The sequence below is a fragment of the Streptomyces sp. NPDC004752 genome (genome assembly GCF_053601275.1).
Genome location: NZ_JBSGBN010000058.1, coordinates 1 through 57,091 on the forward strand (window position 1 = coordinate 1; position 57,091 = coordinate 57,091).

Consider the following 57,091-nt stretch of genomic DNA (forward strand, 5'->3'; position numbering starts at 1 on the left):
GTCGTGCGCGCGGCGGCCAGCACCCGCTCGCGCAGCGCGGCCGGCGCCGGGGCCGCCGTGGACCAGGCGAGCCGTACCGCGCCCTCGGACAGCGCCCGGACCTCGTCGGCGCAGCGCTCGCAGCCGTCGAGGTGCTTCTCGAAGCGGCGCCGCTCGCCCAATTCGAGGGCGTCGAGCGCGTAGGGGGCGGCGAGCGAGTGCAGGTCCTCGCGGCGCAGCAGACGGCGGAGGGCACTCATGCGGCACTTCCCAGGCACTCGCGCAGCCGGGTCAGTCCGTCGCGCATCCGTGTCTTCACCGTGCCCAGCGGCAACGAGAGCCGCTCGGCCACCTCACGGTAGGTGTAGCCGTCGTAGTAGGCGAGGGTGACGGACTGCCGCTGGAGGGCGGTGAGCCGGTCCAGACAGTGGCGCACCCACTCGCGTTCCAGGCCCGCCTCCACCTCCTCGGACACCTGGTCGAAGGCCGGGTGGTGGGCGCGGCGGGCCTCGCGCTCCTCGCGTTCGCCGGCCGCGCGGGCGCTGCGCACCCGGTCCACGGCACGCCGGTGGGCGAGGGTGAGGACCCAGGAGAGGGCGCTGCCCCGGGCGGGGTCGAACCGGGCCGCGGAGCGCCACAGTTCGAGCAGCACCTCCTGGGCCACCTCCTCCGACTGGGCCGGGTCGCGCACCACGCGTCGCACCAGGCCGTACACCGGTCCGGACACCAGCCCGTACAGGTCCTCGAACGCCCTCTGGTCGCCGCCCGCCACGAGTACCAGAAGTTCGTCCGCCGCCATCGCGTCCCCCTCTCGCCGTCCACAACCGGACCGTCCCGTCACACCAGGCATTCGCACCGAACGCACCTCCGGACGGTGTTACGGATCAGCCGACCGAAAACGCGGGTCGCGCAGGGGGAGAAAAAAAATCACGGCCGACCAATCCGCCCCGTCGCCGGCTCCGAATCCCCGAGCGACAGGCAAGTCGGCACAGAGGCAGGACGGCATGAGGCAGGACGGCATGACTCCTCTCATCTTCAGGAGGGCCGCGGGACGTTCGGGTCTCGCCACCCTCATCTGTGGTGCGCTGGCCGCCGGAGGGCTCACAGCCGCCGGTGTGGCCACGCTGGAACCGGGGGCGGCCTCCGCCTCCTCCCACCGGGAGGCCCCGCTGATCTCGGGGGCCCCGCAGTACGACAACACGGACGTGTACGCGTTCGTCAGCCCGGACGAGCCGGACACGACGACGGTCATCGCCAACTGGATCCCGTTCGAGGAGCCGGCCGGCGGACCGAACTTCTACACGTTCGCGGACGACGCCCAGTACGACCTGCACATCGACAACAACGGTGACGCGCAGGGCGAGCTGCTGTTCCGCTACACCTTCACCACGCACCGCAAGAACGGGGACACGTTCCTCTACAACACGGGACCCGTCACGAGTCTCGACGACCCCGACCTGAACATCACGCAGACCTACGACATCGATCTGATCCGGATGAAGGACCAGCACGAGATGTCGCGGACGAAGCTCGCGGACGACGTGCCGGTCGCGCCGTCCAACGTGGGCAAGGCCTCGATGCCGGACTACGGCGCGCTGCGCGCGCAGGCGATCCACAAGACGGCGGGCGGCGCCCGGACCTTCGCCGGACAGGCGGACGACCCGTTCTTCCTGGACCTGCGCGTCTTCGACCTGCTGTACGGCGGGAACCTGTCCGAGGTCGGCCGGGACACCCTCAAGGGCTACAACGTCAACACGATCGCCCTGCAAGTGCCGAACGACCTGATCCGCGAGTCGGCGGAGCAGCCGGTCGTCGGCGTCTGGTCGACGACGCAGCGCCGGAACGCGCAGGGGTACTACACACAGGTGTCGCGGCTGGGCAACCCGCTGGTCAACGAGGTCGTCAACCCGCAGAAGGACAAGGACAGGTTCAATGCGTCCGAGCCGAAGGACGACGCGCAGTTCCTGAAGAACGTCACCAACCCGGAGCTGCCGAAGCTCATCGAGGGGATCTACAAGATCCCGGCGCCCGCCGAACCGCGCAACGACCTGGTCGATGTCTTCCTGAAGGGGGTCGAGGGGCTCAACCAGCCGCCGCATGTGCGCCCGGCGGAGGAGCTGCGCCTGAACACGTCGATCAAGCCGAGCGCGCATCCCAAGCGGCTCGGCGTGCTCGACGGTGACAACGCGGGCTTCCCGAACGGCCGTCGGCTGACCGACGACGTGATCGACGCCGCCCTCCAGGTGGTCGAGGGCGAACTGGTCGGTGCCAAGAACGACTTGGGTGACGCGGTGGACGCGAACGACAAGAAGTTCGAGCACTACTTCCCGTACGTGGCCCAGCCGACGGCCGGTTCGCGCGGCGCGCTCGCCCAGGGCACCACGGAAGGCGCCGACGTCCGCAGCCAGCTCGGTGACGCGCTGCGGCCGGCCGACTCGTCCGGCGGCTCCGGCGACACGATGCTGATCGCCGCCTCGGCGGCCTCGGGCGCCGCCGGGATTCTGCTGATCGGAACCGCCCTGGCGTGGTGGCGCCGTCGGCTGCGGCGCCCGTACTGACCCGTCACCGCACCCACCGACCGGCGCGGCCCGCATCTCCGTATCCCCCACGGCGCGGGCCGCGCCACCCCCGCACGACCAGCCGCCCAGGCGACGGAGGAGAGGGCATGCCCCCGCGTACGCACGACGACGAACCGGCCGGACGACCGGCGAACGCCCCTGAGCACGAGCCGGGGAACGGCGTCCCCGAGAACGCGTCGGGGGGCGATCTCCCCGAGAACCCGCGGGACCACGACACCCCCAAGGACACGCAGGACAACGAGGCCCCCGAGAACGCGCCGGAGAACAACGCCCCCGAGAACGGGCCGGACGACAACACCCCCCAGAACGCGCCGGACGACAACACCCCCGAGAACGGGCCGGAGAACCCCGGAGCGAGCCGCGGCGTCCCGCCGGACGCCGCGGCCGGCGAACGGGTCGCCGCCGGGCGGCCGGTGGCGGCTGCCGGGCGGCGGTGGCGGCGGGCGCGGACGGCCGGTTGCGCGGTGCTGCTGGCCGTCGCGCTCACCGGTGGTGCCATCGCCGTGGGCGCCGCGCGGAACGGGGCACCCGCCTCCGCCGCGGTTCCCGCCACCGCCGCCGTCTCCCCCGGCCTGCTGAGCGGCGGCGACCTCGACGCGGGCATCGCCGCCCTACAGGCACAACTGCGGGCGCAGCCGCGGGACTACTCCGGCTGGGCCACCCTCGGTCTCGGGTACGTCGAACAGGCCCGCGTCCAGGGCGACCCCTCCCGGTACGCGCAGGCCGACCAGGCCCTGCGGCGCTCCCTGCAGCTGGTCCCGGACAACGACCAGGCCCTCGCGGGACGCGCCGCGCTCGCCGCCGCCCGGCACGACTTCACGGGCGCCCTGCGCCACGCGGACCGGGCACTGGCGCGAAACCCGTACAGCGAGCGCGCCCTGTGCTCGCGTATCGACGCCCTCGTCGAACTCGGCCGGTACGACGAGGCGGCCCGGGCCGCCGACACCGCCGACGCGCGCCGCCCTGGGGTGCCGGTCTTCACCCGGTACGCCTACGTACACGAGTTGCGCGGCGACGTCGGCACCGCCCGGCGAGTGCTGGAACGGGCGCTGACCACCGCCACAGCGCCCGGGGACGTGGCGTACGTCGCCAGCCAGCTCGGCCAACTCGCCTGGAACCAGGGCGACTACAGGACCGCCCTGACCCACTACGCCCGCGCGCTCGCCGCCGACGAGACCTATCTGCCCGCCCTGGAGGGCCGGGCCCGCGCGCAGGCCGCGAGCGGTGACCGGGCCGCCGCCGTCCGGGGCCTGGAGGCCGTCGTCGCGCGCTCCCCGCTGCCCGGTCCGCTGGTCGCGCTCGGGGAGCTGTACGAGGCGCGCGGCGCCGCGGGCGACGCGGCCAAAGCCCATGAGCAGTACGCCCTCGTCGACGCGTGGACGGAGCTGGCCCGCGCGGGCGGGGTCGACGCCGACCTGGACACCGCGCTCGCCGCCGCCGACCACGGCGACCGGGCCGCCGCCCTGCGCGCGGCGCGCGCCGAGTGGGCCCGCCGGCACAGCGTGCACACCGCGGACGCCCTTGCCTGGGCCCTGCATGTCAACGGCCGGGACCGGGAGGCCCTGCCGTACGCCCGCCGGGCCACGGCCACCGGGTACCGCAACGCCGCCTTCCGCTACCACCGCGGGATGATCGAGCTGGCCGTGGGCGAGCGGCGGGACGGCCGCGCCTCGCTCACCGCGGCCCTGCGGCTGAACCCCGGCTTCTCGCCGCTCGGCGCGGCGCGGGCCCGTACGGCGCTGCACGGGCCGGAGGCGGCCGAGTGAGGCTTCGTCATACCTTCGCCGCCGCGGCGGCCGTGCTCATGGCGGCCTGCGCGCTCGCGCTGGTCCCGGCCGCGAGCGCCCAGGCACACCCGCTCGGCAACTTCACCGTCAACCGCTACGACGGTCTCGTGGCGGCCCCCGGGCAGCTCCGGGTGGACCACGTCGAGGACCTCGCCGAGATCCCCGCCGCCCAGGCCCGGCCGGACATCGAGCGGCTGGGCACGGCCGGGTGGGCCCGGCAGCGGTGCGCCGACGCCGCCGAGGGCAGCGCGCTCACCGTGGCCGGGCGGCGGACCGCACTGTCCGTCGAACGCGGTCACGCCCTGCGGCGGCCCGGGCAGGCCGGGCTCGACACGGTGCGCGTGGAGTGCCGGTTCACCGCCCCGCTGCCCGAGGGCGGCGCCGTCGCGATCGGCTTCCACGCCGCGGGCGCGGGCAGTGGGCCGGGCTGGCGGGAGATCACGGCGCGCGGCGACCGCATGACGCTCACGGCGACGGATGTGCCCGAACAATCCGTGTCGCACGAACTCACCAGCTATCCGGGGAAGTTGCTGTCCTCACCCGCCGACACCAGCAGCGCCGCCGTACGGGTGCGGCCCGGCGGTCCGGCCCTCGCCGAGCCGCGCCGGGACGCGCCCGCCGCCACGATCCTGCCCCGCGGCGCCGATCGCTGGACCCGCGCCCTGGACGGCCTCGTCGCCCGGCACCGTCCGACCGTCGGCTTCGCCCTGCTGACGCTGGTCGTCGCGGTCGGACTCGGCGCGCTGCACGCCCTCGCCCCGGGCCACGGCAAGACGCTGATGGCCGCGACGGCGGCCGCCCGGGGCGGCCGGGCCCGGCTGCGGGACGTGCTGCCCCTGGCGGCCTCGGTGACGGTCACCCACACCCTCGGCGTCGTCGCTCTCGGCCTGCTCGTCACGGCGGGCTCGGCGGCGGCGCCCTCGGTGATCGCCTGGCTGGGGATCGCGAGCGGAGTCCTGGTGATGCTGGCGGGCACCAGCCTCGTACGCCGGACATGGCGCGACCGCCCGCACCGACACCCACACCCACACCCACACGACCACTCGCACGACCACCTCCCCCACCACGACCACCATGACCACCCACACACCGTCGCGCACACCCATGGCGGCTCCACCCACACACACCCCACCGCCCCCACGCTGCGCGGCACGATCCTGCTCGGCTTCGCGGGCGGGCTCGTGCCGAGCCCGTCCGCGGTGGTGGTGCTCGTCGGCGCCGCCGCGCTCGGTCACGCCTGGTTCGGGCTGCTGCTCGTCGTCGCCTACGGGATGGGACTGGCCCTGACGCTGACCGCGGCCGGATTCGCCGTCGTCAGGCTGGGCACGGGAATGAACCGGGTGCTGGACCGGCGACCCCGCTGGACCACCCATCCGGTGGCCGCCCTGGTACGCCGGACCGTGCCCCTGGCGTCGGCGGTCGCCGTCGTGGCCCTGGGGATCGGACTGGTGCTCAGGGGGACGGCATCCGCACTCGGATGAGCTGTACAGGCGCCGCTGCGGACGACATCCGGCGCGGTGCCGTTCTCGGTGCTGTGCCGTTCTCGGTGCTGTGCCGTTCTCGGTGCTGTGCCGTTCTCGGTGCTGTGCCGTTCTCGGTGCTGTGCCGTTCTCGGTGCTGTGCACAGCGGCGGAGACCCCGGCGGTCGGGGCCTCCGCTGCGCCTTCGGGCTGCTGCGCCTTCGGGCTCGCTGTCGAACGCGCCCTGCCGGATCAGGCGTTGTTGGTGAACACGGGCAGGTAGCCGCCGGACTGGCCGGCCGCGGTGGGGTGGTACGAGGTGCCGATGTCCAGCAGGTTCACGCTGTGCAGCCAGGAGCTGCCGGAGCAGAGCTCGTGGCCGGAGAAGGTGGTGCGGACATCGCCGAAGACGAAGCCGTGCGCGGCGGCACGCTGGGCGATGGCGTTGTCCATGGCGTCGGCCGCGTCGTTGATCGCGGACCGCTTGGTCTCGGAGAGGCCGACGCACGTCGTGCCCAGCTTGTAGAAGCGGGGGTAGCCGATCACGACGACTCGGGCGGACGGGGCCTTGGACCTGATCGCCGAGTAGACGGCGTCCAGCTTGCCGGGCAGCGTCGAACCGATGTAGGCCCGGGCGGTGTTGATCCGGGACAGGCAGGTGCTGTCCGAGCTGAGCACACAGGTCGTCATGACGTCGGCGAAACCGGCGTCGTTGCCGCCGACGGAGAGGGACACGAGGCCGGTGGAGGAGTTGAGCGAGCCGAGCTGGCTGGCGAGGACATCGTCCGTCCTGGCGCCGGAGCAGGCGTTGAAGGCGAACGACGACGGGGCGTGGGCCGCGTTCCACAGGTAGGGGTAGGCGTTGGTGCTGCGGTCGCAGCTGCCGCTCGAACTGATGTAGCCGCCCGCGCCGACTCCGGCGGAGTAGGAGTCACCGAGCGCCACGTAGCCGCCGGTCGCCGCGGACGTGGCCGCCTGCGCCGTGGCGGCCCCGGTGAGGGCGAAGCCGACCGCGAGAAGGGTTGCGAGCAGATATGAGGTGAGCCGGGAACGTCTCATGGAACCTCCGTTGAGCAGGACCTCTGCCTCAACGTTGGTACCAGCTACGCGTGTTGACTGAAAGTGTCCATGCCAACATTGCTCACATCCGAAAGAGATTGACCGCGCGCGTTACCGCCTGATTGATCGCCTGTTCACAACAGATCCGTTGACAGCCACACCCAGGGGGCGGCCGGTCACCGATGCGGCCACTTCCGCATCTTGACGGCCCGTCGGTGCCGCGCGACATTGAAGCCCGGCATCCGACGCTTCGGGGGGCAAAGCCGACCATGCGGATCAGACGCGCCAAGACGCCTGCGCCGGACGGCTCCGAGCGGGCGCGGCCGGGTCCGGGGAGGGACCTGGCGCCGCTGCTCACCGGGGTCGCGACCGCCGTCGGCGGAGCCGGGGCGCTGCTCGCGCTCACCGGCTCGCAGTCGCCGCTGCGAGCCCCCTTCGCGCTCTTCTTCCTGCTCGCGGCGCCCGCGGCGGCCATCGCGACGGCCCTGCGCGGGCTGGATCCGTTCGGTCGGCTGCTCGCCTCGCTGGCCGGCGCGGTCGTCGTCGACATGCTGGTGGCGCAGGGCATGCTCACCGTGCATCGCTGGTCGCCGAGCGGCGGGATCGTGGCCGTGGCGGCGCTCAGCCTGCTGCTGCTCCTGGCCGACGGAGTGATCGGACAGATACGGAAGGGACGGATGCGGAAAGGAGAGATACGGAAGGTAGAGAAGTGGAAAGGGCGGATGCGGAAAGACCGTTCGAGGGAAGGGGCAACGGCCGACAAACTTGTGTAACGGCCAAACCAACAAAAACGTGAGGCTCGTTTCAGGTCTTGCCATATGGGTTCAATCGTCAATACCGTCATACATCTCACTCGCATCGGTCCGTCACCAAGCGGCTCCAGGGGAGGGCTCGGGACCGCGACGTTCCGGCGCGGGGCGCGGTAGGGGGGTGCCGTGCTCGGTGACCGCACTGGTGACCGAGCCGTGCCGCGCGACCGGCTGCCGTCTGCCATTCCCGGCGGACCGGCCAGCTTTGCCAGCTCACCCGCGTGCACGGAGATCCGCTCGCCGTGCCGTGCGTGAGTACCCCCCTTTCGAACCGGACACAGTGCCGGGCCGCCCAGGGGCGGGCGGCCCACCGGACGAGAGGGACAACACTCGTGAGTTCCGTTCTGCGCCCGCCGACCTCGGGCCAAGTTCCGTTGAATCCCGGCCCTTACCGGCCGATCTCCTCGCATCTGGCCATCGCGCCGCCGGTGAGCGTCGTGATTCCGGCCATGAACGAGGCGGAGAACCTGCCCTATGTCTTCAAGACCCTGCCCGAGTGGATACACGAAGTGGTGCTCGTGGACGGGAATTCCACCGACGACACCGTGGAGGTGGCCCGCCGACTGTGGCCCGGGGTCAAGGTCGTCGAACAGCGGGGGCGGGGCAAGGGGGATGCCCTGATCACCGGGTTCGGGGCGTGCACCGGCGACATCATCGTGATGGTGGACGCGGACGGCTCGGCCGACGGCCAGGAGATCGTCTCGTATGTCTCGGCCCTGGTCTCGGGCGCCGACTTCGCCAAGGGCTCGCGCTTCGCCAACGGCGGCGGCACCGACGACATGACCTTCATCCGCAAGCTGGGCAACTGGGCACTGTGCACGGTCGTCAACCGCAAGTTCGGCGCCCGCTACACCGATCTGTGCTACGGCTACAACGCGTTCTGGCGGCACTGCCTCGACCAGATCGACCTCGACTGCACCGGCTTCGAGGTGGAGACCCTGATGAACATCAGAGTGGTCAAGGCGGGGCTGAGAGTGCAGGAGATACCCAGCCACGAGTACCTGCGCATCCACGGCACCAGCAATCTGCGGGCGGTGCGGGACGGGCTGCGGGTGCTCAAGGTGATTCTGAGGGAACGCTCCAACCGCCGTGACCTGCGTCGGCGCGAACGCCGTTCGCCGACGCTGGACGCGGTCCGGCTCGATGCGGTGCAGCTCAACTCGGTCCGGGGAGAGGTGTCTTGAGCGATCCCGACATCTCCGTCGTGATCTGCGTGTATACCGAGGACCGCTGGGAGGACATCCTCGCGGCGGTCTCCTCGGTGCGCGCGCAGACGTACCCGGCGCTGGAGACACTGCTCGTGGTCGACCACAACCCGGCGCTCCTGGACCGGCTGACCGAGGAATACCCGGAGCACCACGGGGCCGCGCGGGCAGCGCACGGGGGGCACCGGACGGCCGGGAGCGTGCGGGTGCTCGCCAACGCGGGTCCCCGCGGTCTGTCCGCCGGCCGCAACACCGGCATCGCGGCGGCACGCGGGGAGGTCATCGCCTTCCTGGACGACGACGCCGTCGCCGAGCGGGACTGGCTGCACCGCTTCGCCGAGGGGTACGCCGATCCGAGGGTGCTGGCCGTCGGCGGTCGGACGGTGCCGATCTGGGCGTCGGGCCGCCGGCCGGCCTGGTTCCCGGAGGAGTTCGACTGGGTGGTGGGCTGCACCTACCGGGGCCTGCCGCCGGGCCGGGTCCGGGTCCGCAACGTACTGGGCGGCAACGCGTCGTTCCGGCGCACGGCCTTCGCCGCGGCGGGCGGCTTCGCCACCGGCATCGGCCGGGACGGCGACAAACGGCCCCTGGGCGGTGAGGAGACGGAGCTGTGCATCCGGCTCGGCCGCGCCCGGCCGGAGGCGATCCTGCTGATCGACGACCGGGCCGTGATCCACCACCGGGTGCCCGGGGCACGCGAGCGCTTCGGCTACTTCCGTACGCGCGCCTACGCCGAGGGGCTGTCCAAGGCCCTGGTGGCGCGCAGCGTCGGCGCGGCCAAGGGGCTGGAGTCGGAACGCCGGTACACGACGCGGGTGTTGCCCGCCGGGGTCGCCCGCGGTCTGCGGGACGCCCTGCTGGCCCGGCCGGGCGGCGCGGGACGGGCGGGCGCGATCGTCGCGGGCGTGCTCGCCGCGGCGGGCGGATACCTGGTGGGCAGCGCCCGGGCCCGCCGCGGTGAGGCCACGTTCTCGGTGGTGCCGATCGCGCCGCCCGGGGCGGCCGAAGGGAAGACGACCGCAAGGGCCACGGCCCAAAGGGAGACAGCCGAAGGGAAGACGACCGAGGGAAAGACAGTCGAGGGAAAGACGGCCGAGCGGAAGGCAGCCGAGGGGGACGGACATGGCTGAGGCATTCGTGCCGATACTGATGTACCACTCGGTGGCGACCGCGCCGAACGATGCCACCCGCGTCCTGTCGGTCGCCCCCGAGGCGTTCGCGGAACAGATGGCGCTGATCGGCGATCTGGGTCTCACCCCGCTCGGCACGGCCGAACTCGCGGCGCGCTGGCGTTCGGGCCGACCGCTGCCCGACCGCCCGGTCCTGATCACCTTCGACGACGGCTACGAGGGCGTGCACCGGCACGCCCTGCCGGTGCTCGCCCGGCATGCCTTCCCGGCCACGCTGTTCGTCTCGACCGGCTGGATCAGAGGCGCCCACGACACCGGAGGCGGCCTGGACACCATGCTCGACTGGCACCAGGTGCGCGAACTCGCGGGCGCCGGTGTCGAGATCGGCGGGCACAGCCACACCCATCCACAACTCGACCAACTGGACGACGCGACACTGCGGTCCGAGCTGACCCGCTGCACCCGGATCGTCACCGACGAACTGGGCGCCGTGCCCACCTCGTTCGCCTATCCGTACGGCTACTCCAGCCGCCGGGTGCGCCGGGCGGTGCGCGCGGCGGGGTTCGCCCAGGCGCTCGCCGTCGGCAACGGGCCGGCCCGCCGCCGCCAGGGACCGTACGCCCTGCGTCGGCTCACCGTGCGCCGCGGCACGGACGTCCAGGAGTTCGAGCGACTGCTCCAGGGCCGCTCCCTCGCCCGCGCCTTCGCCCGGGACCGCGCACTCACCAAGGGGTACGCCCTGGTCCGCAGAGCCCGCCAGGTCCGCCGGAAGACGAGCCGTACCCGTGTCTGACACGACGACCACGACCGAGGCCGCGGCGCCCGGCGCCGAGGCGCCCGAGCCGTCGGGGCGCCGACTGCGCCTGCCCGGACGAGCCGCGTCGGGCGGCGGCAACCAACTGTTCCGCAACGCCTACGCCCTGATGCTGAACACCGGCATCTCCGCCGTCCTCGGGGTCGGTTTCTGGCTCGCCGCGGCCCGCTACTACTCCGAGTCCGCGGTCGGTCAGGGCTCCGCCGCGATCGCCGCGATGAAGCTCCTCGCGGGGCTCACCGCGGTCACCCTGACCGGCGCCCTGGCCCGCTTCATCCCGGTGTCCGGGCGCCGCACCGGTCAGCTCGTCTTCCGTACGTACGCGGGCAGTTCACTGGTGGTGGCGCTGGCCGCGGGCGTCTTCCTGATGACGCTGGACAGCTGGGGGCCGTCATACCGGTTCCTGCACGGGCCGCTGAACGGCCTCGGCTTCGTGCTGGCCGTCGTCGCCTGGAACCTGCTCACCCTCCAGGACGGTGTGCTGACCGGGCTGCGCAGCGCGCCCTGGGTGCCGGTCGGCAACACCGTGTTCTCGGCGGTGAAGCTGGGGCTGCTGGTCGCGTTCGCCGTGGCGATCCCCACCACCGGGGTCTTCGTGTCCTGGGTCGCGGCGATCGCCACGTCCGTACTGCCGCTGGGCTGGCTGGTGTTCCGCCGGCTGGTGCCCCGGCATGTGCGGGCGACCGAGGAGCGGGCCCGGCCGCCGACGCTGAAGGAGATCGGCAGATTCCTCGCCGGGGACTACACCGGGTCGCTGTTCTCGCTGGCCGTGGTCTACCTCGTCCCGGTGCTCATCGCCGCGCAGGTCAGCTCCGAGGACAACGCCTATTTCTACATCACCACCACCATCGGCGGCACCGTCAACCTGCTCGCCATCAACATGGGGGCGTCCCTCACCGTCGAGGGCTCGCACGACCCGGCGCGGCTGGCCGCCGACACCCGGGCCGCACTGCGCCGGATGGCACGGATCATGCTGCCGATCTGTGGACTGCTGTTCGTCGGGGCGCCCTGGATCCTGGGTGTGTTCGGCGCGGGTTACGCGGACGCGGCGACCCCGCTGCTGCGCTGGTTCGCCGTGGGCGCGCTGCTGCGGGTCGTGATGGAGACCTACTTCGCGACCCTGCGCGCGCAGAGCCGGACCGCCGGACTGGCCTGGTTGCAGGGCCTGTTGTGTGTGCTGGTGCTCTGTCTGACGCTGCTGCTGCTCCCCCGCATGGGCCTGACCGGCGCGGGCGTGGCGGAGATCTCCAGTCTGACGGTGATCGTGGCGATCGCCGCGCCCCGGCTGTGGCGGACGGTCCGGGCCGCTCCGGCGGCGGAGGTCCCCGCGACGGCGGCACCGGACGGGGACCTCGCCGACCTGGGGACGCGCGAGGTGCCCGCCGCCCGGTCCCGGGGGCGCGGCCCGGCCTGGGCGCTGGACAGCGACACTTTGGCGCTCGGCATCCACGTCGACTTCGACCACCAGGAGCGCCGCCCCGACGTGCGCCCCGGGCCCGGCACCCCGCCCTCGGGCACACCGGTGGCGGACCCGGACCGGCGGCCCGCCTGGGCGCGGCGACCGGCCGGAACACCGGCCGGGACGGGGGTGTTGCCGCTGGACCGGAGCCGGGTGTGGGACCGGGCGCCGGACACCGAGACCTCGCTGGGCCCCGCCGAGGCGTCGCCGCTGAAGGAGGCGGAGGTCGACGCGCCGTTCGGGTCGGCCTTCCCGGCGCGACCGAAGGAGGAGACGGAGGCGGATACGGAGACGGAGGCGAAGGCGAAGGCGAAGGGACTGAAGGAGACGGAGACGACCCGACCGGCGGAGACGGGGCCGGACGGACCGGCGGACGCAGGGCCGGACGGACCGGCGGAACCCGACCGGGACCCGGTCTGCGAGCCGTCCCCGGCCACCCCGCGCCGGAGCCTGTCGCCCACCCGTTCCGGACTCGTCCTCGGCTGTCTGCTGGTGGCCGCGCTCCTGTTGTACTGGGTGCCGGCGGCGCGGCTCGGCGAGGCCGACCTGGACCGGATGGGCGGGCTCGGCCTGATCTCCGTGCTGCCGCTGCCGACGCTGATCGGGGCGGCGCTGCTGATCACGGTGTTCGCCTCGCTGCTCTGGCTGCGCCGCGAGCACCGGACGCTGCTGCTGGTCACGCTGCTGGCGACGGTGGTGTCGCTGCATGCCCTGCCCGCGGTCGTCGAGACCGAGCCGCGGTTCGCGACGGCCTGGCAGCACCTCGGGTTCATCGACTACATCGACCGCACCGGGTCCGCCGTCCCGGACCTGGACGCGCGCTGGAGCTGGCCGGGCTTCTTCGCCGTCGCCGCGTTCGTCGCCAAGGCCGGCGGGATCACGGACTTCACCGAGATCATCCGCTGGTGGCCGACGGCGATCCAACTCGCCTATCTGGTACCGCTGTTCCTGCTCGTACGGTCACTGCGGGCGAGCTGGCGGGCCAAGTGGACCGGCATCTGGATCTTTGTGCTCGGCGGCTGGGTCGGCCAGGACTACTTCTCCCCGCAGGGCTTCACCTATCTCCTCTACCTCGTCTTCGTGGCGATCCTGCTCGTCTGGTTCCGCGCCCCCCGGGTGATCCGGGCGCGGTTCCGCCCCGGCGAGGCGGAGGTCGAACCGGCCGGCCGGCGGCAACGGGCCGTACTGCTCATGGTGGTGATCGGCCTGTACGTGGCGAGCGTGCCCGCCCACCAGCTCACCCCGTTCGTGATGCTGGGTGTCCTCACCGCGCTGGTCCTGATCGGCAAGTCCGAACTGCGCGGCCTGCCCCTGCTGTTCGCGGTGCTGGTCGCCGCCTGGATCGGCTTCATGGCCGAACCGTACTGGTCGGGGCACTTCGACGACCTGTTCGGCGGGATCGGCGGGGTCGGCAGCAATGTCTCGACGTCGGTGTCCGGCCGTATCCAGGGCGGCAGTTCGAGCCACAAGCTGGTGCTGTACACGCGCGTGCTGCTGGCCGGCGGGGTGTTCGCCCTCGCCTGCTGGGGCTGGTGGCGGCGGCGCGAGCACCGGTACCGCGAGCGGTCGCTGCTGGTGCTGGCCTTCGTCCCGTTCCTGGGTTTCGGCATGCAGTCGTACGGCGGCGAAATGGCCCTGCGTGTCTTTATGTTCGCGCTGCCCGGCGCGGCGATGCTGGCCGCCCTCGCCCTGTTCCCGCGTACCGGCGTAACCGCGAAGGAGCGTGAGCGGGACCGGGTCAGCCTGGCACCGCTGGCCGCGCTGCTCGCGGGTCTGCTGCTGATGGGCGGCTTCCTGGTGGCCCGCTGGGGCAATGAGCCGTTCGAGCGGATCAGACCCGGCGAGGTCGCGGCCATGGACTATGTGTACGCCCACGACAAGCCGACCGTGCGCCTGCTGTGGCTGAGCAATGACACCGTGAACAACGTGACACCGGCCATGCCGTGGGGTGCCAGGGACATGGAACGGGTCGACTATGTGCCGACGCTCGCGCCGACCGACCCCGTGCTGGTGTCCGGCCTGGTGAAGGCGCTGGGGGACGCGGGCCCGAACGCGTATCTGATGATCAACCGGAGTCAGGTCACCTATCTGGAGATGGACGTCGGCTTCTCGGCGACCTGGCAGCCCCGCCTGATCCGGAATCTGGACGAGCGACCGGAGTTGACGAAGGTCCTGGTCAACGAGGACGTCACCATGTACGCGCTGCGCGAGCGGCCCGCGGGTGCGGTACCCGAACCGGCGCCCGGCCCGATCGGACCGCAGGTGACGTGGACGCCGTGGTCGGTGGTCGGCGGTCTCGCGGCCGTCGCGCTGGTCCTGCTGCTGACCGCACGCGAGGCGGTCCGCGTCGCGATGCGGCCGAGCGTGCGCCGACTGCGCCTGTTGCAGGGCGGCTTCTGGTTCTCGCTGCCCTTGCTCGCGGTGCTGCTCGCCGCGCTGGCACAGCGGTTCCTGACGATGAAGTGAGGCGGGAAGTGGCTCACCTGGTGAGCCACTTCACCTCGTACGCCCCCAGGTCGAACCGCTTTCCGTCGACCCGCGCGCTGATCGACCGGTTCAGGGTGTTCACCACCAGGACGGCCTTGTCGGTGGCGAGGACGCGGACCGCCGGCGCATCGTCCCGGGCGACGGACACGGTCTCGTACCGGGTGCCCGGCGGGAACGCCCGGTCGAACCGGGAGACCAGGTCGTACATGGGGAGTTTCACACCCCCGGAAGGGCCGCCCGTGGGCGTCCACAGACAGCCGGCGCAGTCGGTGCCCTCCTTCTTCTCCGGGTTCCAGTAGAAGCCGGAGTCGGCGCCGCCCTTGACCATGGCGATCAGGCCGGCCGCCTGGACCGCGACCCGGCGCGCCTCGGACCAGCCGGTGCGTTCGTCGGCGGCGTCGGCGGGCTCGGCAGGCTCTACGTAGTATTCCGCCCACCACAGCGGCAGATTGTCGGTCTGTCGGCGCAGCCAGGCGCCGACGGCCGTGAACTTGTCGGTGGCCGCGAACTCGTCGGGCAGCAGTTCGTCGTCGTCGGTGTAGCTGGAGCCGTCGACCACCACGAAGTCGGCGCCGCTGCGGTGGGTGTTCCAGTAGCCGAAGGCGTCGAGGACCCGCTGGTCCATGGCGCCCCAGGGGCCTTTGAGGGTCGTCGAGGCGTGCTCCGTGCGGCGCGGGTCGACGCTGTCCATCACCAGGTAGGGGCCGCCGACCATGATGTCCTTGCCGACCTTCTTGAGCGCCTCGTACACGAGGTTGTACATCCTCGTGTATCCCTCGTAGTCCCAGCGGCCCTTCGCGTCGTTCCAGAAGCCCTTGAACTCGTTCCAGACGATGAAGTGGGTGACGTCCGGATAGCGTCTGGCGACGGTCGCGGCGAGGTCGGCGAAGTCCTGGTAGTGGTCCGGGGTCGGGGCGGTCTCCAGGGCGGCCTGGCTCCAGTCCGTGCGGTCGGCGCCGGCCCCGCCGCCCTTCATCCAGTCCGGGGCGCAGCACAGCGTGATGACCGGGGTGGCCCCGGAGGCGCGCATGAAGTCGACGCGCCGGTCGAGCGCGCCGAAGTCGTAACGGCCCGGTACGGGCTCGGGGTTGTCGGCGCCCCAGCCCATGATGTGCTGGTTCTGCGGGAGTCCGGCGCTGCGCGCGAGCAGCCCCTCGACCCGCTCGGTGGCCGCGCCGCCCTGGTCGGCGCTGTACTGGGTGTGGGTGAACCCCCAGCCCACATACGGCTGCGGCCGGCCGGCCGGGGTGGCGGGCGTGCCGTACGCCTTGTCGCCGTCGCGCGTGGTGCCCGCGGTGCCGCCGCCCGGAAGCATGTTGACCAGGGTCAGCAGTAGCGCAAGAGCGGCCACACCCACACCGAGCAGAGCGGTGAGCCGCCACCGCCGAGCCCCCGAATTCCCCCCATGACGTGTCATCAAGGACAACAGTACGGCGAGGGACGGGCGCGCGGCAGGTCTCGGCGACGCACAGCTCCGACACAGGACAGAGGGGGCAGAGGGGAACAATCAGAGAAGTGTTCGCAGGGCCGACACTCCGCGCCCACTTCGGAAACCGGGTGCGTACGGGGCCCGCGTGCCGGATCATGGCGGCATGTCTGCGAACCCACACGACGCGCTGCCGATCCGGCTCAACGTCGACGACTCCGACTCGCCGTCCGACGTCGTCGACGCACTGTTCCTCGGCCGCTTCGCGACGGGCGAGCAGCCGTACTCGCACGCGGTCAACATCGACCGGGTCCGCTCCGGCGCGACCCTGCTGCCGCGGAACGCCCGGGTGCTGCGCGTCGCCCGGGACGAGGACCGCAGCGCGACCCTCGCCGAGGGCGACGGCTGGACCCTGCTGGCCTCCCGCTGGAACCGGGGCGCCGACGTCACGGTGACCGCGACCACGGCGGAGCTGGCGAAGGAGGTCCTGGAGCTGGCCACGGACGGCGCGGCGGACGAACCCGAGCCGCAGCCGGAGAACGTGACGATGGGCTTTTGGTACGTGTCCCCGAGGCGCGGCCCGCACCGCACCACCCGGCAGATCTCGGCGGGCACCTGGGAGGAAGTGCGGCCCAACTACACGGCGCCGGTGGCGGACGCGATGGACCAGCTGATGAAGACGACCCCCGAGGACATCGCCGGCCGGCTGCTGCTGCTCCACGGCCCGCCGGGCACCGGCAAGACCTCCGCCCTGCGCACGCTGGCCCGCTCCTGGCGGGACTGGTGCCAGGTCGACTGCGTCCTGGACCCGGAGCGGCTCTTCGGTGACGTCGGCTATCTGATGGACATCGCCATCGGCGAGGAGGACGCGGCGGGCAAGGGCCGCTGGCGGCTGCTCCTGCTGGAGGACTGCGACGAGCTGATCCGCGGCGAGGCCAAGCACACGGCGGGCCAGGCGCTGTCGCGGCTGCTGAACCTGACCGACGGCCTGCTGGGCCAGGGCCGCAACGTGCTCGTCGGCGTCACCACCAACGAGGACCTGGAGCGGCTGCACCCCGCCGTGGTCCGTCCCGGCCGCTGTCTGGCCCGGATCGAGGTGGGCCCGCTGACCCGCCGGGAGGCGGTGGCCTGGCTGGGCACGGAGCAGGGAATCGGCCGCGATGGCGCGACGCTGGCCGAACTGTATGCGCTGCGCCGCGGCACGGCACCGGCATCGGTACCGGGCGCACGCGGGGCCGCGGACGCCGGCCTGTACCTGTGAGGAGCCGCGACCGGCCACCGGGGAGCGTCCCAGCCCATCGCTGAGGCGCCACGACCGGCCTGCGGCACGGGCCGCGCCCGGCCGTGGGCGAGGCCCCGGGCCATCGGCGGTTTCCAGGGACCACAGCCCACCCGCCGGCACCGGACCACAACCGGCCACCAGCGAGAGGCCACGACCGGCGGCCGGTGCGGGAGACAAACCCGGCCATCGGAGACGACCAACGGCTGGCGGCCGGTGCGGGAGCACGCCCTGCCACCTGCGAAGAGCCACACCCGGCCACCCCGGAGGAAACCGCCATCGGCCGGCGGCACGGAACGGAGAGGGGCCGCGGTCGGGGGTCGGTGTTTTGATGGGGGTATGGGCCTGTTCGTCGGCACGTCGGGGTGGCAGTACCGGGACTGGCGTGGCGTTCTGTACCCGGCCGACCGGCCGGTGCGGCTGTGGCTTGAGGAGTACGCGGCGCGCTTCGCCACGGTGGAGCTCAACAACGCGTTCTACCGGCTGCCGACGCGGGAGAACTTCGAGAACTGGCGGGCGCGGGTGCCCTCGGACTTCGTGATCGCGGTGAAGGCCAGCCGCTACCTCACGCACATCAAACGGCTGCGCGATCCGCAGGAGCCGGTGCGGCGGCTGATGGGCAGTGCGGCGGGCCTCGGCGACCGCCTCGGCCCGATTCTGCTCCAGCTCCCGCCGACCCTGCGCGCCGACCCGGACCTCCTGGACGCGTGCCTGGCGTGCTTCCCGCCCGGCACCCGGGCCGCGGTCGAGCCCCGCCACGACTCCTGGTGGACACCGCGGACCCGTGCCGTCCTGGAGTCCCGGGGCGCGGCGCTGTGCTGGGCCGACGTCCTGGCCCACCCGGTCACCCCGCTGTGGCGCACCGCGGACTGGGGCTACGTCCGCTTCCACCAGGGCCGCGCCCGGCCCTGGCCGCGCTATGGCCGACGTTCCCTGGAGACCTGGACCGACCGCATCGCCACCACCTGGTCCAGCACGGACGATGTCTACGCGTACTTCAACAACGACCCCGGCGGAGCGGCGGTCCAGGACGCAACGGCCTTCGCCGGGGCGGCGGCGAAGGCGGGCCTGCCGACCACCCGCACACCGACCCTGACGCCGCACGGCTGACCCCGTCGCACCCCCACCGCCCTGGCCTCCTACGCAACCGTGCCGCACCACTCCGATACGGCCCACCGGCATCGAGCCCCCTCCCGTCCCGCCCGACCCGAGGCGGCCCGAGGCGGCCCGCCGTACGGGCAGCACGCGCCCAGGCCACACACCCAAGCCAACGGCACGGCAGCGAAGTCCATGGGCGCCAGCCCCACGGGACCAACCGAACCCACTAGACCCACCGGACCGACTGGACCGACTGGATCCGCCGGCTCCACCTCACTCCGTCCGGTACACCGCACGCAGTGCGTCTCGTACCGTCGTCACCGCCGCCGTCTCGTCCAGGCCGAGGCGGCGGGCCCGTTCCGCGTAGGTCTGCGCGGCGGTCGCGGCCTCGCGTGCCGCGGCCGGGCCCGCGGCCGCCACGAACGTCCCGTTGCGGCCCCGCGTCTCGATCACCCCGTCCGTCTCCAGCGCTCGGTACGCCTTGGCCACGGTGTTCGCCGCGAGCCCCAGCGACTCGGCCAGCCCCCGCACGGTCGGCAGCCGGTAGCCCACCGGCAGCAGCCCGGACCGCGCCTGCTCCGAGATCTGGGCCCGCACCTGCTCGTACGGCGGTGCGCTGTCGTCGATGTGGATCCTCAAGGTCACGCCGTGATTCTCCCGCACCCCCGGAAAATGAGGGGCACCCGGGCCGGGATCCCCCGTAGCGTGCGGCCCCATGACTGTGCTCGTGCGCGATCTGCGCCCCGACGTGCGTGCGGATCTGGACGGCTTCGTCCGGGTCCGGCGCCGTGCCCTCCCCTTCATGCTGTTCACCCCGGAATCCGTCGCCCACGACATCGCCCACGCCCACCCGGACGCCCATCTGCGCAGGCTCGTCGCGGAGGAGGACGGCGAGATCATCGGCACCGCCCAGGTGGGCATCGCCTACGACAGCCCGGAGCCGGGCCAGGGCTATGTCAATGTGTACGTCGACCCGGGGCGGACCCGGCGCGGCGCCGGCGGGCTGCTGGTGCGCGCCGCCGAGGAGCACCTGGCGGCCCGGGGCGCGCGCCGACTGCTGGCCTGGGTGCTGGACGAGCCGGGCAACCTCGTCTTCGCCGAACGGCACGGCTACCGGGCCGCCCGCTCCGCGCACTTCCTCCGGCTCGATCTGGCGCGGGCGACGCTGCCCCCGTTGCAGGACCCGCCGCCGGGCGTCGAACTGCGCAAGGGCTCGGACTTCACCGACGACCCGCGCCCGCTCTTCCGGCTGGACGCGGAGACCACGGCGGACGAACCCAGCGACATGGACACCGAGTTCACCGACTACGACGCCTGGCTCGACGAGACCTGGCGGCACCCCCTGTTCAGCCCCGAGCTGACCTCGGTCGCCCTGGTCGACGGGCGTCCCGCCGCGTTCAGCGCGGCCCGCACGGACGGCGGGCACCGCTACGGCACCGTGATGACGGGCACCGCGCGCGCCTTCCGGGGCCGCGGTCTCGCCAAGCTGGCCAAGAACGACTCCCTGCACCGCGCCCGCACCGCCGGGTTCACGGAGGCGTTCACCGGAAACGACACCGGAAACGGCCCGATGATCGCGATCAACACATGGTTCGGTTACCGGGTCTGTGCGACGGAGGTGCGCCATGTCCGCGAACTCGGCTGACCCGGGCCGTCTCTTGGAGGTCGTCCTGGTCAAGGGCGGCCGTACGAAGATCCGTTACCCGGCCGAGCTGCTCCGGGACGACGGCACCCGGATCGTGGTGCGCGCCCCCTTCGCGGGGGGCACGGTCCGCGACTTCGGCTTCGTACGCTTCGAACCGGGCGATGTCTTCACCGAGTATTACTGGCGGGACCGCTGGTACGCGGTGATGGAGGTCCGCGACCCGGCGGGCGCGCTCAAGGGCTGGTACTGCGACATCGCCCGGCCGGCCGTGCTGTCGGGCACACAGCTGGTCGTCGAGGACCTCGACCTGGACCTGTGGCGCTCCGCGGACGGCACGGACGTACGGCGGCTGGACGAGGACGAGTTCGCGGCGAGCGGGCTGACCCGGACCGATCCCGGGGCCGCGGCCGCCGCCGTGGCCGCGCTCGACGAGCTGGAGGCGCTCGCCCGTACGGAACGCTTCGAGGCGCTGCTGGCCTGACCCGCCGACCACCGGTGATCACACCGTCGCCAGCACCGCGTACCGCTCGTCCGTCACGGGCCCGCCCCACAGCGCGGGCTCGTCCGACAGCGGCTCCACGCGCACATCGGAGGCGATCGGTTCCAGGAGGGCGGTCAGCCGGGCGGCGGATATACCGACCGGGGAGACCGTCCCCCATACGCCCTCGACCAGCACGAGCCGCCCGCCCGGCCGCAGCAGCCCGCTCCAGCGCCGCAGCGCTCGGCCGGGCCCGGGCAGCGTCCACAGCAGGTGCCGGACGAGGACTGCGTCGAAGCGCCGCACCCCCACCGGGGGTGCCGCCGCGTCGCCGACCAGGAACACCGCCTCGCGCCCGGCGGTCTTGGCCCGGGCCAGGTCCACCATCGCCGGGGACAGGTCGACGCCGGTGACGCGGTGCCCCCGCTCGGCGGCGAGGAGCGCCAGGCTGCCGGTGCCGCAGCCGAGGTCGAGCACGTCGGCGGGGCGGCCGGGCAGCCAGCTGCGGAGTCTGGCGGCCCAGGCCGCCCGTACCTCGGGGTCGCGCAGCCCGTGGTCAGGCTCGTCGTCGAAGGTCGCTGCGGCGGCGTCCCAGTCGACACGCGCCGCTGCCTTTCGGTCACTCGCGTCCGTCATGCCCCCAGAGTGACACCCGCCACTGACAGTCCGAGGGTGACAGCCGCCACTGACAGACCGCCGCCGATGAGCGACTCTCACCCAAAGGGTCTGCCACCGCCAGATCGCGGATTCCGGCAGGCGCCGAAGGAGGCAGCCATGCGCCGCGTAACCGTGCAGAAGCCCCTGAAGAAGACGGACACCCGGCGGGTCCGCGAGGAAGCCGAGGAGCGCCCCGCGGGGCGCCCGGAGGTCCGCGAGGACATCGCCCGCACCTGGTGGCCGGACGGCTGACCGGCCGGAAGCCCGGTCAGTCCAGCCGTTTGCGGTAGTGGATGCGGTCGTAGGGGCCGTCCACTCGCCGCTCCACCACCTCGTACCCGTACTTCGGGTAAATCCGGCGGTTCTCCCACATCAGGGCGTTCGTGTAGAGCCTGACCTCGGTCAGTGACCGCTCACGCGCGTGTGCGTCCACGAACCGCAGCAGCCGACGCCCGACACCCCGGCCGTGTGCGTCGGGGTGGACGGCGATGCTGTCGAGGAAGAGGTGATCCGGGCGTGCCTCGACCACGACCAGGCCGATCACGGGATCGCCGGTGACGAACACCTTCCCCTGGGCGACGTTCGCCGTGTGGTCCGCCTCCATGGGCTGCGGCACCACTGCGATGCGCTCGATGCAGGGGCGGTAGGCCGCGTCGGTCACGGCCCGCACCGCCGGTACGTCGGCGGCACGGGCGAGGCGGACGGCATCGTCTGTCATGGCGCGCACGCTACTTACCTGAGCGCAGCCTGAGCACCCCCTTAAGCGGACCATAAGGATCTCCCCCGCCCGCCTCCGGCAGGCGATTTCCCGGTTTCTTCGGGCTAGCTTCTGATCGCCCCCTCACGGGATCGACCCCACCCCCGAAGACCGTAGGAGCTCCCCCATGTCCGTACGCCGCCAGGTGCCCGCGCGCCGCACGGCCGCGGCCGTCGCCGCCCTCGGCGCGGCACCGCTCGCCCTGACCGCGCTCGCCGCCGCGCCGGCCGCCGCGCACGGCTCGATGGGCGACCCGGTCAGCCGGGTGTCGCAGTGCTACGCGGAGGGACCGGAGAGCCCCGACTCGGCGGCCTGCCGGGCGGCGGTCGCGGCCGGCGGCACCCAGGCGCTCTACGACTGGAACGGCGTCCGGATCGGCGACGCGAACGGCCGGCACCAGGAGTTGATCCCGGACGGCAAGCTGTGCAGCGCGAACAACGACGAGTTCAAGGGGCTCGACCTGGCCCGCGCCGACTGGCCCGCGACGAGCGTGAGCGGCGGCTCGTACACCTTCAGGTACCGGGTGACCGCTCCACACAAAGGCACGTTCCATGTCTATCTCACCCGGCCCGGCTACGACCCGGCCAAGCCGCTCGCCTGGGCCGACCTGAACCTGGAGCACCCGGTCGCGACGGCCACCGACCCGGTGGCCTCGGGCGGCTTCTACACGTTCTCCGGCACGCTCCCCGAGCGCTCCGGCCGGCAGCTGCTGTACGCGATCTGGCAGCGCTCGGACAGCCCGGAGGCGTTCTACTCCTGCTCCGACGTCTCCTTCGGCGGCACCGGCACCGGCGGCGGCACGAGCGACGGCGGTAGTGGTACGAGCGGCGGCGGCACAGCCGCCAGTGGCACCGGCGGTGACACCACGCCGGCACCGGGCGCGTCCGCGCCGTCCGAGGAGCAGATCGCGGCTGGTGCCGACAAGTCGACGATCGAGCACCACGGCCACAGCGACGACGCCGCGAGCACATCGTCACAGCCGACGGCAACCGCGGTCGGCAGCTCGGCCGACGAGCCGAAGGCCGCCGGCGCCTCGGCGGACCTGGCCGAGACCGGGGCGAACGGCGGCACCCCGTACCTGGCGGCGGGTGGCGCGGCGGTGCTGTCGCTCGGCTCGGCGGTGCTGTTCCTGTCGGTGCGGCGGCGCGCGACGGGCGGTCGGCACGGCCGCTGAACGGATCTCCGGGGCCCGACCGGCGGCTCAGTCCGGTCGGGCCCCGGGCCGGGGCCCGGCTCGGCCGAACGCCGACGCGCAGGTGGTGGGGCGCTGTCCTGGGTCACCACATCACTACATCACCACGTCCGTCGGCCGGGAAGCGGAGCCGGCCGACGGCATGCGTATCGTGCCGCCATGGGCCAACCGGCCTTCGGCCGACGGGCGTTCAGGAGGCCAGCGTGCCCGGCAGCACCGCCCGTGGGCCGAACTTCGCGCGCGCCCGGTCCGCCACCTCCTCGATCCGGCGGACCTTGTCGTCCACGGGGTCGAAGGTGAGCTGGTGGGAGGCGTGTTCGGCGGGGGTGAGGCCCTCGGCGCGCAGGGCGAGCGCGCGGACCCGGGCGCGTTGCAGACCGAGGGCCTCGTACATGCCGTACGCGGTCCGCGTCAGCGCCGGTGAGTGCGCGGTCGGCTCCTTGAGGGTGCGGCTGCGGGTGGTCGCGATGGGGGTCCCCCCGTTCGAGCCGGTTCGAGAGCGGGGGAGGTCGGCGTAGCGCACGATGAGGGTCAGGGTGCGGCAGACCTTCTCCAGGGTGCGCAGCCGGACGCCCAGTTCACCGGCGGCCGAGAGCAGCGCACGGCGGTGCCGGTCGGGGTCCAACTCGTCGAGAGGGAAGGATCGTTCGGCCACGAGGATGGGGGTCCCCCCTGCTTGAGCGCAGCCGAAATCTTGGGGGATGGAGACCGCGTTCGGGGCGACCCGGCCGCGGTCGATGCCGTTCGCCCTCTCGTGCAGCTCGCGGCCCGCCTTCGCGCCGACCAGCCGCTGGAGCGTGGACAGCGGCGCGGCGGCCACCCGGCCCAGGGTGTCGAGGCCGTACTCGCGCAGGATGCGGGCGGTGGCCGCGCCGACCCCGGGGAGCGCGCCGACGGGCCGGTCGGCGAGGAACTCCGCGGCGGCGTCCGGGCCCTCGGGGACCGCCCGGGTCACCCCGGGCCGGGCGTCCTTCAGCGCCATGCGGGCCAGCAGCGGGCCCGGCCCGGCGCCGATCGCGCAGTCGACGCCGTACAGCGCGAGGGCGCGGACCCGGATCACGGCCGCCAGCTCGGCGGCGCTGCGGCCGAAGTACCGTTCGGCGCCCCGCAGATCGGCCAGCGCCCCGTCCGGCGGCAGGGCCTCGACGACCGGGGTGAACTCCGCCAACAGCCCGAGCAGCCCCGGCAGGGCCGCCTCGTCCATCGGACGCGGCTGGAAACGTACGCAGAGAATGGTCATCCCGCACTCCCCGGACTCTGGTGCCACAACTTCCTTCCGCCCGCCGGGTCCTCGCCCGCGGGACGCAGATCGGCCCAGGGGTGCATCTCGTACCCCGTGGCCATGCGGATCGTCCGGTCCGGCACCGGATGGGCCGCCTCCTCCTGCGGTGCGGGCTCCGCCAGCCGCGCCGCCACCTGGTCGAGCCCGCCCTCGGCGCGCAGTTCGGCGAGTTCGGCGAGGTTCCAGGCGGCGGCGCCCACCACGCTGAGGCTGCGCGGGCCGCGCCGCTGCACCACCCCGCGCACCAGCAGCAGCCAGGAGTGGAAGACGGTGTGCGCGCAGGCGTCGTGGGAGTCGTCGAAGAAGGCGAGGTCGACCAGGCCCGTCCCGTCGTCCAGGGTGGTGAAGATGACGCGCTTGCCGGAGCGGATCGGCGGGGTCTGGGTGGCCGCCTTGGCGCCCGCGACCAGCACGGTCTCGCCGTGCGGGGTCTCCCGCAGCCGACGCGCCGAGACCACGCCCAGCTCCTTGAGGAACTCCCGGTGATCGTCCATCAGATTGCGTGAGGCGTCCATGGACAGCACGCCCAGCTCGGCGCTGAGCCGTTCCGCCGAGGTGAGGTCGGGCAGCCCCGCGGAGGCGGTCCTCCGGCCGCCGGCCAGCGGGAGCTGGTCACCGCCGCCGCTGCGGGCACCCCGGTGCAGCTCGGTCAGATGCAGTTGCAGATCCCGGCGGTTGGCGCCGAACGCGTCCAACGCGCCCACCTGGGCGAGCCGCCCGGCAAGCGGCCGACTCGGCCGGGCCCGCTCCCAGAAGTCCAGTAGGGAGGCGTAGGGCTGTCCGTCCGCGATCCGCGCCGCCTCGGCCTCGCTGATGCCGTGCACATCGCACAGGGCGAGCCGCAGTCCCCAACGCCCGGGGGAACCAGGGGATGCGGCCGGTTCGGACGCGGATCCGGGCGCAGCCGACCCGCCCGACTCGGACACCGACCCGCCCGACTCGGACACCGACCCGCCCGACTCAGACACCATCCTGCTTGATTCAGACACCAGTTCGATGCGATGGGTGACCGCCGACCGGTTCACGTCCAACGGCAGGATCGGCACCCCGCGCCGTCGCGCGTCCGCCAGCAGCAGCCGCTTCGGATACATCCCGGGGTCGTGGGTGAGCAGTCCGGCGTAGAAGGCGGCCGGGTGATGCGCCTTCAGCCACGCCGACTGGTACGTCGGCACGGCGAAGGCCACCGCGTGCGCCTTGCAGAAGCCGTACGAACCGAACGCCGCGACGATCTCCCAGGTACGCCGAATCGTTTCTGCGTCGTATCCGCGCTCCGCCGCGTGCCGGGCGAACCACACCCGGATCCGCCCCTGCGACTCCGGGTCGGACAGCCCGCGCCGCACCTGGTCCGCCACGCCCCGCCCACAGCCGGTCATGATGGCGACGATGTCGATGATCTGCTCGTGGAAGACGACGACCCCGTAGGTGTCGCGCAGCGGCCCCGCCAGGTCCGGGTGCGGATAGCGGATCGGCGCCCGCCCGTGCCGCGCCTCGATGAACGGCCGCACCATGTCGGCGGCGACCGGGCCGGGCCGGAACAGCGATATGTCGACCACCAGGTCGTGGAAGGTGGCCGGCTGAAGCCGCCCCACCAGATCCCGCTGGCCCGGCGACTCGATCTGGAAGCAGCCCAGTGTCTCGGTGGAGCGGATGAGTCGATAAGTCGCCGGATCGCCCTCCGCGACCGCGTCCAGATCGATCCGCTCGCCCGTCGCCCGCTCCACCTCGGCGACCGCGTGCGCCATCGCCGACTGCATCCGCACGCCCAGCACATCGAGCTTGAGCAGCCCGAGGTCCTCCACGTCCTCCTTGTCGAACTGCGCCATCGGGAACCCCTCGCCGCTGGTCGGCACGACCGGCGTACGGGAGAGCAGGGAGGCGTCGGACAGCAGCACCCCGCACGGGTGCATGGCGACCCCGCGGGGCAGGGCGTCGAGCGACTCGACCAGCGCCCACAGCCGGTCGTACCGCTCGGCGTCCCGCCGGGACTCCCCCGCCAGCCGTCTCAGCTCGGGCAGTTCGGCCAGGGCCGCACGGGCGTCGCGGGCGCGGATGTGCGGAAAGGACTTGGCGATCCGGTCGATGTCGGCCGGGTCCATGGACAGGGCCGCGCCCACGTCCCGGATCGCATGGCGGACGCGGTACGTCTCCGGCATGGCGACGGTCGCCACCCGCTCGGTGCCGAACCGGTCGATGATCGCGCGGTAGACCTCCAGGCGGCGCGCGGACTCCACGTCGATGTCGATGTCGGGCAGCGCGATCCGCTCCTTCGACAGGAAGCGCTCCATCAGCAGCCCGTACTCGACCGGATCGGCGTGCGCGATGCCGAGGAGATGGTTGACGAGGGAGCCCGCGCCGGAGCCGCGCGCGGCGACCCGGATGCCCATCTTCCGTACGTCGTCGACGACTTGGGCGACCGTCAGGAAGTAGGAGGCGAAGCCGTGGTGGGCGATGATGTCCAGCTCGTGGTGCATCCGCTCCCAGTAGGCGCGCCGGTCGGTGTAGCCGCGCAGCACCATCCCCGCCGCCGCCCGCGAGGCCAGGACCCGCTGGGCGGTGCGGCGGCCGGCGCCGACGAGGTGCGGCTCGGGGAAGTGGACGCTGCCGATGCCGAGGTCGTCCTCGGGGTCGACCAGGCAGTCGGCGGCCGTGGCCCGCGTCTGCTCCAGCAGGCGGTGGGCGGTGCCGCGGCGGTAGCCCGCGGCCTCCACGATCCGCTCGGCGGCGCCCAGCATCGCGTCCGCGTCCTTCAGCCATGCCTCGCCGGAGTCCAGCTCCTTCGTCGGGTCGATCGGGACCAGCCGGCGGGCCGCGTCCAGGACGTCGGCGACCGGACCCTGCCCGGGGTCGGCGTACCGGACGGCGTTGCTGAGCACCGGCCGGATCCGCTGTTCGGCGGCGAAGCCGACGGTGCGGGCGGCCAGCCGCAGGGAGCCCGGTCCGGTGCCGGTGCGGCCGTGCCAGACGGCCTCCAGACGCAGGGCGTCGCCGTAGCTCTCGCGCCAGGGGCCGAGGAGCCTGGCGGCGCGGTCCGGGCGGCCCTCGGCGAGGGCACGGCCGACGTCGGAGGCGGGGCCGAGCAGGACGGTCAGACCGTCGCCGTGATTGCCGGACCAGGGCAGCAGCGGGGCACCCGCGGTCCGGTGTCCCACGGTCCGGTGTCCGTCCCGCCCGAACGGGGCCGAAGGCGTCGGGGAGTGGGCCGTGGTGACCAGTCGGCACAGGTCGGCCCAGCCGCGGGCGCCGTCCCGGGCGAGGAAGGTCACCCGGGGTGCCGACTCGTCGATGAAGGCACCGCCGCGCACGGGGGTGCGGCGGTGCGCACGTCGTACGACCTCCGGCTCACCCACCGCCAGTTCGACGCCGAACAGCGGCCGGACGCCCGCCCCGGCGCATGCCTTGGCGAAGCGGACCGTGCCGGCGAGGGTGTCGCGGTCGGTGAGGGCGAGGGCGTCCATACCCCGCTCGGCGGCGCGCTCGGCCAGCCGCTCCGGGTGCGAGGCGCCGTAGCGCAGGGAGAACCCGGAGACGGTGTGCAGATGCGTGAAACCCGGCACACGCACCTCCCGCACTCGTGAGCCCCAACCGGCTCTCGAACATCAGTTCCCAACTCTCCCACCCCACCATACCCCCATTCCCGAACATGTGTACGACATCCATTCGGGCGCCCCCCACCTGCGCAAACACCGGTCACCCGGCCCGTTTTATGGTGGATTGCCACACGGGGAGGCGCTCATGCCGCCCGGGCTGACCGAGCTGACCGGGCTGACCGAGCTGCCCCTGGTGCGGCTCGCGGCGCCCGCGCGCCCGACTCCGTGCGACTGCGCGCGCCCGACCTGCACCACCGCACCGGGCTCCGCGCGCCCGACCTGCACCACCGCGCCATGGGCGTCTTCACACGCGGAAGCCCCGCCCCTCGCGCGCGGGGCGGGACTTCACAGGAACGTGGCTCGGCGCTCAGCCGATCTCGGTACCGGTCGCCGAGAGCGCCTCCGTCACCGGCTGGAAGAAGGTCTCACCGCCGTCGGTGCAGTCGCCGCTGCCGCCGGAGGTGAGCCCGATCGCGTCACTCCCGGAGAACAGCGAGCCGCCGCTGTCACCGGGCTCGGCGCACACATCGGTCTGGATGAGACCGCTGACCGTGCCCTCCTGGTAGTTCACGGTGGCGTCCAGGCCGGTCACCTTGCCGTCGTGCACCTGGGTGGTCGAGCCGCTGCGGCTCACGCTCATGCCCACGGTGGCATCGGCCGCACCGGTGATCTCCTGGGCGGATCCGTCGTAGAGGTCGACCTCGCTCGGGTGGTCGACCTCCCCGGTGTACTTCACCAGACCGAAGTCGTCGCCCGGGAAGTGGGACTCCTCGTTCTCGCCGATCACGGTGCCGGACGAGTCCGACCAGCTGGAGATGGCCTCGGTGCAGTGCCCGGCGGTCAGGAAGTACGGCTGCCCGTCCTTGACCACGTTGAAGCCGAGCGAGCAGCGCCCGCCCGAGCCGCTGATGGCGTCGCCGCCCGCGATGAGGGGCTTGAACTCCCCCTTCGAACGCTGGAGTTCGGCAGTGCCGCCGAGCCCGTCGACCACCTTGGCCAGCTTGGTCAACGCGGCCTTCGAGACGGTCCGGTCGGCGGTGACGACGACCTTGTTGCCGACCGGGTCGAGGGCCCATGAGGTACCGGCGATGGTCGCGTCCCGCTTCAGCGTCGCGCGGGCGCCGTCGAGTTCGGCGAGGGAGTTGGCGACGATTCTGGCCTTGGCGCCGGCCGCCTCGACGGCCCGGGCCGCACTCTCGTCGAGCACGTTGACCACGAGATGCCTGGACTTCGCGTCGTAGTAGCTGCCCGCGTTGTCGCCGCCGAGCTCATGCACGAGCGTGGAGGCGAGCTTTCCGGCCGCCGGGGCCGACAGGAGCGAAGGCGCGGCGGTCTCCGCCGACTCGCTGGCGTTCGCAGTCTGGAAGGAAAGACCCGCGGTGACCAGTGCGGCGATTCCCGCACCCGCCACGGCGGCCCGCCGCCTGGGTATGCGTCGGTGGTTCAACTCACGTCCTCCTGTGGGGGGATGGCCCAAAGAGGTGTGGGGACCTCGCGGGCCGGAAGGCTGGTTGACGGGCGCCTACTATTCCGAGGTTCATGGGGAGCACACAAGACCGACTTCAGGTCGCGCGTACGGCGGCCCCACACGCCCCCTCCGTTTTGACCGTGCACTGTCATCGCAGTTAGATTCGTGCCGCAAACACCACATGCGCGTAACTGTTCGGCGGACAGCAGCCCTCAGACCTGGCCGGAATTCGACCCTCCCGGGGCCCGGGGCAGTTGTTGCCGCGCCTTTTCCAGGAAGCGGAGCAGCAAAAGGGAGCCCCCGCACGCCGGTTGCGCGCGGGGGCCGCTGACGCGAGAGTCTTTGTAGGGGCGGACGTCAGTAGACGTGGACCCCGTAGGCGCTCAGGGCCTCGGTGACCGGTTGGAAGAAGGTCGTGCCACCGAAGGAGCAGTCGCCGCTGCCGCCGGAGGTCAGACCGTAGGCGATGCCGCTGTTGGAGTACAGCGGGCCGCCGGAGTCACCGGGCTCGGCGCAGACCGTGGTCTGGATGAGCCCGTAGACGACTTCCCCGCCGCCGTAGTTGACCGTCGCGTTGAGCGCGGTGACCCGGCCGCTGTGGATGCCCGTGGTGGAGCCGCGACGGTAGACCGTGGTACCGACGGAGGGCGTGGCCGCGCTGGTGATGTCCACGCTGCCGACGGTGCCCGACTTCGTCACCGAGTCGTTGGTGTAGTGCACGATGCCGTAGTCGTTGCCCGGGAAGGACGAGCCGGTCGTGCTGCCGAGCGTGGTGGAGCGCCCCGAGTCCGACCACCAGGTGCCCGCGCCGTCGGTGCAGTGACCGGCGGTCAGGAAGTAGGAATTGCCGCTGTTGTCCTCGACATTGAAGCCCAGCGAGCAGCGCCAGCCACTCGCATAGACGGCATCGCCGCCGGAGATCAGCTTGTTGAACTCGCCCGGGGTGCGCTCGATGGTCAGGGCACCCGAGGCGGCACCCGCCTGCTCCTTGATCTTGGCGATCTCGGACTGGGAGACGGTGCTGTCGACGGTGACGACGACACGGTTGGTCGTGCTGTCGACCGCCCAGGCCGTGCCGGGTATGTCGGCCTTGAGGACGGAGTCGCTCGCCTCGGTGAGCCGGTCGGCGCTGAACGTCCGGACGTCGCTTGCGTCGGCGGTGGGGGCGGCGAACGCTGCTGCGGCGACGAAGCCGGAGGCCAGGGCGATCAGCCGGGTCCGTCTCGCGATACCGCTGCGCGGGGTGGTGCGCTTGATCCTCACGTTTCGTTCCCTCCTGGGGAAGTCGGGGGCCCGCGTGGGGTCGGGGGCCCGTGAGGCGCAGTCAGGAGCACGAGCGACCGGATGCATGAACGCCATGCCCCTGACAAGCACTGGTGGAAATATCCGGCGAAGGGGCGGTAGGCACAAGAGTGTCTTTCAGCCTTCAACTTTTGAACGAGCTTTGCGCGTTGTTGGCCCGGTCCTGTCCGCACCGCCTCGTCTGGGCCCGGGTCCCGCTGTAATCGGGCCGGACTCCGCTCCCCTCCAAGCCAGCTCCGCTCCCCTCCCCTCCGCTCCCCTCCAGGCAGGCTTCCTCCCCTTCAGGCCGGCTTCCGCTCCCCCGCCTCGATGGCGACGCCCAGCGTGTTCCCCGGCGGTGGGAAGGGGCATATGAAGTGGTCGGCGAAGGCGCACGGCGGCAGTTGGGCGCGGTTGAAGTCGACCGTCGTACGGCCTTCGGCGTCGGGCGCAGCCGGGTACAGGAAGCGGAACCGGAAGCTGCCGTCCCCGCTGCCGGCGTCGGCGAACACCGCCCACAGCCGCCCGTCGGCCTGCCGCGCGACCTGGAGGGTCCGCTCCTGGCCGGCCAGGGTGAAGGCGAGTTCGCCGGCGAGGCCGAGGCCGCGTTCGACCCCGTCGGCGGCGCGGACCCGCACGGTCCGGGCCGTCTCGTAGGGGGTGAAGCGGCCGGGCACCGACCAGCGGGGATCGTACGGGGTGGCGTCGATACCCCGGAAGGCACGGCGGGTCGCGGCGTCCGGGTCGTAGTCCCGCACGCCCCAGATCCCCTCGCGGACCAGCACCACGAGTCGGCGCTCGCCGAGTGTGACGCGGGCCGCCGGTTCGGCGTCGGCGCCGAGCCGGGCCGCACCGGCGAACGGCCGCCCGTCCAGGGCCAGTCCGTCGGCCTCCGTGGCGGTGAGCACGACTCCGTCGCCGTCCGCCACCCACTTCCCGGGGATGTCCGGCAGTCGCCCCTCCGGGTGGTCCTCGATCCAGTGCGTGCCGACCAGCGCGAGCGGCCCGTAGGGGGCCGACACCGTCTCCGCGCGCCGCTCGTGCCAGCGCTTCCACTCGTCGTTCGGGTCCGTCGTCGTGGATGCCGTCGTGGGCGCCGTCGTGGGTGTCGTGGGTGTCGTGGGTGTCGTGGGTGTCGTCATGGATGTCGTCAGTCCTTCCGTGCCGGGGCCGAAAGCCCCAGATGTGAGCGCAGCGTGGCGCCCCGGTATTCCGTGCGGAACGCGCCGCGCTCCTGGAGCAGCGGCACCACCCGGTCCACGAACTCGTCGAGCCCGCCGGGGCCGCCGGGGCCGGTATGCGGTACGAGGACGAAGCCGTCCGCGGCGTCCTGCCGTACGAACGCGTCGAGTTCGGCGGCGACCGCCTCCGGGGTGCCGACGAAGCACGGGCGTTCGCCCGACTCGATCACGGCCCGCGCACGAGTGGCGGTCCGCGCATCGATACCGGTCCGCGCATCGATACCGGTCCGCCCGTCGATACCGGTCCGCGTGTCGGTACCGATCGGCGGTGGCACCCGTAGCCCGGTGCCGGTGAGCGAGGCGGCCTTGTCCTGGGCCTCGGCCGCGGTGTCGCCGAGGACGATGCCGACACCGGGCATGACCTTCAGGTCGTCCGGTGCCCGGCCGTACTTCTCCAGGCGGCGCTTCACATCCGCGTAGAAGGCGCGGCCCGCCGCCAGCGGGCCGAGACGGGCCACGGGTCCCGACGGCGGCCGGACTCCGAACCCCCGGCCGCAGCAGACGACGTCGGCCGTGGCCGCGGCCAGCTCCCGACCCTCGTCCGAGTCGCCCGCCTGGATCAGCACCGGGTGTCCCTGCGGCGAGCGCGGCACGGTGAACTCGCCCGCGATGTCGAAGTGCCGCCCCCGGTGCGCGACCGGCCCGGCCACCCCCTCCGTGGTCCAGGAGTCCCACAACTCCCGTGCGGCGGCGGCGAATTCGGCGGCGCGTGGATACCGGTCGGCGCGGTCGAGACCGGTGCCGCGGCGGAAGTTTTCGGCGGTGGCGGCGTGCCCGGAGGTCACCATGTGCCAGGCCGCCCGGCCGCCGCTGAGGTGGTCCAGCGTGGCCAGCCGCCGGGCGAGTTCGTACGGTTCGTGGAAGGCCGCGTCGACCGTGGCGGCGAGCCCCAGCCGCTCGGTCACCGCGGCGAGGGCGCTGAGCACGGTGACCGGCTCGGGCCCCACCGCGTATGCGTCGGGGGCGCGGCCCTCGTGCTCGTGCGGGAGGTGCCCGTCGGCGAGGAGGAGGAAGTCGAACAGCCCGCGTTCGGCGGTGCGGGCGAAACGCTCGTACGAGGAGAATGCGAGCCGCGGGCTCGCCTCCGGCTCGGCCGGGCCGATCGGGCCACCGCCGTCCGGGGCGGGCCCGTCCGCGCGAAGCCCGGAGCGGGGCTCGGAGCAAGACCCGGAGCAGGGCAGCGCGGCGAGGTGCATCCGTTTCCGGGCGGGCCCGTGGCCGGTCATGCCCCGCCCCCGGCCGCCGCGTACCGGCCCGCGGGCCGGGGCAGGCCCAGGTGCTCCCGCAGCGTGCTGCCCGGGTAGAAGGTGCGGAACAGACCGCGGTGCTGGAGCAGCACCACGGTGCCGTTGACCAGCCGCTCCAGATCGCGGCGCGGCTCGGCGGGGACCAGGTGGAAGCCGTCCACGGCCCCCTCCCTGTGCCAGGCGGCGATCAGTTCGGCCAGGTCGACGGGACCCCCGCGGTACAGCGGCGGCCCCGGTGTGCCGCGCCGGGTCCCGCCGCGTCGCCCGAGCCCGCGCCCCCGGCCGGGCGGCGGGGACCCCCAGCCGGGCTCCGCCGTGGCCTCGCCGCCGCCGAGGTCGACGACGAGGCTCGCCAGGACCCGCAGCGTCTGCGGGTCCCGTCCGAACCGGGCCGCGGCCGACCGGAGTTCCTCGCCCACGGCCGCCGCCTCGGCGCGGCCCGACGCGCGGACCAGCGCCACGTCGGCGTACCGGGCCGCCGTGGGCCGGGCGGGCCCCTCGGTGGCGTCGACCACGCGCACGGGGTGCCCCTGGGGCGGGCGCGGCGCGGTCGAGGGACCCCGGACCGAGAAGGTGGAGCCCGTGAAGTCGACGGGGTACCGCCTGCCCGGGGCGCCGCGGCGGCCGGTCGCCGGGTCCCGCGGCCCGGTGTCCTCCGTCCAGCTGTCCCACAACCGCGCGGCCACGTCGGCGACTTCACCGGCCTCCCGCCACAGGTCGGCGGCGGACGCGGCCGGGCGACGGCCGACGAGGCGCGCCTCGCTCTCGGTGGCCGAGACGTCGAGCCGCCAGCCGGCCCGGCCCCGGCTGACCCAGTCGAGGGTGGCGACGGCCGCCTGGACGTGGAAGGGCTCGGTGTGCGTGGTGGTCACCGTGGGCACCAGTCCGATGCGCCGGGTCTCCGGCGCCACCCGGGCGAGGACGGCGAGCGCGTCGGGCCCGGGGCGCGCGAAGCCGTCCCCGAGCGTCACGAAGTCCAGCACGCCGCGCTCGGCGAGCCGTGCCGGTTCGGTGTACGCGGCGGCGTCGTGGGCCCCCGGCTGGTCGACGGCGGCGGCCAGGTGCAGCAGCCCCCGGCCGGACGATGGGGTCATGGCAGGAAGACCTTTCTGTGCCGGCCCGGCGGGCCTCCGGCGCCTTGGAACGGACAGTCCGCGTCCGCTCGTGCCGCGGGGCGTCCGGCACCTCGGCGGGCGGGCCCGCCGGGCGACGCGGCCCCGGTGCGCACGGTGGGGTCGATGCCCTTGAGGACATCGGGCCGGCCGAAGCTCTTGTGCACGGACCTGATGTCGGCCATGCCGCTCATCGCATGGATCCCTTGGTGACGGTGGGGCGGACGGGGTGGCTTCGAGGCTTACTTCGTGGCTTACGCGGCGGCGCGACCTGCCGTCTCCCGCAGCAGGAGGAGGGCCGCGCGGGCGGTGGCGTCGTTCTGCCGGAACGCCGGTCCGCCGGTGCGCGGCCGGGTGAAGGCGCCGGGGGTGCGGCCGTCGGTGAAGGGCCCGAGCGCGAACCGGCGGGGATGCGGCCGGCCGGCCCCGTCGAGGATCCGCCCGTCGGCAGGGTCCACCCGCAGCAGCCCGTCGGGGCTCTCGGCGGCGCCGTCGGCGTGCAGTGCGCGCAGCAGGCCGTCGCGGGCGCGCCCGACGGTGGGTTCGGGCAGCCGGGCCTCCACCAGGGCGCGCGCCTCGACACGGAAGCCGGGCACGGTGGCGGAGGCGGCCCGGAACACCCCGTCCTCTGCGGTCACGGTCATATCGGCGCCGACGAACCTGACCACGCCCGCCCGGGACAGCGCGAGCAGTTGCCGCAGCCGGGGTCCGGGCGGCCCGGAGGCGATATAGCTGAAGAAGCCGTGCCACCAGGGGCCGACGTCGCCGAGCCGGATCAGTTGCCCGTAGACGGACAGCAGCGCGAGGAATACCGCCATGTCCGGGCTGTGCCGCGGGTTGTGACGGCGGCTCAGATCGGCCTCGACATAGGCGCGCAGCCCGTCCTGGAACTCCTCGTGCGAGACGTGGCGCACCCCGTCGAGGGGGCGGTCGAGCGCGGCGAGGTCGAGCCGGTCGGCGGGGTCGGGTACGGCGGCGGCGACCAGCGCGCGGATCTCGTCGGCGGTCCGGGCGGCCGCGTATCTCTCCTCGAAGTCGGCCCGGGCGACGGCCGTCCGCTCGGGATGGGCGGTGAACAGCCGGTGGTAGTGGGCGAAGCCCAGTTCCTTCTCCACCAGCGGCCACACGTCCCGCCGGAAGTCGAAGCCCTCCGGCCGGGCGAGCAGCGCGTCGACCTCGGCGGGCCCGAAGAAGCGGGGCAGCGGGGGGCGTTCACCGGTCCAGTCGTAGCCGATCTTCGAGTGGTAGGGCACTCCGCGCCGGGAGCCGACGTACAGCACCGGTTCGCGCCCCGACGGTATGTAGGTATCGCCCTCGTACCGTCCGCCGCGGCCCTCGGTGAGCAGCACCATCAGGTCGACGAAGGCCAGGCCGAAGCCCCGGACCAGGACGGGTTCGCCGGCCCCGAGCGGGGACAGGTCGGTGTCGGCGGTGAAGTCGGGCGGCAGATGGAGCAGCCCATGGGTGCCCGCGTACGCCGCCAACTCGGCCTGTTCCTCGGTGAGTTCGGCATCCAGGTGACCGAGGGCGAGGACCACGGCGTCGGCGATGAGCGGGCGCGGGCGGCCCTTGAGCCACACCTGCTGGCGCCCGTCGCGCGGGCCGCTGACCCGCAGGGCGCGCCAGGGGTGGTGGTGGACGACGACATCCGCGGGCAGGTCGGCGACGGCCCGGTCGTACACCCAGCGCAGATACCGGCCCTGGAGCTGCCGGTCGGCGAAGGTCCGGCCGTCGAGCCCCGCCCATTCGTGCAAGGTGGGGCCCTGACGCACCGGGCCTGCCATGCGCACCGTCTCGTCGGTGAACATGGTGACGTCCTCGGCGTGCGAGTTCATCCACAGCAGCGGGGACTGCGCCGCGCGCCAGATGCGTCCGGCGCCCGGCGGGCAGGGGTCGACGAGATGGATGTCGAGGCCCGGACCGGCGTACAGCTCGGGCGCGTTGGCGGCGATGCGCTCCAGCAGCCCGGTCCCCCGCGGACCGGCCCCGACGATCACCAACTGGCGCCTCATCGGCGGGCCTCCGCACCACGCGCGTAGTGCCGCTCCCTGTCATGCGGGCCGAGGCCGAGCGCCTGGGCGGCCATGTACAGGGTCGGTCCGATGATCGCGACGGCGACCGGGCCGAGCAGGACGGGAACGGCTACGGAGACGGCGGCCGTCCGCTGCCCGAGTCGGCGTCGCGGCACGATCCGCGGGGTGTCCGGGTGCTCGGGGGGCTCCGGCGCCGCGGGGACTTTGGCGAGGGTGTCCGATGACATGCGAAGGCTCCGTGACATAGGTGGGACACGGTGCGCGTCTTCACACGGAGCGCCTCGCGGCGCCTACGGCCGAGCCCCTCAGCAGGGCCGTCCGCCGAGAGTACGTGGGCGTTTCCCCTCGCTGTCAAGGGTGTCCATACTGTGAGCGGTACGTCTCAAGTCGGTTGACGCGGAACCGGAGACCTGTTCCACTTGGCGCATGTATCCACAGCAGTGGCTGGTCACCCGCTCCCACATCGACTTCGGTCGCGTGTGGTCCTGTTCCTGTTGAGCTGACCCCCTGCTACCCGCCCGCCGACGGGCATCCCGCGCGTTCTCTCCTGCGTTCCGCGCCGTCTTCCACCTGTGCTTTCCACTTCCGCCTTTCTGCTGCCGCCTTCACACGCGCTCCCCTCCCCTCACGCCCCGCACCCTTCCGTTCGCAGGAGACCGCCGCCCGATACGCACACCCCTGCGCAGCACCCGGCATTCCCCTTTTCGCGCCGTTCATCACGGTCGTCGCGACCGCACTGCCACCCGCGGGTACGACCCGGCCCACCGTCGCGGTGGGCATCGGCGGCACCCCGCCCGGCACCACCTGTCCGGCCGCGACGGCAAGACCCCGACCGGCAACTTCGGCGTGACCGATGTGGGGCACGGCGGGCACGGCAGTCCCGGTGATCGCCAAGTCGCCGATCTCCCGCCGGAGTTGAAGGACTAGCAGTCGCAGCCGCAGTCGCAGCAGTCACAGCCATCACAACTACAGCAGTCCCCACAGCAGTCGCCACAGCCACTGCAATCGCAGTCGCCCTTGGTGCACAGCCCCTCCCGCCGCTGCCGCGACCACGGCCCTTCGAACTCGTCGGCGCAGCACACCTTGCAGGTGCAGAACAGCCCGAGGGCAGCCGCGCACCCGGCCCACATACCCGGCCGGTCCCGGCGTGGCGGCTCGCCGCCGGAGGGGTCGCCGGGCGAGCCGTAGGGGCCGCCCGGCGTCCGCGGTGCCTGCGGGGGCCGCGGTGCCTGCGGGGGCCCGAAGGCGGTCTCGGGCGGGTGCTCGCAGGAGGTCGTCCCGAACGCCCGGTCCACCGAGCGCCGCAGCTCGTGCGCGAGCAGCAGATGTGCCAGCCCGCCGTCGGCGAACTCCACCTCGCGCAGCGCGAGCCGGATGCCGTGCAGCGCGTCGTCCGCGAGCCGCCGGGCCTCGGCGAGCGGGGTGCCGGTGGCGGTGAGCGGGTTCCAGGCACCCGACGCGGCATCGGCCGCCCGGTCCTCGACGGCGTCCAGCAGATGCGCTAGCCGCCCGAAGAGCCGGCCGGCCTCGGCGAGCGGCGCGGTGTTCGCCGGCCGGCCGGCCGACACGGCGGTGTGCGCGAAGGCGGCGGCGGTCGCGGTCTCGGTCGGTTCGGTGACGGTCAGGATCGGCGTGCCCGGTCCTGCCAGGGCCTCGATGCCGACCTGCCGGTCGACGGCGTCGACGAGGAGGGCGGTGTCGAAGCCGACCAGTGATCCGCCGCGGGCGCCCGCCCGACCCCAGTGCGCGGCGACCCGGCGCGCGGCGAGCGCCACCGGACGGTGCGCCAGCAGCCCGTCCCCGTCGGCGACATGGTCGCGCAGCTTGGTCGAGGCGAGCACCAGCGAGACGGCCGCCGCGAGCCGTGCGCCCTCACCCTGCGCGACGGAGGCGGTACGCATACCGCGCAGCGGGCAGGGCCCCGCCGTGCGCCGCCGCGCCCCCGCCCGGCCGGTCTGAGCCTCCGTCAGGACCGAGAGCAGCAGCCCGTCGTAGTTCGTCACGATCCGGGCGAACTGTCCGTGATCGCCGCGCAGCGCAAGACACAGCCCGCACAAGTGCGCCAGCCACTGGGCCCCGAGGCCCGGGCCGAGCCGGTGCGGGCAGGGCCGTACTATTCCGAACACGACGTTCCCCCGTACGCTGATACGACGTTGAGCCGCGGCATCGTATCGGCCGACTGTCATCCCGGACCGGCCGCTCCGCTCACCCGGACGCACCATCTCTCACCCATACGCCGCGAAGAATCATATTTCACTCACAGTCAGCAGCCGTACGTGGCAGGACCCTTGGGGGGACCGGGCTCTCGACGTATTCGTTGTGCACCAGTAGCGTCACAAACCCCCAGCGCGGCGTCTAACCACTTGGCGCGCCATCCGCATCATGGACGACCATAGGGATGCGGAAGCAAGAAGGACCGCTGTGAGAGGAGGCGTCCATGGGATCGGTACGCAAGGCGAGTGCCTGGCTTGGCCTCGTCGACGACAACGATGACGAGCGCTACTACGACGACGACTACTCCGAAGGGACCGAGCAGCCCGGGGATGCCTGGGTCACCGACCCGCGGGTCAAGGTGGCCTCGGACGCCGCCGAGGAGAAGGACCGCCGGATCGGCACGGTCACCCCGGACAGCTTCCGGGACGCCCGCGCCATCGGCGAGCTGTTCCGCGAGGGTGTCCCGGTCATCATGAACCTCACGGCCATGGAGGCCGCCGATGCCAAGCGGGTCGTCGACTTCGCGGCCGGGCTCATCTTCGGCCTGCGCGGCTCCATCGACCGCGTGTCCCACCGCGTCTTCCTGCTCACCCCCGCCGACACGGAGATCATCAGCGGCGAGCCGTCCGCGCACCGTTCGGACGGCTTCTTCAACCAGAGCTGAGGCGGGGCCGCTCACCGGCCCCGCCGCGGCCCCTCGCCGGGTCAGCGGAAGGCGTCGAGTCCGGTGAGCGCCTTGCCCAGCACGAGCTGGTGCATCTCGACGGTGCCCTCGTAGGTGAGCACCGATTCGAGGTTGGTCGCATGCCGCATCACGGGGTATTCGAGGGAGATCCCGTTGGCGCCGAGGACGGTCCGCGCCGTGCGGCAGATCTCGATCGCCTCCCGTACGTTGTTGAGCTTGCCGAAGCTGACCTGTTCGGGGCGCAGCCGGCCGGCGTCCATACGCCGCCCCAGATGGTGGGCGAGCAGCATCCCCTTGTGCAGTTCCACCGCCATGTCGGCGAGTTTGGCCTGGGTGAGCTGGAAGCCCCCGATCGGCCGCCCGAACTGCTCCCGTGACGTCGCGTAGTCGACGGCGGCCTCGAAACAGCTGCGGGCCGCGCCCATGGCACCCCAGACGATGCCGTACCGGGCGTGCGAGAGACAGCTCAGCGGGCCGCGCAGGCCGACGGCCCCGGGGAGTGCGGCGTCGGCGGGCAGCCGTACGTCGTCCAGCAGCAGCTCGCTGGTGACGCTGGCCCGCAGCGACCACTTGTGTCTGATCTCCGGTGCGGCGAAGCCGGGGGTGTCGGTCGGCACGGCGAAGCCGCGGATGCCGTCGTCGGTCTGCGCCCATACGACGGCGACGCCCGCGACGGAGCCGTTGGTGATCCACATCTTGCGGCCGCTCAGCACCCAGTCGCCGCCGTCGCGCTTGGCGTGGGCGCGCATCGAGGCGGGGTCGGAGCCGTGGTCGGGCTCGGTGAGCCCGAAGCAGCCGATGACCTCGCCGGAGGCCATGCGGGGCAGCCAGTGCCGCTTCTGTTCCTCGCTGCCGAAACGGTGGATGGCGTACATGGCGAGGGAGCCCTGCACGGAGACGAGCGAGCGGATACCGGAGTCGGCGGCCTCCAGTTCGAGACAGGCGAGGCCGTACTGCACTGCGGAGGCGCCGGCGCAGCCGTAGCCGGTGAGGGACATGCCGAGGGCGCCGAGGGAGCCGAGTTCGCGGGTGAGTTCCCGGATGACGGGGAGTTCACCGCGCTCGTACCAGTCGGCGACGAACGGCAGGACGCGGTCCGCGGCCCAGCTCCGTACGGTGTCGCGGACGGCCAGGTCCTCCGGGTCCAGCAGGTCGTCGAGGCCGAGCGGGTCGGCCGGGTCGAACGGGGGCAACATCGAGGACGCGGACATGGATCACCCTCCGAGACACAGAACCAGGCGCTCCGCGGGACGAGCCGCGAGGCGCCGTCGGTCGGCCGCGGCGGCATCGTGGCCGATCGCTCCCCCGAGTTCTCGGCTCCGCTCGAACAGGGGGGACCCCCATCGCGGCGGAACCGCATGTTCGATACCGCCCCGCGCCGCTTCGGGGCGCTGCCGAACCACAGTGGACTTCGCTCGACCCGCTGAGCACCGCCAGTCACATTTCCGCCCCGACGCTACGGCGCACCGCGCCCGGCGTCCACCCCGCCTCCCACCGGCCCGGCCGCGCGCCGTCACGCCGAAACGCGCGCCGTCACGCCGAAACGTGGGCCGGCTCGGCTCCCCGGGGCGCGGGCAGGTCCACCGGCGCCGGCTCGCACTGCATCGCCCGGGGCAGCCGCAGCGCCATCGCCGCGCCGAGCAGCAGCAGCCCCGCGCTCACCAGCAACGTCACATGCAGTCCGTGCACGAAGGAGTCCTTGGCCGCCCGGCGCAGGGCGGCTCCGGCCGGTCCGCCGAGCCGCCCCGCCACCTCGTACGCCTCCCCGAGCGAATGCCCGGCCGCCGCGGAGGCCGGCTCCGGCACCCCGGGCACAGCGGCGAGGCCGGGTGCGTACGCCGCGTTCATCACGCTGCCGAGCAGCGCGATCCCGATCCCGGCACCCAGCTGGTAGGAGGTCTCGCCGATCGCCGCGGCCCCGCCCACCTGCCGGGCCGGCGCCTCGCTCAGCATCGACTCGTACGCGCCGAAGAGGGTGGTCTCCAGACCGAAGCCCAGAAGGACGAAGCCGGACAGCAGCAGCCCGGTGTCGTCGTGGCCGCCCATCGCGGTCAGCGTCAGCACGGCCACCGCGGTGAGACAGAAGCCGAAGCACACCATCCGCCGCGGCCCGAGGCGGCGCAGCAGCCGCGCCCCGGCCAGCCCGGCGGCCATCGCCGCGATGGTCAGCGGCAGCAGCCGCAGGCCCGTCTGGAGCGGCGACAGCCCCAGCACCAGTTGCAGATACTGGGCGGCGATCAGCTCAAGGCCCACCAGCGCGAGCATGGCCAGCACGATGCAGCCCACCGCGGTGCTGAACGCGGGCCGCGCGAACATGCGCAGATCCACCAGTGGATGCGGGCGCCGCCGCTGCCGGCGTGCGAACGACACCAGCAGCAGCGCGCCCACGAGCGGCGGCACCAGCGTGTACGGGCTCGCCACCGGTTCCCCGCCGCCGAGCCGCTTCACGCCGAGCACCAGCCCGAACAGCCCGGCCGCCGCGGTCAGTGCGCCGACCACGTCCCAGGGTCCGTCGCGCTCCCCTCTCGACTCGGGCAGCAGCAGTCGCCCGACGGGCAGGCTGACCAGCATCAGCGGGATGTTGACGAGGAACACCGAGCCCCACCAGAAGTGCTCCAGGAGGAAGCCGCCGAGCAGCGGGCCGACCGCGGCGCCCACCGCGGCCACCGCGCTCCAGACGCCGATGGCCAGGGCGCGCTCGCGCCGGTCGGGGAAGACCTGGCGGAGGATCGACAGCGTCGCCGGCATGATCATGGCGCCGCCGACCCCGAGCAGCGCCCGCGCCAGGATCAGCACCTCGGCACTGGACGCGGCGGCGGCCAGCGCGGAGGCGACGCCGAACAGGGCGTAGCCGAGCAGCAGGATCCGTCTGCGGCCCACCCGGTCGCCGAGCGTGCCGAACAGGATCAGCAGCGAGGCGCAGACGAGCGGATAGACGTCGACGATCCAGAGCAGTTCTACGGCGCCGGGTCTGAGGTCCTCGGTGACGGCGGGCACCGCCACGTGCAGCACGGTCGCGTCGAGGGCGACTAGCAGCAGGCTGACACAGAGGACGACGAGGACGACCCAGCGGTTGGCACCGGCCCCGGCCGCCCGACGGCGCGGTCCGGCGGCGGCCGTGGTCGTCCCGGACATGTACGTACCTCCCAGAAGTTCCCTCGCGTGCGGCGGACCTCGGCGGGGTGGGGACGCCCCGTCGTACGGCCGGAGCGGAGCGGGGTCTTCGGCGGCGACCGATACGCGCGCGAGTGACACGTCAGCGTACGCGAGTTCCCCGCGGTGGTACGTGGCGGACCTCTCACAGCCCACACCAACCTGTGTGGCGTACACCACTCTCCACATCCTTGACCGCGTCCCGGCCGCCGCCCGTGCGGTTCCACGGCCGGTCGATAATCGAGCCCGTGACCGATCTTGAGACGCGCGCGGCACCGACTCGCGCCACACCGCTGCGCCGGGCGGGCCCGGCCCTGCTCGGGTACGCCGCCGTCCGCACCCTGGGCCTGATCGTGCTGGCGGTGTGGAGCGCGGCGCGCGGCGAGAGCGCCCACACGCTGCTGACCGCCCGCTGGGACGCGCTGTGGTACACGCGGGTGGCCGAGCTGGGCTACGGCTACGAGGTGCGGCTGCCGAACGGCGACGTCCACTCCAATCTCGCCTTCTTTCCGCTGCTGCCCTGGCTGGAGCGGCTGCTGCACACGCTCTCCCCTTTGTCGTACGCGGACGCGGGACTCGTCGTCGCCCTGCTCGCCTCGCTCGCCGCGGCCTGGGGGATCTTCGCGGTGGCCGATCTTGTGTACGGCCGCCGGGCGGGGGTGTGCGCCGTCCTGCTGTGGGCCGTGCTGCCCGTCGGGATCATGCAGTCGATGGCGTACAGCGAGTCGCTGTTCACGGCGCTCGCCGCCTGGTCGCTGTACGCGGTGCTGACCGGGCGCTGGGTGAGTGCCGGGATGCTCGCCGCGCTGGCCGGGCTGACCCGGCCGGTGGGGCTCGCCGTGGTCGCGGCGGTGTGGGCGGCGGCCATTGCGCCGTTCGTGCGGGGTCGGCGCACCACGACCTCGGACGGCGCGCGCAACGGCGGATGCGCTCCCGCTGCCGTAAGCGCCGCCCACGCCCGGCGCGTTCGGACCTCGGCGGGCGCGCGTGACGCAACACACGCCCCTTCCGTCGCTCTGGGCGCATCTCTGCGGTGGCGCGCCCTCGGCATGCTGATCGCTCCCCTCGGGGCGGCCGGCTATGTCCTGTGGGTGGGCCATCGCACCGGCAGGGGCCCGCTCGGCTATCTCGATGTGCAGGCGGGTTGGCGCAACGGCTTCGACGGCGGATACGCCTTCGCCCGTTTCATCGCCGACAAGTTCACCTCAATTCCCTCGGTTCTCGCCGGACTTGCGCTGATCATCGGGGTCGCCCTGCTGCTCCGGCTGTACGCGGCCGGGATACGGCAGGGCCAGCCGCTCTCCCTGCTGGTGTACACCGGCGTCGTCACCGCGCTCGCCCTGTGCGCGTCAAGTTACTTCGGCTCCAAGCCGCGTCTGCTGCTGCCCGCCTTCCCGCTGCTGCTGCCGCTCGCCCGGTCCCTGGCCCGGCTGCCCACATCCCGGTCGGCGCAGGTCACAGCCGGTGTCGCGGTGGCGTCGGCGGTCTACGGCGCGTTCTGGCTGAACGGTTCCGGTCCGCCGTGACCGCCCCCGGCCGCCGGGTGAGCGGCAGGCGAATTCCATCCGATGTCCCGGTGAACGAATTCATAAGCGGCATAAAACGAACACCCGGCATGATCAAAGGAATTGCACGGAGCATCGACCGGGGATTGTGGAATCTTCGGTAATTGGCCGTCAGTTGAGAGGTTTCCCACATCACATCGTCATCACAAAGCCACTGATTCGCCCGGGCACACAGCTCACTCGCTGTAACGTCGATTGGGTGCGTACCGAACGAAACCTCACCCGTCTGGACCGGGTGTTCGCCAGGCTGGACCGTGAGCCGGAACGACCGGCTCACATCGATGTGCCGAAGATGAGCCGGCACCGGGTCGTTCTGTACTCCGCGACCCTGGCTTTCTACCTGGCGATCGTATGGGCCGTGGTGACCACCTCGTGGCTGGTTCGGCTCGACTGGCAGGTCATGTTCTTCCGGCCCTACCAGCAGTGGCCAAAGATCCACGCCTTCCTCGACTACTACGTCGTGCTCGGCCAGCGCGGCCCCACCGCGGTGATGGTCTCGGCCTGGCTGGGCTGGCGCTCCTGGCGGCAGCACACGCTCCGTCCGCTGCTGACCCTCGCCACCTCACTGCTGCTGCTGAACATCACGGTCGGCGCCGCGAAGATCGGCATGGGCCGGCTCGGACCGCACTACGCCACCGTGATCGGCTCGAACGAGATGGGCCTCGGCGGCGATATATTCCCCAGCGGCCACACCGCCAACGCGGTGGTCACCTGGGGAATCCTGGCGTATCTGGCCTCCACCCCGAGGGCCCGCCGCTGGCTGTCCGCGGTGTCGGCGGTGACCTCGCTGGGCGTCGGCCTCACCACCGTCTACCTCGGTACGCACTGGCTGAGCGACGTATTGCTGGGCTGGGCCGCGGGACTGCTGATCCTGCTGGCACTGCCGTGGTTCGAGCCGCTGATCGCCAAGGCCGAGACGGCCCTCTTCGACCTGCGCGACCGCTGGCGGGCCGGCCGCACGGCCCCCATGCCCGCCGTCCCGGTCACGCCCGTGGTGCTCAAGCCGCGCACCACGCCCGCCGACGGGGCGCCCGCGGCCCGCGAGCCGGTCGCCTCGGTCCGCACGCCCCGGGCACCGATCCACCTGGCCCCCGGCCCGCACACCACGCGCTCCGAGCGCACCCCGGTCACCCCGGCGGGCAGCCGCCGCCCGCCGCACGCGGACCGCGTCCCGCGCGGCGGCGCCCCGGCGGCCCGCCCCATCATCGGCGGCTGACGGCAGCACTGCGGCGGGTCCGGTACGCACGACCACCCGCCGCCGCATCGCCTCAGCCCTTCCAGGCGCGCGCCACCCTGCCGTCCCGCACCTCGAAGTTCAGCCGCCCCACCCGGTACTCCATGGTGATGATCGCGCCGGGCGGCAGCGAACGCACGGTCGACCAGCCGCGCTGCCGCGCCAACCGCTCGGCGGCGGCCGCGTCGAGGCCGACATACCCTTCGGGACTGTCCTTGGGCTCCGCGGGCGGAGTCGGAATCGGTGCCATGCGGCCACGCTAGGCCCTGTCCGGCGACCGGGGAAGCCGGAACGGCGGCGGGCACCCCCGTACACCTCTCCGGTCACGCTTCTGTCACAGGATCACGACATACGTCTCGGTCGAACTCCGTCACACGTCCGGGCGGTTCCCTACGCCTTACCGGCGCATTCGAACGAAATTGCCGCGTGTTGCGAAGCCCCTTCGAAAAGCACCAGGGAAAGTTCCGGGAGTGCCGCTCGGGGACGGCCACGGGGATGCATTCCCGCCGAATCCCAGCGGTCCGCAGGAACTGACGTCGCATAGGAAAATCACCGCGCCTACACAGAACCCCCGTATGCCCACCGCCGGGCCCACCGCGGGGCGGGCGGCACGGCCGCGGAAAACCCGGCGCGACAAGCGAAGGGGTGAGCGATGGGGACCGAGACCGCAGCGGCGACGGTACGCCCGGGGCCGGGCCGACGGCGCGGCCGGATGGCCGTGGACTGGCTCACCACCACCGACCACAAGAAGATCGGCCACCTGTATCTGATCACCTCGTTCGGATTCTTCCTCGTCGGCGGGGTGATGGCCCTGCTGATGCGCGCCGAACTCGCCCGCCCCGGGCTGCAGATCGTCGACAACGAGCAGTTCAACCAGTTGTTCACGCTGCACGGCACGATCATGCTGCTGCTGTTCGCGACGCCCAGCTTCGCCGGCTTCGCCAATGAGCTGATGCCGCTGCAGATCGGCGCCCCCGACGTCGCCTTCCCCCGGCTGAACATGCTGTCGTACTGGTTCTTCCTGTTCGGCGGCCTCATCGTGGTCGGCTCGCTGGCGGTGCCGAACGGCCCGGCCGCCTTCGGCTGGTTCGCCTACGCGCCGCTCAACAGCGGCACACACTCCCCCGGCGTCGGACCCGATCTATGGATCATGGGTCTCGCGCTGGCCGGTTTCGGGACGATCCTCGGCGCGGTCAACTTCATCACCACCATCATCGGGATGCGCGCCCCGGGCATGACCATGTTCCGGTTGCCGGTCTTCACCTGGAACACGCTGTTCACGTCGGTCCTGATCCTGATGGCGTTCCCGGTGCTGGCGGCGGCGCTGCTGGTGCTGGAGGCGGACCGGCGGTTCGGCTCCCGGGTGTTCGAGGCGGCGAACGGCGGGGCGCTGCTGTGGCAGCACCTGTTCTGGTTCTTCGGGCATCCCGAGGTGTACATCATCGCGCTGCCGTTCTTCGGGATCATCACGGAGATCATCCCGGTCTTCAGCCGTAAACCGATCTTCGGTTATCTGACCCTGGTCGGCGCGACGATGACGATCACCGGACTGTCCATCGTGGTGTGGGCGCACCACATGTTCGCCACGGGCGCGGTGCTGCTGCCGTTCTTCTCCTTCATGTCGTTCCTGATCGCGGTGCCGACAGGGGTGAAGTTCTTCAACTGGACCGGCACCATGCTGAAGGGTTCGCTGTCCTTCGAGACGCCGATGCTGTGGTCGTGCGGCTTCCTCGCGACGTTTCTGCTCGGCGGGCTGACCGGGGTGATCCTGGCGTCGCCGCCGATGGACTTCCACGTCACGGACTCGTACTTCGTGGTCGCGCACTTCCACTACGTCGTGTTCGGCACCGTCGTCTTCGCGATCTTCGCCGGCTTCTCCTTCTGGTGGCCGAAGTTCACCGGGAAGATGCTCGACGAGCGGCTCGGGAAGATCCACTTCTGGACGCTGTTCGTCGGCTTCCACACCACCTTCCTGGTGCAGCACTGGCTGGGCGCGGAGGGCATGCCGCGCCGCTACGCCGACTACCTCGCCGCCGACGGCTTCACCGCGCTGAACACGGTCTCCTCGATCGGCGCCTTCCTGCTCGGCCTTTCAACGCTGCCGTTCCTCTACAACGTCTGGTGGACCACCCGGTACGGCGAGCGGGTCCAGGCCGACGATCCCTGGGGCTACGGGCGCTCCCTGGAATGGGCGACCTCGTGTCCGCCGCCGCGGCACAACTTCATCACCCTGCCGCGGATCCGGTCCGAGGCCCCGGCGTTCGACCTGCACCATCCTGAGTACGCGGCCCTGGAGGCCGCCCGCCCCGCGCCGGCGCCCGAGCACATGTGAGCGACCCACACGCCGAGCACGCACGCCCCGCCCGGTGGTGGACCGGGCGGGGCGTGGCCGCGCGATGGCGGGTGCGGCTACAGGGAGAGGCGCTGGCCGGGCACGATCAGGTCGGGGTCCGTGCCGATCACAGCCTTGTTGACGGCGTAGACGCGCTGCCAACTGGTCCCGTGCCGGGCAGCGATGCCGCTGAGTGTGTCACCCTCGCGAACGGTGTAGTCACCGCGGGACGCAGAGCGGGAGGAGCCACGGTCGGCGACATCCCGCTGTCCCGACGGCGCGGAGCGCGCGGACTCCGCGGAAGCGCTCCCCACGGGAGTGCTTCCCGCACCCCGCGACGTGCGGGCCGACGTGCTCGCGTCCGAGCCGTTCGCAGTCCCGGCTCCGGGGGAGCTTGCCGCGGGCGCGGTGCCGGACGCGCCGGCGCGGGCCGAACAGACCGGCCAGGCGCCCCAGCCCTGGGCGCCCTGGACCTTGGTGGCGACGGCGATCTGCTGCGCCCGGGTGGCCCGGTCGGCGGTCGGCGCGTACGCCGTGCCGCCGTAGGCGCGCCAGGTGCCGGCGGAGAACTGGAGCCCGCCGTAGTAGCCGTTGCCGGTGTTGATGTGCCAGTTGCCGCCGCTCTCGCACTGGGCGATGCGGTCCCAAACTCCGCCGTCCGCCGCCGCGGCGCTGTCGGCCGCGGCCAGCACCCCGAGCGGGGCCAGCAGCGCCGCCCCGGCCAGGGCCGCCATCGTCCGCGCCCGGCGGGCACTGTCGCCCCGGGCGCCGTCCGTCCGAACGTCGTTGCGGGTGGTATCGGCACATTCGGTCATGTAATTCCCTCTCCACGAACCCGGGGTCCCCCAAGCCGGGGCGCGACCTCCGCGCAGGGACGCGGGGCGCCGCGCTCCGACCCGTCCGCCCACACCGGTGCCGTGATGGTGCCGACCCGGCGGCGGCGGACGTACCCGAGCGGTGCTCGTTGCACACGGCGGAGGAATCTAGGCAGCCGGGCGCGCCGGTTTCAACCAACTCCTCATCAATCCAGGCCAGTTGCCCGTTACCCCGGGTATCGGCGATTTTAGGACACCCATTTCATTCGCCGATTTCCGGATTTGTCGACCAGTCATCCAGTCGACCTGTGACCCAGTTCACCGCATCAAGTCCCGTTGATCCGCAGGGAGTTGACAAGGAGTGAAGGATTCCGCACCGAGGGTGACGCGGTGCGCTGGATGGTGCGATTCCGTTCTTCCCGGAGCGTGACTCCCGCCACAGGTCGCCCGTTGTCTTCTTCATGAGCCCGGAACCCCGGGGCTCACGGGCCGGGAGCCACCCGGTCGCACCGCACCGCATCCCGAGGGAGCCACCGTGCCGCGCATGCTCGACGTCAGCGACGCCGTACGCGCCGAGATCGGCGACGAAGAAGCCGACCGGCTGCTCGCCGGAGAGAACGCCCCGGGCAGTTACGACTGCACCTCCTGCCGCACCCCGGGCGACTCCGAGCAGGAGCGCACCAGCACCGTCCTGTTCATCGGGGACGAAACCGCCGTCCTCGCCTTCGCCCACGCCGGCTGCCTGCCCTCGCAGGTCGTCCAGGTCACCGAGGAGCAACTGCGCGGGGCGGTCCGCTCCATCAACGGCGACGCCGCCTCCGGCGGCGGCCCGGTGAACGCGGTACCCGAGCAGGCCGTGCTCGGGGTGACCAGCGGGCTCGTCCTGATCGCCGGGGAACTGCACCCGGCGCTCGTCGTGGAGCCGACCGCGCCGATCGCGCGCCCCGGCACGGCCGGGACCGGGGACGACTTCCTGCCGCTGCTCATCGAGCAGGGGTTCATGCCGCTGACCGCGCTGAACGCGGTGCCGCCGGTGCTGCACGGCTGGTCCGTGCTGCTCGCGGTGGGTCAGCTGCACGCCGTCCTGCAGCCGGGCACCAACGGGGGTCAGCCGGTCGCCTGGTGGCAGGCGCACCAGCCGCTGCAGGTGACCGACAGTTGGCGGGCCGCCGCCAACAAGCACCAGCAGGTGCTGATGTTCGCGGCCCCCGTGGGCTCCATCGGACGCCAGCCCCGCGAGGACCTGCTGCGGGACGCGCTGGACAGGGCCGCGGCGGGCGGGAAGCTGGTCGCGGCCACGCTGCCGCTGGCCGGTACCTGACGGCGCCGCACGCCCTCGAAGTGCCCGGCTCCGTCCGCCACCGCGGGTGGTGCGTGGCCCGTCGCGCAGTTCCGCGCGCCCCCGATGCCGCCCGGCCGGGCCGCATCCCGATCGACTCCGGGTCGTTTGGACATACGTGCACGCATACGACGTTTCTCCCCGCCGCCCGTCCTTCTCCCCCGTGCCGTCCGCCAGGGTCGGTCAGGACTCCCTCGGCAGCCCCTCGGCCACCCCCATCTACGACTCTCTCTGCGCTGAGTGGCTCAAGACCTTCCGGGCGCTGCCGGGCGACCGCAGCGGCGAGGAGGACCTGAAGTTCATCGCCTTCGGGATCACCCCGCACACCACCGACGCGCACGACACGACGGGCACGTACGGCACGGGGTCGTACAGCACGGGGTCATACGGCACGGGGTCGTACGGCTCACACGCGTACACCGCCTATAGCGCCGGGGCCCACAGCACCCGCCATGGCACCGGGCAGCAGCAGACGCAGTGGCAGCGGGTCGGGTCGGTGGGGCGGCAGGAGAACGGGATGCATCATGTGCCCGCCGCGCTGCCGCCCGGGCCGCGCCGGGGAGCGTGACCGTACGACAGCGAAGGGGCGGCCCCCACGGGGGCCGCCCCTTCGTCTGTTTCTTCCCACTTCTCCCCGTTGTTCCTTCTCGCGCTATTCCTTGTCCGCGTTACTTCTTCTTCGCGCCGCGCTTCTCACGCACCCGCACCGAGATATGGATCGGCGTCCCCTCGAAACCGAACTCCTCGCGCAGCCGGCGCTCGATGAAGCGCCGGTAGCCCGCCTCGATGAAGCCGGACGCGAACAGGACGAACCGCGGCGGCTTGGTCCCGGCCTGGGTGCCGAACAGGATGCGCGGCTGCTTACCGCCCCGGACCGGGTGCGGGTGGGCCGCGACCAGCTCGCCGAGGAACGCGTTGAGGCGGCCGGTCGGCACGCGCGTCTCCCAGCCCGCCAGGGCCGTCTCGATCGCCGGGACCAACTTCTCCATGTGCCGACCGGTGTGCGCCGAGACATTGACCCGGGGCGCCCAGGCGACCTGGCCCAGCTCGGTCTCGATCTCCCGTTCCAGGTAGTAGCGGCGCTCCTCGTCCAGCGTGTCCCACTTGTTGTAGGCGAGGACCATCGCGCGGCCCGCCTCGACGGCCATCGTGACGATGCGCTGGTCCTGCACGGAGATGCTGTCGGCGGCGTCGATCAGGACGACGGCGACCTCCGCCTTCTCCACCGCCGCTGCGGTGCGCAGCGAGGCATAGTAGTCGGCGCCCTGCTGGAGGTGGACACGCTTGCGGATACCGGCCGTGTCGACGAACTTCCAGGTAGTACCGCCGAGTTCGATCAGCTCGTCGACCGGGTCGCGGGTGGTGCCCGCGAGTTCGTTGACGACGACGCGCTCCTCGCCGGCCACCTTGTTCAGCAGTGACGACTTGCCGACATTCGGGCGGCCGATCAGCGCGATGCGGCGCGGGCCGCCGAGCGCGGTGCCGAAGGTCTGCTCGGGCGCGTCCGGCAGCACCTCCAGGACGGCGTCCAGCATGTCACCGGTGCCTCGGCCGTGCAGCGCGGAGACGGGGTGCGGCTCGCCGAGACCGAGCGACCACAGATAGGTGGCGTCCGCCTCACCGCTCGGGCCGTCGACCTTGTTGGCGCACAGCACGACCGGCTTGCCGGCCTTGCGCAGCAGCCGTACGACCGCCTCGTCGGTGTCGGTCGCGCCGACCTTGGCGTCGACCACGAAGACGACCGCGTCGGCCGCCTCGATCGCGTACTCGGCCTGCGCGGCGACGGAGGCGTCGATGCCGAGGACGTCCTGCTCCCAGCCGCCGGTGTCGACGACCTTGAAGCGGCGGCCCGCCCATTCGGCCTCGTAGGTGACACGGTCGCGGGTGACGCCGGGCTTGTCCTCGACCACCGCCTCACGGCGGCCGATGATCCGGTTCACCAGGGTCGACTTGCCGACATTGGGGCGGCCGACGACGGCGAGCACGGGCAGCGGGCCGTGGCCCGCCGCCTCGATGGCGCCCTCGACGTCCGCGACGTCGAAGCCCTCCTCCGCGGCCAGCTCCATGAACTCCGCGTACTCGACGTCGCCGAGCGCCCCGTGCTCGTACTCGTGCTCGGCCGAGCCGTCGGGCTGGATCCGGTCGTTCATGAAGTCCGTACCTCGTTCATCGTGGTGATCGGTGGAGCCCCGCGCTCACGGAACTCCACTACTCAAAGTGTCGACTACTCAAAGTGTCGACCGGCGCCCGGTGAAGCGCCTGGCTTCTTCCAGGTGCGCGCTCAGCTGCTTCTGGATGCGTTCGGTGGCCTCGTCCAGCGCCTTGCGGGTCCGCCGGCCGCTGCCGCCCGCCGGTCGCCCACCGCCGCCCGTGTCCGGGCTTCGCGCCTCTTCGACAGCCTGGAAGGGGTCGCCGAAGACGACGTCGACGCGGGAGCGCAGCGGGGGCAGCGCCGCGATCAACCGTCCGCGGCGGTCGGTGCTTCCCAGCACGGCCACCGGCACGATCGGCGCCCCGCTGCGGACGGCGAAGTAGGCGAGCCCGGCGCGCAGCGAGGCGAAGTCGCCCTCGCCCCGGGTGCCCTCCGGGAAGATGCCCAGCACGCCGCCGTCCGCCAGCACGCCGAGCGCCCCGATGATCGCCGTCCGGTCGGCGGTGGCACGGTCCACCTTCAGCTGGCCGATGCCGGTCAGGAAGGGGCCGAGCGGGCCGATGAACGCCTCCTTCTTGATCAGGAAGTGCGTCGGCCGGGGCGCCACGCCCATGACCATCGGGCCGTCGATGTTGTGGGAGTGGTTGACGGCGAGGATCACCGGACCGCTCGCGGGCACCTTCCAGGAGCCCAGTACCCGTGGCCGCCACAGCCCGTACATGAGCCCGACGCCGATGCGCCGTCCGATCTCGGCGCCCCGGACCAAGGGGGCCCCGCTCGCGGGTGCTGCGGTCACTTCCCGGCCCGTTTCTCCTCGACGAGGGTCACGACGCACTCGATGACCTGCGCCAGCGTGAGTTCCGTGGTGTCCACCTCGACCGCGTCGTCCGCCTTGGCGAGCGGCGAGGCCGTGCGGCTGGAGTCGGCCGCGTCCCGCTTCAGCAGCGCCTCGCGGGTCGAGTGCACATCGGCGCCCTTCAGCTCGCCGCTGCGCCGGGCGGCCCGTGCCTCCGGGGAGGCGGTGAGGAACACCTTCAGGTCGGCGTCGGGCAGCACGGTCGTACCGATGTCGCGGCCCTCGACCACGATGCCGCGCTCCGCCGAGCCGGCCAGCGAGCGCTGTAGCTCGGTGATCCGGGCGCGCACCTCGGGCACCGCGCTGACGGCGCTGACCTTGGCGGTGACCTCCTGGGTGCGGATCGGTCCGGCCACGTCGACACCGTCCACGACGATCGTGGGGTTGGCGGGGTCGGTGCCGGAGACGATCTCCGGCTTGCCGGCCACGGCGGCGATCGCCGAGGGGTCCTCCAGGTCGATGCCGTTGCTCACCATCCACCAGGTGATGGCCCGGTACTGGGCCCCGGTGTCCAGGTAGCTCAGACCGAGCTGGGCGGCCACGGCCTTCGAGGTGCTCGACTTGCCCGTGCCGGAGGGGCCGTCGATCGCGACGACTACGGGCGGAGCGCTTTCCACGGTGAGGACGCCTTCCTGGTCCAGGGTGCGGGGTGGGGGCGTGGGACCGCCCTGGACAAGGTTACTGGGTGAATGTCACTCGTCCGGCCGCCTACTGCCGGATCGCCCAGCCCCGCTCCCGCAGGGCGGCCGTCAGCACGGGCGCCGCCTTCGGCTCCACCATCAGCTGCACCAGACCCGCCTGCTGACCGGTCGCGTGCTCGATCCGTACGTCCTCGACGTTGACGCCCGCCCGGCCCGCGTCGGCGAAGATACGGGCCAGCTGGCCCGGCTGGTCGTCGATGAGCACGGCGACCGTCTCGTACACGCGCGGGGCGCTGCCGTGCTTGCCGGGCACCCGGACCTGGCCGGCGTTGCCGCGCCGCAGCATGTCCTCGACGCCGGTGGTGCCCTCGCGCCGCTTGGTCTCGTCCGAGGACTGAAGGGCCCGCAGGGCGCGCACGGTCTCGTCGAGGTCGGCGGAGACGTCGGCGAGCAGGTCGGCGACCGGCTCCGGGTTCGCGGACAGGATGTCGATCCACATCCCGGGGTCGGAGGCGGCGATCCGGGTCACGTCCCGGATGCCCTGTCCGCACAGCCGTACGGCGGCCTCCTCGGCGTGCTCCAGGCGGGCGGCCACCATGCTGGAGATCAGATGGGGCATGTGGGAGACCAGGGCGACGGCCCGGTCGTGGGCGTCGGCGTCCATGACGACCGGCACCGCCCGGCAGTGCGAGACCAGTTCCAGGGCGAGGTTCAGCACCTCGGTGTCGGTGTCCCGGGTGGGGGTCAGCACCCAGGGGCGGCCCTCGAACAGGTCGCCCGTCGCCGCCAGGGGGCCGGACCTCTCACGGCCGGACATGGGGTGCGTGCCGATGTACCGGGACAGCACGGTCTCGTCGAGGCCCAGTGCCTCCAGGTCACGGCGCGGTCCGCCCTTGACGCTGGCCACGTCGAGGTAGCCGCGGGCGACACCGCGGCGCATGGCGTCCGCGAGGACGGCGGCCACATGCGCCGGCGGGGCGGCGACGATCGCCAGGTCGACGGGGCCGTCCGGGGCCTCGTCGGTGCCGGCGCCGAGCGCGGCGGCCGTGCGCGCCTGCCCGGGGTCGTGGTCGGTGAGGTGGACGACGACGCCCCGCTGGGACAGGGCGAGCCCGGCGGAGGTGCCGATGAGCCCGGTGCCGATGACGAGTGCGGTCCTCACTGGGCGATGTCCTTGCGCAGGGCGGCGGCCGCGCCGAGGTAGACATGGGCGAGGTCGGCGCGGGGCCGCTCGGACTCGATGTGCGCGAGGACGCGGACCACCCGCGGCATGGCGCCCTCGATGTCCAGCTCCTGGGCGCAGATCAGCGGTACGTCGACGATGCCGAGCTTGCGGGCGGCGGCAGCCGGGAAGTCGCTGTGCAGGTCGGGCGTGGCCGTGAACCAGATGCTGATCAGGTCGTCGGCGGTCAGCCCGTTCCGCTCCAGGAGGGCGGTGAGCAAAGCCCCGACCCGCTCGTCCATGTGGCCGGCCTCGTCCCGTTCCAGCTGGACGGCCCCCCGGACCGCTCGTACCGCCACGGCGCTGCTCCTTGCTGAGATGAGGTGCCCATCGGCTCTTCGACCGTCCAGCCTAGTCAGCCGCCGCCCGCCGGGTGCTCGCCGCCCGCCCGCTGAGACGGGCTATCGGCTCGGCGGCCGGCTCCGGGGGCAGGCCGGACGGCACGGCCGGCCCGGATCTGGCGAGCACGTCGAGCAGACCGCACAGCGGATTGGCGGCGCCGCCGTGCTGGGCCTGGCCGGCGGCCAGGAGCAGGGCGCCGAGGACGCTGCCGGCGGGGGCGTCGCCGCCGGTCTGGCCGAGGAGTCCGCCGAGCAGGCTGCCGGGGTCGTGAGCCGCCATGATCACGCCTTTCGCCGACGGCCGGGCGCCGGACCGTGCCCGGCCTCCAGACCGCCAATGTCACGTGGATCGCCCGCTCGCGCTACTCGGAGTGAGACAGCGGGTGCGCTCCGTGCGAGTTTGGGCTATCGGGTGGTAGAAATGCGCCTTTTGCTGCACTCCATCCTGAATTGCTTCTTCGGAGGTGACTTCGGTGCCAGGATGCTGCTGCTCCGCTCGGAGCGACTCCCCCCACGACCCGGCTGCTGCCCGGTCCTTCCGCACGTTCGGAGTGACGACATGACGCACGGAGCGACGACATGACCCACGACTCGACGCGGCGCACAGTGCTGGCGACGGGCGCGGCGGCGATCGCCGCGCCCGCGGTCGGCTGCGGCAGCGAGGGCGGATCGGCCTCGGCCACGAGCCCCACGACGACCGCCGCACCCGCCACCACGACCGCCTCCACCGGCGCCGGCAGCCCCAGCGCTCCCCCGTCCGCAGGCGCCACGGGCCAGGAGCTGGCGCACACCAGCGACATCCCGGTCGGCGGCGGCAAGGTCTTCGCCCAGCAGAAGATCGTGGTCACCCAGCCGACACCGAGCAACTTCAAGGCATTCTCGGCGATCTGCACCCACCGGGGCTGCACGGTCAACAGGGTGGCCGACGGCACCATCGACTGCCCCTGCCACGGCAGCAGGTTCCATATCGCCGACGGCTCGGTGGCGCACGGCCCGGCGCTCCTGCCGCTGCCCGCCAAGAGCATCAAGGTGCAGGGAAATTCGATCCACCTGGCGTGACCGGACGCGTACCCTCCCGGGCATGCAGCCCCTGGACCTGGTGCGCGACCACACGATCTACGCCTGTGTGATGGGTTCCCGCGCCTTCGGCCTCGCGACCGACGCCAGTGACACCGACCGGCGCGGTGTGTTCCTGGCTCCCACTCCCCTGTTCTGGCGGTTCGAGAAGCCGCCGACGCATCTGGAGGGTCCGGCGCCGGAACAGTTCAGCTGGGAGCTGGAGCGCTTCTGCGAGCTGGCGCTGCGCGCGAACCCGAACATCCTGGAGTGCCTGCACTCGCCGCTGGTGGAGCACCTGGACGACACGGGCCGTGAACTGCTGGCGCTGCGCGGGGCGTTCCTCTCCCGCCAGGCGTACGACACGTTCACGCGGTACGCCCTGGGCCAGCGCAGGAAGCTCGAAGCCGACCTGCGCGGGCACGGCGCACCGCGCTGGAAGCACGCGATGCACCTGCTGCGGCTGCTCATGACCGCCCGCGATCTGCTGCGCACGGGGGTGCTGACGGTCGAGGTCGGCGACCGGCGGGAGTCCCTGCTGGCGGTGCGGCGCGGCGAGGTCCCGTGGCCGGAGGTCGAGGCCCGGATGACCCGTCTGGCCGCGGAGACCGAGCGGGCCGCGCTCGGCTCCCCGCTGCCGACGGAGCCGGACCGCCGCCGGGTGGCGGACTTCCTGTTCCGGGCCCGCCGCGCCTCAGCCCTGCGCGCGGAAGCCGCCCGAGCCGATGCCATCGGTGCCGATACCGCCACCGGAACCGATGCCTCCGCGGCGCTGGCCGTCGGGGCGCAGTCCGTCGCAGCCGATGCCGTCGGCGTCGACCCCCGGTAGCCGGACGCGCACCACGAAGTCGTGCAGGGCGCCGGGCGCACCGGGCAGCGGCGAAGCCGCCTGCGCCTCGTCGAGCAGGGCGTGCAGCCGCTCCACGTCGGCCGCC

General features: G+C 72.7%; 50 protein-coding genes and 2 pseudogenes (1 of these 52 cut by a window edge). 23 read left to right on the forward strand and 29 right to left on the reverse strand.

Annotated features, from left to right (window positions below):
- Window positions 1–239: RskA family anti-sigma factor (locus ACWEKM_RS23700; protein ID WP_451623198.1), on the reverse strand; the 239-nt coding region annotated here is incomplete at its 3' end.
- Window positions 236–778, reverse strand: coding sequence for a sigma-70 family RNA polymerase sigma factor (locus ACWEKM_RS23705; RefSeq protein ID WP_451623199.1), 543 nt, complete (start codon window positions 776–778; stop codon window positions 236–238). The genes ACWEKM_RS23705 and ACWEKM_RS23700, both read right to left, overlap by 4 nt.
- Before the next feature lie 220 nt (window positions 779–998).
- Between ACWEKM_RS23705 and ACWEKM_RS23710 the strand changes: the two genes are divergently transcribed.
- From ACWEKM_RS23710 to ACWEKM_RS23720, 3 genes are all read left to right on the forward strand, one after another.
- Window positions 999–2,537: a DUF4331 domain-containing protein gene (locus ACWEKM_RS23710; RefSeq protein WP_451623200.1), complete on the forward strand. Its 1,539-nt coding sequence runs from the start codon at window positions 999–1,001 to the stop codon at window positions 2,535–2,537.
- Between the two features lie 107 nt (window positions 2,538–2,644).
- On the forward strand, window positions 2,645–4,324 hold the full coding sequence (locus tag ACWEKM_RS23715) for a tetratricopeptide repeat protein (RefSeq protein WP_451623201.1): 1,680 nt from the start codon (window positions 2,645–2,647) through the stop codon (window positions 4,322–4,324).
- Window positions 4,321–5,826, forward strand: coding sequence for a nickel transporter (locus ACWEKM_RS23720; RefSeq protein WP_451623202.1), 1,506 nt, complete (start codon window positions 4,321–4,323; stop codon window positions 5,824–5,826). The genes ACWEKM_RS23715 and ACWEKM_RS23720 overlap by 4 nt, the downstream gene beginning before the upstream one ends.
- A 231-nt stretch (window positions 5,827–6,057) precedes the next feature.
- Here the strand turns inward: ACWEKM_RS23720 and ACWEKM_RS23725 are convergent, their stop codons facing one another.
- Window positions 6,058–6,864, reverse strand: a complete 807-nt coding sequence (locus tag ACWEKM_RS23725; protein WP_451623203.1) for an SGNH/GDSL hydrolase family protein — start codon at window positions 6,862–6,864, stop codon at window positions 6,058–6,060.
- Between the two features lie 269 nt (window positions 6,865–7,133).
- Here ACWEKM_RS23725 and ACWEKM_RS23730 point away from each other — a divergent pair, with 269 nt between their 5' ends.
- The 5 genes from ACWEKM_RS23730 (at window position 7,134) to ACWEKM_RS23750 (ending at window position 14,747) form a co-directional block, all read left to right on the forward strand.
- On the forward strand, window positions 7,134–7,637 hold the full coding sequence (locus tag ACWEKM_RS23730) for a hypothetical protein (RefSeq protein ID WP_451623204.1): 504 nt from the start codon (window positions 7,134–7,136) through the stop codon (window positions 7,635–7,637).
- Window positions 7,638–8,005: 368 nt separating this feature from the next.
- The gene (locus tag ACWEKM_RS23735; protein ID WP_451623205.1) at window positions 8,006–8,857 is read left to right on the forward strand and encodes a glycosyltransferase family 2 protein; all 852 of its coding nucleotides are present in this window, start codon (window positions 8,006–8,008) and stop codon (window positions 8,855–8,857) included.
- Complete coding sequence (locus ACWEKM_RS23740; RefSeq protein WP_451623206.1) at window positions 8,854–10,008, forward strand: glycosyltransferase family 2 protein; 1,155 nt, start codon at window positions 8,854–8,856, stop codon at window positions 10,006–10,008. Before ACWEKM_RS23735 ends, ACWEKM_RS23740 begins: the two co-directional genes overlap by 4 nt.
- Window positions 10,001–10,801, forward strand: coding sequence for a polysaccharide deacetylase family protein (locus tag ACWEKM_RS23745; RefSeq protein ID WP_451623207.1), 801 nt, complete (start codon window positions 10,001–10,003; stop codon window positions 10,799–10,801). Before ACWEKM_RS23740 ends, ACWEKM_RS23745 begins: the two co-directional genes overlap by 8 nt.
- Window positions 10,794–14,747 carry a lipopolysaccharide biosynthesis protein gene (locus ACWEKM_RS23750; RefSeq protein WP_451623208.1) on the forward strand — a complete coding sequence of 1,318 codons (3,954 nt, stop codon included), beginning with the start codon at window positions 10,794–10,796 and terminating at the stop codon, window positions 14,745–14,747. Before ACWEKM_RS23745 ends, ACWEKM_RS23750 begins: the two co-directional genes overlap by 8 nt.
- A gap of 13 nt (window positions 14,748–14,760) precedes the next feature.
- Here the strand turns inward: ACWEKM_RS23750 and ACWEKM_RS23755 are convergent, their stop codons facing one another.
- The gene (locus ACWEKM_RS23755) at window positions 14,761–16,185 is read right to left on the reverse strand and encodes a GH39 family glycosyl hydrolase (protein ID WP_451623209.1); all 1,425 of its coding nucleotides are present in this window, start codon (window positions 16,183–16,185) and stop codon (window positions 14,761–14,763) included.
- Window positions 16,186–16,360: 175 nt separating this feature from the next.
- Here ACWEKM_RS23755 and ACWEKM_RS23760 point away from each other — a divergent pair, with 175 nt between their 5' ends.
- A complete protein-coding gene (locus tag ACWEKM_RS23760; RefSeq protein ID WP_451623210.1) occupies window positions 16,361–17,455 on the forward strand; it encodes a DUF5925 domain-containing protein in 1,095 nt (364 codons plus the stop codon).
- Between the two features lie 357 nt (window positions 17,456–17,812).
- A complete protein-coding gene (locus ACWEKM_RS23765) occupies window positions 17,813–18,583 on the forward strand; it encodes a DUF72 domain-containing protein (RefSeq protein ID WP_451623211.1) in 771 nt (256 codons plus the stop codon).
- 261 nt (window positions 18,584–18,844) lie between these two features.
- Here ACWEKM_RS23765 and ACWEKM_RS23770 read toward each other — a convergent pair whose 3' ends face one another.
- Window positions 18,845–19,216, reverse strand: a complete 372-nt coding sequence (locus ACWEKM_RS23770; RefSeq protein ID WP_451623212.1) for a GntR family transcriptional regulator — start codon at window positions 19,214–19,216, stop codon at window positions 18,845–18,847.
- A 70-nt stretch (window positions 19,217–19,286) separates the two neighbouring features.
- On the opposite strand from ACWEKM_RS23770, the gene ACWEKM_RS23775 reads away from it, so the two are divergent.
- Together ACWEKM_RS23775 and ACWEKM_RS23780 are read left to right on the forward strand one after the other, a co-directional pair.
- A complete protein-coding gene (locus ACWEKM_RS23775) occupies window positions 19,287–20,216 on the forward strand; it encodes a GNAT family N-acetyltransferase (protein ID WP_451623213.1) in 930 nt (309 codons plus the stop codon).
- Window positions 20,197–20,697, forward strand: coding sequence for a DUF402 domain-containing protein (locus ACWEKM_RS23780; protein ID WP_451623214.1), 501 nt, complete (start codon window positions 20,197–20,199; stop codon window positions 20,695–20,697). The genes ACWEKM_RS23775 and ACWEKM_RS23780 overlap by 20 nt, the downstream gene beginning before the upstream one ends.
- Window positions 20,698–20,715: 18 nt before the next feature.
- Here the strand turns inward: ACWEKM_RS23780 and ACWEKM_RS23785 are convergent, their stop codons facing one another.
- Window positions 20,716–21,330, reverse strand: coding sequence for a class I SAM-dependent methyltransferase (locus ACWEKM_RS23785; RefSeq protein ID WP_451623215.1), 615 nt, complete (start codon window positions 21,328–21,330; stop codon window positions 20,716–20,718).
- A gap of 138 nt (window positions 21,331–21,468) precedes the next feature.
- Between ACWEKM_RS23785 and ACWEKM_RS23790 the strand changes: the two genes are divergently transcribed.
- Complete coding sequence (locus ACWEKM_RS23790; RefSeq protein ID WP_451623216.1) at window positions 21,469–21,603, forward strand: hypothetical protein; 135 nt, start codon at window positions 21,469–21,471, stop codon at window positions 21,601–21,603.
- A 16-nt stretch (window positions 21,604–21,619) separates the two neighbouring features.
- Here ACWEKM_RS23790 and ACWEKM_RS23795 read toward each other — a convergent pair whose 3' ends face one another.
- Complete coding sequence (locus tag ACWEKM_RS23795; RefSeq protein WP_451623217.1) at window positions 21,620–22,069, reverse strand: GNAT family N-acetyltransferase; 450 nt, start codon at window positions 22,067–22,069, stop codon at window positions 21,620–21,622.
- Window positions 22,070–22,253: 184 nt separating this feature from the next.
- Between ACWEKM_RS23795 and ACWEKM_RS23800 the strand changes: the two genes are divergently transcribed.
- Window positions 22,254–23,282: a lytic polysaccharide monooxygenase gene (locus ACWEKM_RS23800; RefSeq protein WP_451623248.1), complete on the forward strand. Its 1,029-nt coding sequence runs from the start codon at window positions 22,254–22,256 to the stop codon at window positions 23,280–23,282.
- Window positions 23,283–23,490: 208 nt separating this feature from the next.
- Here ACWEKM_RS23800 and ACWEKM_RS23805 read toward each other — a convergent pair whose 3' ends face one another.
- The 11 genes from ACWEKM_RS23805 to ACWEKM_RS23855 all read right to left on the reverse strand — a co-directional run bounded on the left by ACWEKM_RS23805 (window position 23,491) and on the right by ACWEKM_RS23855 (window position 38,677).
- Complete coding sequence (locus ACWEKM_RS23805; RefSeq protein WP_451623218.1) at window positions 23,491–24,540, reverse strand: DNA polymerase Y family protein; 1,050 nt, start codon at window positions 24,538–24,540, stop codon at window positions 23,491–23,493.
- Complete coding sequence (locus ACWEKM_RS23810) at window positions 24,537–28,136, reverse strand: DNA polymerase III subunit alpha (RefSeq protein WP_451623219.1); 3,600 nt, start codon at window positions 28,134–28,136, stop codon at window positions 24,537–24,539. Before ACWEKM_RS23810 ends, ACWEKM_RS23805 begins: the two co-directional genes overlap by 4 nt.
- 400 nt (window positions 28,137–28,536) lie before the next feature.
- A complete protein-coding gene (locus ACWEKM_RS23815; RefSeq protein ID WP_451623220.1) occupies window positions 28,537–29,616 on the reverse strand; it encodes a S1 family peptidase in 1,080 nt (359 codons plus the stop codon).
- A 378-nt stretch (window positions 29,617–29,994) separates the two neighbouring features.
- Complete coding sequence (locus tag ACWEKM_RS23820; RefSeq protein ID WP_451623221.1) at window positions 29,995–30,900, reverse strand: S1 family peptidase; 906 nt, start codon at window positions 30,898–30,900, stop codon at window positions 29,995–29,997.
- 320 nt (window positions 30,901–31,220) lie between these two features.
- Window positions 31,221–32,060, reverse strand: coding sequence for a DUF1684 domain-containing protein (locus ACWEKM_RS23825; protein WP_451623222.1), 840 nt, complete (start codon window positions 32,058–32,060; stop codon window positions 31,221–31,223).
- An 8-nt stretch (window positions 32,061–32,068) separates the two neighbouring features.
- Window positions 32,069–33,385 carry an LLM class flavin-dependent oxidoreductase gene (locus tag ACWEKM_RS23830; protein WP_451623223.1) on the reverse strand — a complete coding sequence of 439 codons (1,317 nt, stop codon included), beginning with the start codon at window positions 33,383–33,385 and terminating at the stop codon, window positions 32,069–32,071.
- Window positions 33,382–34,500 (reverse strand): LLM class flavin-dependent oxidoreductase, encoded by a 1,119-nt coding sequence (locus tag ACWEKM_RS23835; protein ID WP_451623224.1) that lies wholly within the window; start codon window positions 34,498–34,500, stop codon window positions 33,382–33,384. Before ACWEKM_RS23835 ends, ACWEKM_RS23830 begins: the two co-directional genes overlap by 4 nt.
- Entirely contained in the window at window positions 34,497–34,712 is a 216-nt protein-coding gene (locus ACWEKM_RS23840) for a hypothetical protein (RefSeq protein WP_451623225.1), read from the reverse strand. Before ACWEKM_RS23840 ends, ACWEKM_RS23835 begins: the two co-directional genes overlap by 4 nt.
- Window positions 34,713–34,772: 60 nt before the next feature.
- Window positions 34,773–36,530: an FAD/NAD(P)-binding protein gene (locus ACWEKM_RS23845; protein WP_451623226.1), complete on the reverse strand. Its 1,758-nt coding sequence runs from the start codon at window positions 36,528–36,530 to the stop codon at window positions 34,773–34,775.
- Window positions 36,527–36,778 (reverse strand): hypothetical protein, encoded by a 252-nt coding sequence (locus ACWEKM_RS23850; protein WP_451623227.1) that lies wholly within the window; start codon window positions 36,776–36,778, stop codon window positions 36,527–36,529. Before ACWEKM_RS23850 ends, ACWEKM_RS23845 begins: the two co-directional genes overlap by 4 nt.
- A 696-nt stretch (window positions 36,779–37,474) precedes the next feature.
- Window positions 37,475–38,677: a DUF5685 family protein gene (locus ACWEKM_RS23855; RefSeq protein WP_451623228.1), complete on the reverse strand. Its 1,203-nt coding sequence runs from the start codon at window positions 38,675–38,677 to the stop codon at window positions 37,475–37,477.
- Window positions 38,678–38,988: 311 nt separating this feature from the next.
- Between ACWEKM_RS23855 and ACWEKM_RS23860 the strand changes: the two genes are divergently transcribed.
- Window positions 38,989–39,429, forward strand: coding sequence for a cell division protein SepF (locus ACWEKM_RS23860; protein WP_451623229.1), 441 nt, complete (start codon window positions 38,989–38,991; stop codon window positions 39,427–39,429).
- A gap of 41 nt (window positions 39,430–39,470) precedes the next feature.
- Here the strand turns inward: ACWEKM_RS23860 and ACWEKM_RS23865 are convergent, their stop codons facing one another.
- On the reverse strand, window positions 39,471–40,661 hold the full coding sequence (locus ACWEKM_RS23865; protein ID WP_451623230.1) for an acyl-CoA dehydrogenase family protein: 1,191 nt from the start codon (window positions 40,659–40,661) through the stop codon (window positions 39,471–39,473).
- Between the two features lie 322 nt (window positions 40,662–40,983).
- Window positions 40,984–42,585, reverse strand: coding sequence for an MFS transporter (locus ACWEKM_RS23870; protein ID WP_451623231.1), 1,602 nt, complete (start codon window positions 42,583–42,585; stop codon window positions 40,984–40,986).
- Window positions 42,586–42,851: 266 nt separating this feature from the next.
- On the opposite strand from ACWEKM_RS23870, the gene ACWEKM_RS23875 reads away from it, so the two are divergent.
- Together ACWEKM_RS23875 and ACWEKM_RS23880 are read left to right on the forward strand one after the other, a co-directional pair.
- Window positions 42,852–44,129, forward strand: coding sequence for a glycosyltransferase family 39 protein (locus tag ACWEKM_RS23875; protein ID WP_451623232.1), 1,278 nt, complete (start codon window positions 42,852–42,854; stop codon window positions 44,127–44,129).
- Between the two features lie 238 nt (window positions 44,130–44,367).
- The gene (locus ACWEKM_RS23880; RefSeq protein ID WP_451623233.1) at window positions 44,368–45,384 is read left to right on the forward strand and encodes a phosphatase PAP2 family protein; all 1,017 of its coding nucleotides are present in this window, start codon (window positions 44,368–44,370) and stop codon (window positions 45,382–45,384) included.
- A 52-nt stretch (window positions 45,385–45,436) separates the two neighbouring features.
- Here ACWEKM_RS23880 and ACWEKM_RS23885 read toward each other — a convergent pair whose 3' ends face one another.
- On the reverse strand, window positions 45,437–45,652 hold the full coding sequence (locus tag ACWEKM_RS23885) for an I78 family peptidase inhibitor (protein WP_121888151.1): 216 nt from the start codon (window positions 45,650–45,652) through the stop codon (window positions 45,437–45,439).
- Between the two features lie 402 nt (window positions 45,653–46,054).
- On the opposite strand from ACWEKM_RS23885, the gene ctaD reads away from it, so the two are divergent.
- On the forward strand, window positions 46,055–47,734 hold the full coding sequence (gene ctaD / locus ACWEKM_RS23890) for an aa3-type cytochrome oxidase subunit I (RefSeq protein ID WP_451623234.1): 1,680 nt from the start codon (window positions 46,055–46,057) through the stop codon (window positions 47,732–47,734).
- A 77-nt stretch (window positions 47,735–47,811) separates the two neighbouring features.
- On the opposite strand, the gene ACWEKM_RS23895 is transcribed toward ctaD, so the two are convergent.
- Entirely contained in the window at window positions 47,812–48,549 is a 738-nt protein-coding gene (locus ACWEKM_RS23895) for a LysM peptidoglycan-binding domain-containing protein (RefSeq protein ID WP_451623235.1), read from the reverse strand.
- Window positions 48,550–49,084: 535 nt separating this feature from the next.
- Between ACWEKM_RS23895 and ACWEKM_RS23900 the strand changes: the two genes are divergently transcribed.
- Window positions 49,085–49,870 (forward strand): hypothetical protein, encoded by a 786-nt coding sequence (locus ACWEKM_RS23900; protein ID WP_451623236.1) that lies wholly within the window; start codon window positions 49,085–49,087, stop codon window positions 49,868–49,870.
- 136 nt (window positions 49,871–50,006) lie between these two features.
- The gene (locus ACWEKM_RS23905) at window positions 50,007–50,456 is read left to right on the forward strand and encodes a hypothetical protein (protein WP_451623237.1); all 450 of its coding nucleotides are present in this window, start codon (window positions 50,007–50,009) and stop codon (window positions 50,454–50,456) included.
- A 100-nt stretch (window positions 50,457–50,556) separates the two neighbouring features.
- Here ACWEKM_RS23905 and der read toward each other — a convergent pair whose 3' ends face one another.
- From der to ACWEKM_RS23935, 6 genes are all read right to left on the reverse strand, one after another.
- Window positions 50,557–52,038, reverse strand: coding sequence for a ribosome biogenesis GTPase Der (gene der / locus ACWEKM_RS23910; RefSeq protein ID WP_451623238.1), 1,482 nt, complete (start codon window positions 52,036–52,038; stop codon window positions 50,557–50,559).
- A 78-nt stretch (window positions 52,039–52,116) separates the two neighbouring features.
- Complete coding sequence (locus tag ACWEKM_RS23915; protein ID WP_451623239.1) at window positions 52,117–52,836, reverse strand: lysophospholipid acyltransferase family protein; 720 nt, start codon at window positions 52,834–52,836, stop codon at window positions 52,117–52,119.
- Complete coding sequence (gene cmk / locus ACWEKM_RS23920) at window positions 52,833–53,513, reverse strand: (d)CMP kinase (RefSeq protein WP_451623240.1); 681 nt, start codon at window positions 53,511–53,513, stop codon at window positions 52,833–52,835. Before cmk ends, ACWEKM_RS23915 begins: the two co-directional genes overlap by 4 nt.
- A 91-nt stretch (window positions 53,514–53,604) precedes the next feature.
- Complete coding sequence (locus tag ACWEKM_RS23925; protein ID WP_451623241.1) at window positions 53,605–54,699, reverse strand: prephenate dehydrogenase; 1,095 nt, start codon at window positions 54,697–54,699, stop codon at window positions 53,605–53,607.
- Entirely contained in the window at window positions 54,696–55,058 is a 363-nt protein-coding gene (gene aroH, locus ACWEKM_RS23930; RefSeq protein ID WP_451623242.1) for a chorismate mutase, read from the reverse strand. The genes ACWEKM_RS23925 and aroH overlap by 4 nt, the downstream gene beginning before the upstream one ends.
- Window positions 55,059–55,110: 52 nt before the next feature.
- The gene (locus ACWEKM_RS23935) at window positions 55,111–55,380 is read right to left on the reverse strand and encodes a hypothetical protein (RefSeq protein WP_451623243.1); all 270 of its coding nucleotides are present in this window, start codon (window positions 55,378–55,380) and stop codon (window positions 55,111–55,113) included.
- A gap of 117 nt (window positions 55,381–55,497) precedes the next feature.
- On the opposite strand from ACWEKM_RS23935, the pseudogene ACWEKM_RS23940 reads away from it, so the two are divergent.
- The 3 genes and pseudogenes from ACWEKM_RS23940 to ACWEKM_RS23950 all read left to right on the forward strand — a co-directional run.
- Window positions 55,498–55,611, forward strand: a pseudogene (locus tag ACWEKM_RS23940) (DUF6529 family protein); the annotation flags it as partial.
- A gap of 68 nt (window positions 55,612–55,679) precedes the next feature.
- Window positions 55,680–56,159, forward strand: a complete 480-nt coding sequence (locus tag ACWEKM_RS23945; protein ID WP_451623244.1) for a Rieske (2Fe-2S) protein — start codon at window positions 55,680–55,682, stop codon at window positions 56,157–56,159.
- Between the two features lie 22 nt (window positions 56,160–56,181).
- Window positions 56,182–56,985 (forward strand): nucleotidyltransferase domain-containing protein, encoded by an 804-nt coding sequence (locus ACWEKM_RS23950; protein ID WP_451623245.1) that lies wholly within the window; start codon window positions 56,182–56,184, stop codon window positions 56,983–56,985.
- On the opposite strand, the pseudogene ACWEKM_RS23955 reads toward ACWEKM_RS23950, so the two are convergent.
- A pseudogene (locus tag ACWEKM_RS23955) lies at window positions 56,977–57,091 on the reverse strand (nucleotidyltransferase domain-containing protein); its annotated part runs 655 nt beyond the window's last position; the annotation flags it as partial. The gene ACWEKM_RS23950 and the pseudogene ACWEKM_RS23955 overlap by 9 nt on opposite strands.

Coding starts and splice junctions, on each gene's coding strand:
- ACWEKM_RS23705 (WP_451623199.1), bottom strand. CDS start 778: ATGGCGGCGGACGAACTTCTGGTACTCGTGGCGGGCGGCGACCAGAGG.
- ACWEKM_RS23710 (WP_451623200.1), top strand. CDS start 999: ATGACTCCTCTCATCTTCAGGAGGGCCGCGGGACGTTCGGGTCTCGCC.
- ACWEKM_RS23715 (WP_451623201.1), top strand. CDS start 2,645: ATGCCCCCGCGTACGCACGACGACGAACCGGCCGGACGACCGGCGAAC.
- ACWEKM_RS23725 (WP_451623203.1), bottom strand. CDS start 6,864: ATGAGACGTTCCCGGCTCACCTCATATCTGCTCGCAACCCTTCTCGCG.
- ACWEKM_RS23730 (WP_451623204.1), top strand. CDS start 7,134: ATGCGGATCAGACGCGCCAAGACGCCTGCGCCGGACGGCTCCGAGCGG.
- ACWEKM_RS23745 (WP_451623207.1), top strand. CDS start 10,001: ATGGCTGAGGCATTCGTGCCGATACTGATGTACCACTCGGTGGCGACC.
- ACWEKM_RS23755 (WP_451623209.1), bottom strand. CDS start 16,185: ATGACACGTCATGGGGGGAATTCGGGGGCTCGGCGGTGGCGGCTCACC.
- ACWEKM_RS23760 (WP_451623210.1), top strand. CDS start 16,361: ATGTCTGCGAACCCACACGACGCGCTGCCGATCCGGCTCAACGTCGAC.
- ACWEKM_RS23765 (WP_451623211.1), top strand. CDS start 17,813: ATGGGCCTGTTCGTCGGCACGTCGGGGTGGCAGTACCGGGACTGGCGT.
- ACWEKM_RS23775 (WP_451623213.1), top strand. CDS start 19,287: ATGACTGTGCTCGTGCGCGATCTGCGCCCCGACGTGCGTGCGGATCTG.
- ACWEKM_RS23780 (WP_451623214.1), top strand. CDS start 20,197: ATGTCCGCGAACTCGGCTGACCCGGGCCGTCTCTTGGAGGTCGTCCTG.
- ACWEKM_RS23785 (WP_451623215.1), bottom strand. CDS start 21,330: ATGACGGACGCGAGTGACCGAAAGGCAGCGGCGCGTGTCGACTGGGAC.
- ACWEKM_RS23790 (WP_451623216.1), top strand. CDS start 21,469: ATGCGCCGCGTAACCGTGCAGAAGCCCCTGAAGAAGACGGACACCCGG.
- ACWEKM_RS23795 (WP_451623217.1), bottom strand. CDS start 22,069: ATGACAGACGATGCCGTCCGCCTCGCCCGTGCCGCCGACGTACCGGCG.
- ACWEKM_RS23805 (WP_451623218.1), bottom strand. CDS start 24,540: ATGACCATTCTCTGCGTACGTTTCCAGCCGCGTCCGATGGACGAGGCG.
- ACWEKM_RS23825 (WP_451623222.1), bottom strand. CDS start 32,060: ATGACGACACCCACGACACCCACGACACCCACGACACCCACGACGGCG.
- ACWEKM_RS23830 (WP_451623223.1), bottom strand. CDS start 33,385: ATGACCGGCCACGGGCCCGCCCGGAAACGGATGCACCTCGCCGCGCTG.
- ACWEKM_RS23835 (WP_451623224.1), bottom strand. CDS start 34,500: ATGACCCCATCGTCCGGCCGGGGGCTGCTGCACCTGGCCGCCGCCGTC.
- ACWEKM_RS23840 (WP_451623225.1), bottom strand. CDS start 34,712: ATGAGCGGCATGGCCGACATCAGGTCCGTGCACAAGAGCTTCGGCCGG.
- ACWEKM_RS23845 (WP_451623226.1), bottom strand. CDS start 36,530: ATGAGGCGCCAGTTGGTGATCGTCGGGGCCGGTCCGCGGGGGACCGGG.
- ACWEKM_RS23850 (WP_451623227.1), bottom strand. CDS start 36,778: ATGTCATCGGACACCCTCGCCAAAGTCCCCGCGGCGCCGGAGCCCCCC.
- ACWEKM_RS23860 (WP_451623229.1), top strand. CDS start 38,989: ATGGGATCGGTACGCAAGGCGAGTGCCTGGCTTGGCCTCGTCGACGAC.
- ACWEKM_RS23865 (WP_451623230.1), bottom strand. CDS start 40,661: ATGTCCGCGTCCTCGATGTTGCCCCCGTTCGACCCGGCCGACCCGCTC.
- ACWEKM_RS23870 (WP_451623231.1), bottom strand. CDS start 42,585: ATGTCCGGGACGACCACGGCCGCCGCCGGACCGCGCCGTCGGGCGGCC.
- ACWEKM_RS23885 (WP_121888151.1), bottom strand. CDS start 45,652: ATGGCACCGATTCCGACTCCGCCCGCGGAGCCCAAGGACAGTCCCGAA.
- ctaD (WP_451623234.1), top strand. CDS start 46,055: ATGGGGACCGAGACCGCAGCGGCGACGGTACGCCCGGGGCCGGGCCGA.
- ACWEKM_RS23895 (WP_451623235.1), bottom strand. CDS start 48,549: ATGACCGAATGTGCCGATACCACCCGCAACGACGTTCGGACGGACGGC.
- der (WP_451623238.1), bottom strand. CDS start 52,038: ATGAACGACCGGATCCAGCCCGACGGCTCGGCCGAGCACGAGTACGAG.
- ACWEKM_RS23935 (WP_451623243.1), bottom strand. CDS start 55,380: ATGGCGGCTCACGACCCCGGCAGCCTGCTCGGCGGACTCCTCGGCCAG.
- ACWEKM_RS23945 (WP_451623244.1), top strand. CDS start 55,680: ATGACCCACGACTCGACGCGGCGCACAGTGCTGGCGACGGGCGCGGCG.
- ACWEKM_RS23950 (WP_451623245.1), top strand. CDS start 56,182: ATGCAGCCCCTGGACCTGGTGCGCGACCACACGATCTACGCCTGTGTG.